This window comes from Sediminibacterium sp. FW305-C-269, assembly GCF_058231045.1.
Window position 1 is genome coordinate 182,520 of record NZ_JBIQXQ010000003.1, and the last position, 57,671, is coordinate 240,190.

Below are 57,671 nucleotides of genomic sequence, written 5' to 3' on the forward strand. Positions count from 1 at the left end.
CAGCAGGGAATATTGAGCTGTTGAAGTGATATTTTTTTTCGATCCTTGTTCGTCTGTTCCTTGCTCATCTGTTCTATACGGAATCTTTGTTTTTCTCTGCCTCACGAAATGGATTCAGCAGGGAATATTGAGCTGTTGAAGTGATATTTTTTTTCGATCCTTGTTCGTCTGTTCCTTGCTCATCTGTTCTATATGAGTTCTTTCAGCTTCTCCACTACAATATCGATCTCTTCTTTGGTGTTGTGTTTGCTGAAGGAGAAACGTACCGTAACCTGGTTGGGGTTGTTATTGATGGCGCGGATGACATGTGATCCCTGGTCGGCACCGCTGGTACAGGCGCTGCCGCCGCTGGCGCAGATATGATTGATGTCGAGGTTGAACAGGATCATCTCACTTTTCTCCGTTTTAGGGAAGCTTACGCTTAGTACGGTATAGAGACTTCGTCCCAGAGGGTCTCCGTTAAAAGAAACGCCCTTGACGTTCTTTTTCAGGCGTTCCATCATGTACAGTTTCAGGCCTTTTATATAAGCACTGTTTTGTTCGTGCTGTTCGGTGGCCAGTTGCAGCGCTTTGGCGAATCCCACAATGCCATAGAGGTTTTCAGTACCGGCGCGCATATTCCTTTCCTGGCTGCCACCATGAACAAAAGGTTTGATCTTCACATTTTCATTGATGTACAGCAGACCCACACCTTTTGGGCCATGAAACTTATGGCCTGCACCGGTCACAAAATGAACAGGTGTGTTACGTAGGTCGAACGGGAAATGACCAACGGTTTGCACGGTATCGCTGTGGAAGATGGCATTGTATAGTTTACAAAGTTCACCCACAGCATGTATATCGAGCATATTGCCGATTTCATTATTGGCATGCATCAGGGTCACCAGGCTCTTCTCTTCGCTTTCTGCCAGCAGTTTTTCCAGGTCCTCCATATCGATATGTCCGTTGGGAAGCAGTTTCACATAACTGACCGATGCCTCGCCATTGTGGTACAGGTACTCAACGGTATGGGTGGTGGCATGGTGTTCAATTACCGTAGATATGATGTGTTTGCAACCCAGGTCGCGCACGGCAGCGGTAATGGCAGTATTGCTGCTCTCTGTTCCGCCACTGGTGAAAAAGATCTCGGCAGGATGCGCGTTCAGGATCTTAGCCACAGTTTTACGCGAATTCTCTACCGCCATCCTCGACTCACGCCCATAACTGTAAATGGAAGAGGGGTTGCCAAAATGGGTGGTCAGGTAAGGCATCATCGCTTCCAGCACCTGCGGGTCCAGCGGGGTGGTAGCGGCATTGTCGAGGTAGATTCTTTCGCTCATAGGACAAAAATAAGAAAAGTCTATGGTCCATGACAATTCCTCATGATCCATAGACTTTTCACCGATCCGGGTTTTGACGTATTAATCCCCTAATAATTGCCGTTTTACATCGCTTCCCGGATATCCTGCATCAGCTTTTGCGCAATATTGGACGCAGTGGTCTCAAAATTACTCTCTGCATAGATGCGGATAATAGGCTCGGTATTGCTGGTACGCAGGTGCACCCAGTCTGTTTCGAATTCAATCTTTAATCCATCCTCTGTATTGATAGGATGTTTCTTGTATTTCTTTTTGATATGGTCAAAGATCTTCTTCAGGTCAAAACCCGGCGTGAGTTCGATCTTGTTCTTGCTCATGAAATAATCCGGGTAAGTATTGCGTAACTGGCGAACCGATTTTTTCTGTTTGGCCAGATGCGTCAGGAACAATGCAATACCGATCAAGGCATCGCGACCATAATGCAGATCGGGAACGATGATGCCGCCGTTGCCTTCACCGCCGATCACGGCATTCACGGCTTTCATCTTGTTCACCACGTTCACTTCGCCCACAGCACTTGGGGTGTATTCGCCACCGTGTTTGAGAGTTACGTCTTTTAAGGCACGGGTAGAAGACATATTGCTCACCGTGTTGCCTTTGCGTTGCGACAGGATATAGTCGGCCACAGCCACCAGTGTATATTCCTCACCGAACAGGCTGCCGTCCTCACAAACAAAACAGAGCCTGTCCACATCGGGGTCTACGGCAATACCCATGCTGGCATTCTGTTTTTTTACTTCGTTGCACAGTTGCAGCAGGTTTTCGGGAAGAGGCTCGGGGTTATGTGCGAATTTGCCGTTCACTTCCTCGTTCAGTACGGTGAAATCTTTCACGCCCAGCGCTTTCAGCAACTGCGGAACTGCAATAGCTCCGGTACTGTTGATGGCATCTATGACAATATTGAATTTCGCTTTTTTGATGGCGGCCACATCAACCAACGGGTAATTGACCACCGCATCGATATGCTGCTGTAATAACTGGTCGTTGGTGGTATAAGATCCCAACTGATCAACCCCGGCAAATACAAAGTCTTCCTGAGCAGCCAGTTCCAGTACTTTGGCGCCCACTTCGCCGCTGATGAATTCTCCCTGGTTATTGAGGAGTTTCAGGGCATTCCATTCTTTGGGGTTATGACTGGCCGTTAAAATGATACCGCCAGCCGCTTTTTCAAATACCACGGCCATTTCTACGGTAGGGGTGGTGCTCAGACCCAGGTCTACCACATCCAGTCCCAACGCATTCAGCGTGCTCACCACCAGCCTTTGTACCAGTTCACCGCTGATCCTTCCGTCGCGACCGATCACGACTTTCCGGTTATCAGACTGTTGTGCCAGCCAGGTGCCAAAAGCAGCGGTAAAACGTACCACATCCAGCGGGCTAAGGGTGTCGCCTGGTTTACCGCCAATGGTACCGCGGATTCCTGAAATGCTCTTGATCAATGCCATGAAATCGGTTTTTAGGGATGCAAACATAATAGAAATTTTTTGTTTGCTCTGCTGGCGTAATTTTGCAGGATAATGAGCAATTATGCCGGATAAAGCGTGGTACAAGGACTGGTTTAACTCGAATTATTATCATTTGCTGTACCAGCACAGGGATGAGGAGGAAGCCCTCCAGTTTATTCAGACACTGATACAGTATCTGCACCCCCCTGCGGGCGCAACCATGGTGGATGTGGCCTGTGGAAAGGGCAGGCATAGCAAAGTACTGGCCGATATGGGGTTTGATGTTACCGGCATAGATCTGTCGGCCGCCTCCATTGAAGAAGCTAAAAAGGAAGAATCCGATAATCTGCATTTTTTCCAGCACGATATGCGGCTGCCTTTCTGGATGAACTATTTCCAGTATGCATTCAATTTCTTTACCAGTTTCGGTTATTTCAGAACCCGCCGCGAGCACGACAATGCCATCCGAACCATAGCACAGAGTCTGAAAAAAGAGGGCGTTTTCGTGATCGATTACCTGAACGTACATTATACCGAAGAGCGACTGGAGAAAACCTTCACCACCACCATCGAAGGCATCACTTTCCACATCACCAAGTGGCAGGATGAAGATCATTTTTTCAAACAGATCCAGATCACCGATGCAGCCAACAGTGCACCCAAACACCTCTATACTGAGCGCGTAGCCAAATTCTCACTCGGCGATTTTACCGATATGCTCTCTTACCAGGGCATGCAGATACAGGAAGTGTTTGGCGATTACCATCTGGGGCATTACGATGTCAAAAAATCCCCCAGGATGATCATCATAGCCAGAAAGAGCTGATAAATGCCCACAAAAAAAACATTCACTCATTCTATCATTCACTCATCCACTCATTGGTTATCTTTACTACATGTCAGCACCCGTATTACTCAACAGTTTTCTCGAAAATGCCTGGGAATGGCTCCGTTACCTGGATACCCGGCTGTTCCTGAAGATCAATACGGAGTGGACCAATTCTTTCCTGGACAGTGTATTCCCCTGGTACCGTGAGGCCAATGCCTGGGTGCCCCTGTACCTGTTCCTGATCGTTTTTGCGCTGATGAATTTTAAACAGAAAGCGATCCCCTGGATCCTGTTTGCTGCGCTGACGGCCACACTTACCGACCAGATCAGCAGTTCCCTCATCAAGAACTGGATCGCCAGGCCCAGGCCCTGTCGCGATGAACTGTTCATGAGCCAGGTGCGTCTGATCCTGAACAATTGTTCCGGAGGCTACAGTTTCCCGTCTTCGCATGCCACCAATCATTTTGGCTTCGCCATGTTCCTTTTTCTGACGCTGAAGCCGATCCTGAAGCAATGGGTGTGGCTGTTTTTTGCCTGGGCGGCCACCATCTGTTACGGCCAGGTATATGTAGGGGTCCATTATCCGCTGGATGTGTTCTGTGGAGCCATACTGGGTTCGGTGATCGGTTATTTGACGGCTACTTACTTCAACCGAAAGATCGGCCTTTCCCTATGACCATCCTTTGCGGCACTACCTGTTTAACAGCACATGACGGAACGCAATAAAATTTCATACCAGTCGCTCGGCTCCGCCGAGTGACGCCGATCCCCGAGGCTTCCAGCCTAAAAGCCTAAAGCCCACAGCCCAGATACAATCCCCCAAGTTTAACAGCACACGACGGTACGGAATAAAATCCTTTATTTTTGATCCATTAACCCATGTTCATGATCCCTAACCGCGTTTACCGGCTGATCCTTTCTTTATGTGCCCTTGTATATCTATTGGGTATGTTCCTGGTACCTTTGATGGATATTGATGCCTCGCAATATGCCTCCATCAGCCGGGAGATGCTGGAAAATAAGAGTTTCCTGCAGGTGTTCGACCTCGGGTACGACTATCTCGATAAACCACCGATGCTGTTCTGGTTATCGGCCCTGAGTATGAAATTATTGGGTGTGCACGACTGGGCCTACCGTTTGCCTTCCTTCTTTTTTGCGTTGCTGGCAGTGTTGTCTACCTACCGGCTGGCAAGGATTTATTACAACCGGGAAATCGCGCAGTTGAGTGCCATGGTGCTGGCCTCTTCGCAGGCACTGTTCCTGATCACCCACGACGTACGTACCGATACCATGCTGATGGGTTGGGTGGCTTTGAGCCTTTGGCAGATGGCTGCCTGGTATGAGACCGGAAGGTGGAAATATTTTCTGGTGGCATTTGTGGCCATTGCCTGCGGTATGATGACCAAGGGGCCGATTGCACTGATGGTGCCTGCTTTTGCTTTTGTGCCGCATGTGGTATTGCGGCGCGACTGGAAACAACTGTTCCGCTGGGAATACTTGCTGGGTGTGTTGATCATTGCGGTGATGCTGGTGCCCATGAGCATCGGCCTGTACCAGCAGTTCGATCTGCATCCGGGTAAGATGATCAATGGGGTGCCGATCAGGTCAGGTCTTCGCTTTTATTACTGGACACAAAGTTTTGGTCGTTATACCGGTGAGAATGTGTTCAACGAAATGAACCATTTCACCTTCCTCCTGGAGAATATGCTCTGGAGTTTCCTGCCCTGGATCCTGTTCTTTCTGCTGGGACTGGTATTCTCTGTTAAGGAGCTGCTGCAGAAAAGAGGTCACCTCACCGGAAAGGAAGAGTGGGTAAGTGCTGGAGGTTTTATCGTTACCTACTGTATCCTGGCCCGCAGCCAGGCGCAGTTGCCACATTATATTTTTGTGGTATTCCCGCTCGCTGCTATTGTTACGGCGCGGTTTCTGTACCGCTTATTGTTTACCGGCGAGTTACTGCCATGGAAGAAACCTTTGCTGGTATTGCATGCGATCATTTTCGCCCTGTTATGGGTGGCAGTGATCGCACTCATGAAATGGCCGTTTGTTTTACCGGGATATGTTCCGGTACTGGCCGTACTGGGACTGATCGGTTTTTTTGTGATCCTGTTCTCGCGTGATCAGCTGCGTTTGCCCCTGGTACTCACCATTGCCCTGTACACAGTGATCGGAGTAAACTGTTTTCTGAGCACCGGCTTTTACCCCAGTGTGGTAAGATACCAATTGGGCAACGATGCGGCAGCATTCATCAACAGCCAACAATTGCCCAAAGAAAAGATCGGCCTGTACGGTATTCACGAGGGTAGGGCCCTGCATTTTTATGCGGAACATATCTTTCCCACCAAACTGTCGGTGACCGATTTCAGGGAAGATGAGATGGTGATTACGATGAAGGACAGTCTGCCGGCGTTTACCCGGACCTTTCCGCAGGCCACTGTATTACACGAAGGGCCTCATTTCGGGGTTACCGCTTTAACCCTGTCTTTCCTGAACCCCGCCACCCGCGACCAGGAAGTACCAAAATATGTGCTGGTCAGGCTCGGAAACAGGCCTTAATGATGATTTAACAGGGATTGATTAGTTTTGAGTAAGTACAGCTATGACAGAAGTAATCATTTTATTGATTTTGATCGTGATCAACGGCCTGTTCTCTATGGCTGAAATCGCGTTGGTTTCGGCACGTAAAGCAAGATTGGAGGCACAGGCACTGAAAGGCGATTCCGATGCCAAACAGGCATTGCAACTGGCCAATCACCCGGAAACATTTCTTTCCACCGTACAGATCGGGATCACACTGATCGGCGTGCTGACCGGTATCTACTCAGGCGACAGCTTTAAAATACCCTTGCAGCAATGGCTGGCAAAATTTGAATGGATAGCACCTTACAGCAGTACCCTTGCCACCACGCTGATCGTAATTATATTAACCTACCTCTCACTGGTATTGGGCGAACTGGTTCCCAAAAGACTGGGTTTAAGTAACCCGGAAGGCATAGCCAAATCGGCGGCAACACCCATGCGACTGGTCACCTGGATCATGTACCCCTTTATCTGGCTGCTCAGTATTTCTGCCAGCAGCATCATCCAATTGTTCAAGATCAAAGGAACCGATAACCAGGTTACGGAAGAAGAGATCAAAGCCATTATCAGCGAAGGAACCGAACATGGTGCTATTGAAGAAGCGGAACAGGATATTATTGAACGGGTATTTCACCTGAGCGATCGTAACATCACTTCCCTGATGACGCACCGCAGTGAGATCACCTGGATCGATGGATCCAAGACCATTGCAGAAGTAAAGCAGTCGGTGGAAGACATCATCCATTCCATATATCCCGTTTGCGAAGACAATATCGATCATATCAAAGGCATGGTGAGCATCAAAGACCTGTTTGCCGCTGACCCTTCCGTCACCGTTTTCTCCATCATGCGCGAAGCCATGTATGTTCCGGAGAACAACACAGCCTACCAGGTACTGGAAAGGTTCAAGCAGACCAAGATTCACCATTGTTTCATTGTGGATGAGTACGGCAGCGTACAGGGACTGATGACATTGAATGATATCCTGGAAGCCATCGTTGGCGATATCCCGCAGGAAGAAGATGAAGAACACGAGATCACCGAAAGGGCCGATGGTTCCTTCCTCATAGACGCCCAGATACCTTTTTACGATTTTCTCTCACACTTCGATAAAACAGAATGGATGAAAGAAGGTGACCAGGACTTTGATACCCTGGGCGGATTCATCATCCATGAATTAGAAAAGATCCCCAGCACCGGTGATACCATGGAATGGAAGATCTTCACTTTCGAGATCGTGGACATGGATAATCACCGCATCGACAAGATCCTCGTAACTGCGAAAGACACAGATAAGGAAGAAGAGTAGGGAACAGATGAACAGAGGAATAAGGAACAGACGAAGGGAATGATGAATATTGAACAGATGAACAAGCAATGATGAAGGTTGAAGTTTAGATGACCTCTGCGCAACTCTCCGCTCTCTCCGCCTCTGCGGTGAATAAAATATCAGGAAAACATTGAATACTCATTAAATAAATTTCCGATCCTCTGTTCCTTGCTCATCTGTTCCTTGTTCATCTGATCCTTTGTTCAGAACTCAAATGCCGCATAATTCTTCGGATAATCCAGTTTGTAGCTTTTATCGGTGCTTCGGGCTTTTACATGTATCAGGTTGCTCTGTAGTTTCTCAAAATCATAGAGAAGGGTGCAGTCGATCTCGAGTTTTTTTACATCGGTCGTTTTAGGGATCTCGAGGTAACTCCAAACACTTTCTTTCTGCAGTTCATGTCCCAGGTAATGCAGGCTAACCGGCTGGCCATTGATCTTTAAACGGATGGTGCGGGTCAGATAGGTGCCGATCTGTTTGTCCAGGAACACCTGATCGGCCGGCTTCATGATGTCTAATTTGGTGCTGGTATATTTCTGCAGGGTCTTTTCCAGGTCCTCGGCAAAGATGCGAACACTCACTTCCACAGTGGCGTCTTTCGCATTATGATTTATTTCTATAACGGAAACATAGAACGGGTGTAACAGTGCCAGAATACCCGTCATCATCCACTGAACCAGTATATTTACCATTCAAATAGGTTTTTTGACAGCTACAAATGTCATCATTAATTTAACATCCTGTACATGAATGATTTTGGACTTTATTTAGAACTAGGCTATAAGCATATTGCCGACCTGCGGGGTATTGATCATATCCTGTTCGTGATGGCGCTCTGCCTGCGTTACCAGTTCAGTGACTGGCGAAAGATACTGGTCCTGGTAACGGCATTCACCATTGGTCATTCTGTTACACTGGCCCTGAGTGTATTTGAAGTGCTGGAATACCCGGTAAAATGGATCGAGTTCCTGATACCGGTGACTATCCTGATCACCGCTATCAGTAACGTGTTCGTAAAGAAGTTCGTGTACCGGTCAAAATTTCCGGTCATTTATTTCTTTGCCCTGTTCTTCGGGCTGATACACGGACTGGGTTTCAGTAACTACCTGAAAAGCCTGCTGGGCTCAGATACCAATATCGTGGCGCAGCTGCTGGCATTCAATGTGGGACTGGAACTGGGGCAGTTGCTGATTGTAACCGGCGTTTTATTGATTTCCTTTATATTCGTATCCATTCTGAAATGTAACCGCAGGGAATATATCCTGTATGCAACAGGCGGTATTTTTGCGATCGCAATTCAAATGGCTATTGAAAGACTTCCTTTCTAAAACAAACAACAAGAATGAGAAAATTACTGATCATGTCCTTGCTGCTTTGCTCAGCCGGCTTTTTACAGGCCCAGGACATCCGTAACAACCCCACTTCAAACCACGGTAACAAGTTTGAGCAGTTGGGAACGATTTTGCCGACTCCCAACGAGTATCGTACCGCAAGCGGAGCCCCCGGACCCAAGTACTGGCAGCAGCGCGCCGATTACGATATCAAGTGCGAGCTGGACGAGGCCAACCTGAAATTAAAAGGTAGCGAAACCGTTACCTACTTCAACAATTCACCTGATGTGCTGACTTATATCTGGCTGCAGCTGGATGAGAACGAACACAGCACAGTCAACAATGCCAACTACCAGGATGCAAGTTACCTGAGCAAAGCCCTTTCTCTGAATGCCGTTGAAAAACTGGCATCGCAGAATACGGATAACGGGTATGGTTTCGTGATCACCAAACTGACCGATGCCACCGGTAAAGCATTGAAATATACCGTTAACAAGACCATGATGCGCGTAGACCTGCCCGTTGCGCTGAAGCCCGGTCAGAAATTCGTATTTAACCTGGACTGGAACTATAAGATCTCTGATCGTATGACTTTCGGTGGTCGCGGTGGTTATGAATTCTTTGCCGAAGATGGCAACCACCTGTTCACCATGGCGCAGTGGTACCCCCGTTTGTGTGTATACAGCGATTTCCAGGGATGGCAGAACCACCAGTTCACCGGTCGCGGAGAGTTTGCACTCACTTTTGGAAATTTCAATGTACAGATGACCGTTCCTGCGGATCATGTGGTATTGGCCACCGGTCAGTGCCAGAACTACCCCCAGGTATTATCTGCTGCACAGTTGGCCAGATGGAACCAGGCGCAGAATGCCAAAGAACCTGTAGAAGTCGTTACACTGGACGAAGCCACCAAAGCGGAGAAACAGAAAAGTGCTGCCAAAAAAACATGGGTATTCAAAGCAGATAATGTTCGGGATTTTGCCTGGACCGCCAGCCGTAAACTGATCTGGGATGCCATGCCTGCCTATGTGGAAGGTAAAAAAGTGATGTGTATGAGTGGCTACGGTAAAGAAGCCTATGGCCTGTACCGTAAATTCTCTACCAAAGCGGTGGCACATACCATTAAGACCTATTCTAAATTCTCTATCCCTTATCCGTATCCTGTAGCCCAGAGTATCGAAGCTGCCAACGGAATGGAATACCCGATGATCTGTTTCAACTATGGCCGTACCGAGAAAGATGGTACCTATAGCGAATCAGCCAAACAGGGAATGCTGGGTGTGATCATTCACGAAGTGGGACATAACTTCTTCCCGATGATCGTTAACAGCGATGAGCGCCAGTGGTCATGGATGGATGAGGGTCTGAACTCTTTTGTAGAATACCTGACCGAAGAACTGTACGATAATAAGTTTCCTTCACGTATGGGCTTTGCCTCATCGATGAAAAGTTATATGTCATTGCCCAAAGACCAGCTGGAACCCATCATGACCAACAGTGAGAACATCATTGGTTTTGGTCCGAATGCCTATACCAAACCTGCTACCGGTCTGAACATCCTCCGCGAAACCATCATGGGTCGCGAACTGTTCGACTACGCATTCAAGGAATATGCACGCCGCTGGGCTTTCAAACATCCCACACCTGCCGACCTGTTCCGCACCATGGAAGATGCAAGTGGCGAAGACCTGGATTGGTTCTGGAGAGGTTGGTTCTATGGCATCGATCCCTGCGATATCGCGATCGATACGGTGAAACATGCAATATTCGATCCCAACGCAGTAGCTGCTAACGGTGGAGGCGGTGGAAGATTCGGAATGGGTGCTGTTGGCCCCCGTGGTATGGACAAGCCAATGCTGCCTATGTTCGATGATATTTCCAAGATCCGTAACCGCGAAGACAAAAAGATCGTGTTCCTAACCGATGCCGATACCAGCCTGCGTGATTTTTACTGGAGGTATGCAAGAGGTCTGGAGCCTTACGATTCTGTTACCAAAATACCAGCCCCTGCAGCTAACCCACCTGCCGGTCTGACTGATGAAGAAAAAGCGAAATATGCAGATGTACACCTCTACGAGATCACTTTTACCAACAAGGGCGGCCTGGTAATGCCAATCATTGTTGAGTTCAGTTTCGAAGATGGCAGCAAGGAAACACAAAGGATCCCTGCCCAGATCTGGCGCAAGAATGAGAACAGCGTAACAAAACTGTTCCTCACCAGGAAAAAAGCGGTTGGTATCAAACTTGACCCGATGAAGGAAACAGCCGACATCAATGAAACCAACAATAGCTGGCCTAAAACCGGATCGGCTGATGCTGAACCCAGCAAGTTCTCCCTGTTCAAAGCGGCTAACAGGTCACGCGGCCAGTCGCAGGGTGTGAACCCCATGCAGAATGCATTACAGAAAGGAAAATAATCCATAACGGCCCTGAATGAATAAAGCCACTGCGTAATTGCGGTGGCTTTATTTGTGAAGGGGCAGTGGTGAGTAATGAGTGGTGAGTAGGCAGGCCCTTGATCAGAAAAATGAAATAGTAATAGCAATCATTATGAAAACACTTTGTTTTTTTCTATTGGTCCTTGTATGTCTTTCCACCCGTGCTGCCACTGTGGATACGGTGGAGATATACAGCAACAGCATGCACCGTCATGTGAAAACAGTGGTGGTCAGGCCAGTATCGTACAACAGTACGAAGGAGCAGCGTTTCCCGGTGCTCTACCTGCTGCATGGGGCTTTTGGCAGTTATGCCAACTGGGTACGGAAAGTGCCGCATATACAGCAACTGGCCGACCAGTACGGGATGCTGATCGTTTGCCCTGACGGCGGATATACCAGCTGGTACTTCGACAGCCCCGTAGACAGCACTTATCGTTTCGAAACATTTGTGGCTACAGAAGTGCCGAAATACATCGACCAACATTACCGCACTGTCAATAACAGGAACGGCAGGGCCATCACGGGTTTGAGCATGGGCGGACATGGCAGCATCTTTCTTGCCTTCCGCCATGCAGAGACCTTCAGCGCCTGTGGCAGTATGAGCGGAGCCTTACACATCACCGTGATCAGCAAAGGGTATGACCTGGACAAGCGCCTGGGAGATACGGTCACCAATAAAAGCTACTGGGTCAACTGGAGTACCTTGAACGTGATTGAAAAATATCCCAAAGATTCACTGTCTATCCTGATCGACTGCGGAACGGAAGACAGGGTACTTCCCATGAACAGGGCCGTACATGAAAAGATGCTGAAGCTGAAGATCCCGCATGAGTACACCGAACGGCCGGGCGAGCACAACTGGGCCTACTGGACCAATGCCATCGACCATCATGCTTTGTTCTTCAGGAAACATTTTGACAGGGTGAGAAGTAGTGAGTAGTGAGTGGTCAATTGTGAATTGTGAATGGTCAATAGGGAGGCACACACCCATTGCCCATTCACAATTCACAATTGACAATTCACTCCCTACTCCCTACTCACCACTCACTTCTAAAAGTAAAAGCAACTCCGAAGAGTTGCTTTTTTATTGATGCAGCAAAATACAATGAAGCCCCGTTAATAAATCATTGCATCTGTTATCTACACCAACGATCTGAACCCGAGGGGGATAAGAAAAGTGGTTTTCATAGGTGATACGTTCTTATTTCTTAGCCGGTTGCCTGTGTTGCAGTAAGAGGTTCAGACCAAAACTGCTGAGACGGATATTACCGAATCCCACACCGCCTAAGGGTAGTTTGGCATAGGGTTCTACCTGTAGGGACCATTTCTTACTCAGCTGTTTCCCGAAACCTGCAGACAGGTGAACGATCGACAGGAAATGTTTGTCGCTTGAGTTCAGGCTGCTGTTCCTGGTTACCGGTTGTCCATTGTAATAGTAGAAGTAATCATAGTTCTCACTGGTCATGAAATAGGAAGACAGTCCGGCACTGAGGAAAATGCTTTTGTTCGCTGTATTGCCCATGGTATACCTGGCCAGTAAAGGAACTTCCCACATGCGGCAGTAACCGGTCACGTCTTCGAGTTTGTAATAGCTGATCCAGGTGCCTTTGGGGGCGGTAAAATCAGCTCCCGCCACTTTGTAATTCTTCTGTGTGTAAATGGCACCCGTATGCACAGACCAGCGGTTATTGATATGATATCCCGCCAGTATGCCGATATTGATACCGGGACTATTGCCATACCTGAACTTCACAGTGCTTTTATCAACGCCCACCAGGAAAGCATAACTGAACCCTTTTCCCGAAACGCGTTTTACGGTAACGATCGGTGCCGTTGTTTCGCTGGTCATGGGGTTGGTTGTTTCCATGCTGGAATCCGGTTTCGATATGGAGGTTACCGGGTCTTGCTGTTCATTCTTTGGAAGGGAAACGAGTGAGTCTGTATATTTTTCCTGCCTGACCATGATGTCACGCGTTGGTAATTCCTCTCTCTTTACTGGCTGGACCAGGTTCAAAGGACGGTCCTGCCCGGTAGTAAGTTGGTTATCGACCGGCTTGTCAGAGAGGGAAGCCTGGTTGGCCGGCTTACTGTGCTGTTCTTTTTTTGTGGGGACTGCCACCGCCAATGAAATGGTTTGTTCTGTGAGAGAAGTGGCCGCCGTATTTTTTTGTGTCTGGTACTTATTATTTGAAGCGGACTCTTCCGTGTCTGTAGGTTTTGCAGGGTGGATGGTGTTGTTCACGGGTGGAAGAGCTGTTGTGATTACGGCAGTATCCGCCTGTGTTGGTTCTTCCTGCCGGATGCTGCTCCAGTAAACAGCGGTGCCACCGGCTACCAGCAATGGTAACAGCCACCAGAAAATGAAACGGCGCTTTTTTTCTTCCGTAACAGGCATAATCCTGTCCAGCTCTTCGCTCAAAGCCTGCCAGTTGGCTTTGCCAGGGGGAGTATATCTTCCCGCAGCTTCCCTGCTTAAGCGGTCCAGTTCCTTATCGTCGCCAAGATTATACATACACTTTATACGCTGTTTTTTGGGTAATGATCTTTCTCAGGTTATGCCTGGCTTTCGACAGGTTCGACTTGGAGGCACCTACGCTGATATTCAGTTGCGCAGAGATTTCTTCATGCGTGAACCCTTCTATTACAAACAGGTTAAATACAGTCCGGTAAACAGGGGTTAGTTCCCGTATGGCATCAATGATCTCCTGGTACATCAGTTTGTCAATTCCTGTTTCCTGTTTATCCAGGAAGATCTCTCCCTCCTCACTGATCTCCTGGCTCACCAGTTTCAGGTGGGTGCGGCGCAGGTGGTCGATGCAGGTATTGACCACGATCCTTTTGAACCAGCCCTTCAGCAAAGCTTCCGTTTCACCGTTCCGGTTGCCATCGAACTGCTGTATGTTCCGGAATAGTTTGACAAAGGATTCGCTGGTCAGTTCCTCAGCCTCCTCGGTCCGGTTCACATAACGGTAACAGATCTTCATGGCATAGTCGTACAGCCAGTGGTACAGGTCACGCTGGCTGTTACGGTCATTGTTACAACAACCGATGATCAGGCTTGATATCTGGTGTATCTCCCGGGGCAATGGTTATAGGATACAGTTTTTGATAATAAGACTGCTTAAAGCTACAAATCCTGGTTTGTATACGGTAGTAGTGGGGAGAGGGTTGCCTGGGGGGTGGTTAAAGGGGTTAAAATGGTTAAAGGGGTTAAAAGGGGCGTAAATGGTTTTTTGGGGGAGGATTGGGTGGAGGGGGTTAGCCGCCGGTGCGGCCGTCGCGGACTTTGTTCTTTTTGCCGGAGGTCTTTTTTTCGAATTCCAGTACTACTTTGGGCTTGTTAGCCGGTTTGGCTTTGCTGGTATCTGTACTGATCTTGGTGAGTCCGGGGGCAGGGTTTTCGGCACCGGGTTCCTGTAACTGGTCAAGAAAGTACGCTTCTGTGGCGATTAGCTTGCCGGTAGGGGGGTAATAGTATTTCCAGGTGCCGTGGCGCAAGGAATTGCCTTCGTTCTTGATCACAACCCTTTCGTATTTGTTGGGATCTTTCGGGTCAGCAACATCAATGGTGTCATAGGCTTTGTCGGGGTTCACTGCCCGCCAGCTTTCTTCCCGCTCCAGGCCTCCAATGGTAAAATACCGGCAGATTCCATGCTTATTCCCCCAGCGATAATTCTCGGTGGCCACCAGGTCGTCCATCAGGTTATACCTGCGCCATAAACCTTCTTTCCGGTCATTCACATAAGCGCCTTCTTCCTCATAACCGGGGTTGCCGCGAAGGGGGTCCACATGTATCAGCCATTTGCCCTGTTTCAGGCCTTTGCTGTCTACGATATTTAATGTATCTCCTTTAGAACCAATACGAAAGCTTTTGTATTGGGCATGTGCCGATACGGAAAATAAAATGAGTAACGGTAGCAGCAGAAGACGCATAATTGCTATATTGGGTAATCGAATTTATCAATTATTTATAACTGCTATGAGAAGATTAACAATCTTGTTATTCCTGGTCATTGCCGTTCAGGCAATGGCCCAGGTAAAACCTACCCCCGCTGCAGATCGTTTACAGAAAACGGAACAGCGTAAGGCCTTGCTGCAGCGGTCGCTGCTGAATGGCACTTCGTTCAGAAATATAGGTCCCAGTGTCATGAGCGGACGTGTGGTTGACCTGGAAGTAAACCCAGATGACCCCACCGAATTCTATGTGGCCTATGCTTCGGGGGGGCTATGGTACACCACCAATAACGGACAGAGTTTTATCTCCATTTTCGATTCCGAAGATATCCTTACACTGGGTGATATTGCAGTGAACTGGAAAACCCGTACCATCTGGGTGGGCACCGGTGAAGTGAACAGCAGCCGTTCCTCCTATGCAGGTATCGGTGTGTATAAGTCCGGCAACAACGGCAAGAACTGGGAATACCTGGGTTTACCTGAAAGCCATCATATCGGTAAGATCCTGTTACATCCGACCGATGACAATACAGCCTGGGTGGCAGTGCTGGGACACCTCTATTCTTCCAATAAGGAAAGAGGCGTGTATAAGACCACCGATGGCGGTAAAAGCTGGAAACAGTCGCTGGCAGTTGATGACAATACCGGCGCCATCGATATTGACCTGAACCCCAGGAACGCAAACGAAATGTATACCGCTATGTGGTATCGTACCCGTAGTGCCTCTAATTTCGAGGAAGGAGGTAAGACCAGCGGTATTTACAAAAGCACCAATGGTGGTGACAGCTGGGTGCTGCTTTCCAAAGAAGGCAGTGGTTTCCCGAGTGGCGATGGCGTAGGGCGTATCGGTCTCGCGGTGGCACAGCAAAACCCAAACGTGGTATATGCGGTAGTAGATAACAATTTCCATCAGCCGGATACCGCACTCCGTAAAACAGATACTACGCGTTATGTGCTGCGCGATTTCAAGGATCTTACGAAAGAACAGTTCCTGGCCCTGGATGATAAAAAATTCAATGCCTTTATCGGTAATCGCAGAAATGGGATCCCGCAGAAATATACCGCAGCCTCTATCAAAGAAGCTGTAGCCAATGGACGTTTTTCTCCATCAGTGATCTGGGATTACCTGTTTGATGCCAACACCGCCCTGTTCGAAACACCCATTATCGGCTGCGAACTCTACCGCAGCGATGATGCAGGTAAGACCTGGAAAAAAACCAATACCAAACCTTTGACCATGTACAGTACCTATGGGTACTATTTTGGTAAAGTGTTTGTAAGTCCGGCCAACGATGACAAAGTGGTGCTCACCGGTTTTGATGTGCAGATGAGTATCGATGGTGGAAAAACATTCAAGTTTATTGGTGGCGATAATGTACATGCCGACCATCACGTGGCCTGGATGAACCCCAAACGCGACAGCCATATACTGATCGGGAACGATGGGGGGTGTAATATCACTTACGACAATGGAGAACACTGGTTCAAAGCCAATACACCTCCTGTTGGGCAGTTCTATAACATAGCCGTTGATATGGCTAAACCCTATAATGTATACGGAGGTTTACAGGATAACGGAACCTGGTATGGCAAAAGCACCACCCGCGAAAGTTTCGACTGGTTCGATTCGGGGCATAATCCCTATACCGGAATCGGCGGCGGAGATGGTATGCAGGTGCAGGTTGACTGGCGCGATAACAAAACCGTATACAGTGGTTCACAGTTCGGTGCGTATTCACGGCAGAACCTCGCAACGGGTGAGTATAAGTCTGTTCGCCCCTCACGCGACCTTGGCGAAGCAGCGCTGCGTTATAACTGGCAGACGCCCATATTGCTGAGCCGTCATAACCAGGATGTATTCTATTATGGCAGCAATAAGTTCCATCGCTCTTTTAACAGGGGGGACAGTTCAGTAGTGATGAGTGCCGACCTGACGACCAATCCCAAACAGGGTGATGTGCCTTTTGGTACGGCAACAACCATGAGTGAAAGCCCGCTGCGTTTTGGACTGGTATACCTGGGAACCGACGATGGTAATATCCAGGTAACCAAAGATGGTGGTTACAGCTGGGAGCTGATCAACAGGAAATTACCCAAAAGCCTGTATGTGAGCCGCGTATTTGCCAGCGCCTTCAAAGAAGGACGTGTATATGCATCCCTGAATGGCTATCGCAACGATCATTTCCTGCCCTATCTCTACGTGAGTGAAGACTATGGCGCTACCTGGAAAGCGATCGGCAAAAACCTGCCCAACGAACCCATTAACGTGGTAAAAGAAGACCTGACCAACGAGAATATCCTCTATGTGGGTACCGATGGAGGCTTGTATGTAAGTATCGACGGCGGCGCCAGTTGGATGATGTGGAACAAAGGACTTCCTTACAGCGTACCTGTTCACGACCTGGTACAACACCCGCGCGAGAATGAGCTGGTGCTGGGAACCCATGGTCGCAGCCTCTATATCGCCAAACTGGACGAGATCCAGAAACTGGCCAAAGATGCCGACTACCGGGCCAAAAAAGAAGCCGAACTGAAAAAGGCCAGATAAGCCTAAATCTGCTAAAGAGATTCAGCCGTGCCTTTGTGCCTTTGTGTGAAAATATTCTCTCACAAAGGCACAAAGACACGGTTTTTTTATCCGTTTAATTTTTACAGAATTTATCGCCAGACAACACTCCTGAACTTTTGGAAACTTTGTAAACGAAGCATCTCCCGTTCCGGGTACTCACGAATTGGCTACCCAACCAAAGGGATGTTCCTCTGGGTGTTATAATATAAAATGACTGATTAGTGAGTATTTTTATGCAGCTAAGCGAAGAGCCCCTGCGGAAGATTTTTGGAAGGAATGAAGTGCTAAACGTAAATACTGCCAAAGATGAAATGGACTTACCTTATTAAAAATAAATTGCAGGCATCAGCCGTACTGCTGACACTCTGCCTGTTGGTGCTGTTGAGCAACTATCTTGACAGGATACATAGCCAAAATGTAACGAATGCCATCTCTACTTTGTATGAAGACAGACTTCTTGCAGAAGCCTATATTTTTAAAATGACCGGTACTATCTACCAGATGAGGGAAGTGTTACAAGGCGACGCACCTGATGAATTGAAAGAAGCAGCTATCAGTGAACTGATGCAGGCGTTTGCCGATTCGTACAATACTTATCGCAAAACAAAACTTACTGCCACTGAAAAAAACACGGCTATTGAATTGAACGGTTACTTCAGCGATCTCAAACAAATATTTGCCAAGAAGCAGTATGGCCCATCCGGGTATACTGAAAAATCACTTCTTTCTTTGAACAGGCTTTCTACGGTTCAGTTAGAAGAATCGAAGTTGATCATGAAGAATGTGGAATTGCAGTATGCTACTATTAAAGCATCGTCTCAATTTGCATTTGCCATTGGCATCATCATTTTGCTGGTATTGCAGGCAATCATTTTCACCGCAAAAACAGTGGTGCCGTTAGACATCCCCAAAGACGCAAAGCTCAATTGATCACCCCAATGTTATCAGGGTTATTGTTTTTTTCTTTTGCAGCATCTGGAAATTATACCCGCCTGCTTTTTCCGGATATTTTTTTCCTCCACAACACAAAGCCGGTAATGCTGAGCAGGCTGCCTGATAAGCCAAACAGGGAATAAAGCAGTTTTACGGGCCAGCCGCCATAACGGCCGTAATGGATCTGGGCGTTTATGATATCGCGCCGGTTTTCGGGAATGATCTCAGTAACAAAAGCCGTTTTGGTGAGGGTGCCGGCGCTATCGAGAAAAACAGCATCGGCAAATTTTTTGTTATGGATAAAAGCATTGGTAGATCGACTGCCATATACTGCAGTTTTACCTTTCGGCGAAGCAGCAAAATAGATCACATGACCGGTAAAAGCCGGATGTTGTTGCAGCACTTGTCTGAGGGCGCTGTCTAATGAGTAGGGTAATGGCGCAGAGGCTTTGATCACCGGTGTATAGGGCTGTGATGCCGCATAAAACCCTTTACTGAATACATAGCGTTGCATCCACACGCCGGTAGCGCCGATCATCAGGTTGAACAATAAAGCATATATGCCGATCAGCTGGTGCAGGTTACTGCTGCGGTATACCGGTTTTTTGAAAAGTAAAACGGGAAGGATCTTTTTCCGGTAATGGAGTAAGCCGGAGCAAAGACTCACCAGAAATAATACCCCAAAGAAGCCCAGGATCCATTCACCTGCTTTTTTCAGGTGCAGGGAATTGTGAAATACGGTGAGCCAAGCCATAAAATTATGTTCCCTGTCCTTGCTGGTTCCCCGGAATGCCAGCACCTGCGCCGTTTGCGGATGTACAAATACCTGCATGGTCTGTGTACCCTTTCGGTAGGAAGAATCGTATACCGAAAAAATGAATGGTTGCGCAGTGTTCTCTGCCAGTACACAACTGCTGATCTGTGCATGAGGAAATTCTTTCTGCAGGCTGCGGTAACAGCTGTCAACAGACAATAAGGGTAAACCCGCCTGCTGTTGGATGGCCGGTTGTTGCAGGCTGTCCAGTTCTTCATGAAATACCAGTGCCGATCCGGATAGCGACATCAGCAGGATAAAAATGCCCGACAATAAACCCGTGAACGAATGTATCCTGAATAAAAGCCCTTTTTTCATGTGCTGGTTTTCTGCTGCCAAATGTAGGATTACCAGATCGATCTGAGTGAATGGCTTTTTCCACCCCGGAAACTTTTCGCGGCTTTGCTCTGCACAATACTGAATGTTGTAAAGTCTTCTTCAGGGAAAAAGATATCGGTCATCACCACACTGCCATCATCTGCAAACAATTCCACGGAGGATTTGTCTATGAATAACCGCATTTTCAGCAGCTTGCCTGTACGGATTCGCGGAGCAGTATGTACGGCTGCAAATGTTTTGGAGAAGCTGGGTTGTTTCAGCGCTGTTCTGTTGATGAAAAATTGTTTGTTGCTGGTGTTATAACCAATGCGCAGGGATTCGCCCGTTTGGTTGCGAAGGTCAATGCCCAGTTCTGCATCACTGGCGGCAGACAGGTCAAATTCCAGGAGTATCTCGTTCAGGGATAGTGGATACTCTTTTCCGGCAACCAGGTTTTTCAGTGTTCCGGGTTCTCTCAACAGCGCTGTTTCTGCAGCAGGTTGGGTCTGTAGCCTGGTACCTGCAGGTGTTTCTTCCAGGTAGAGTTCTCTTGGAAGGGTCATGGCGCTGCGCCAGGTTCGGGTAGGAACCACCTGTGCGTATTGCCAGTTACTCATCCAGCCCAGGAACAGCCTCCGATGATCGGGAGTATTGCTCCAGGTTACGCCTGCATAATTATCGGTACCATAGTCGAGCCAGCATTGGGTTTCTTTTGGGTTATCGTTGGTAAAGCTCTTGCCGTCGAAATACCCGATAAAATATTGGGTGCCGCTGCCTCCATTCGGAGCGCCGCTGCCAATGCTTACCAGTAATATCCATTTGCTTTTGCCATCTTTTGTTTTGAGTTCGAACAGGTCGGGACATTCCCATACACCTCCATGGTTTCCTGCTTCTTTGCCGAAGCGTCCGGAGAGTTCCCAGTTTTTCAGATTGGCCGATCGGTAAAACAGTATCTCATTGCCTGCCGCCAGGGTCAGTATCCACTGCTGCGAGGGCTCATGCCAGATTACTTTGGGATCGCGGAAATCTTTGATACCCGGATTGCTGATCACGGGGTTATCTGCGTATTTGATCCAGGTCCGGCCTTTGTCGGTACTGTAGGCGATGCCCTGTGTCTGAAAATCATTTCGCCCTGCTTTTTCTCCGGGCATATGGTGATAGGTGAAAATGGCCACCAGTGGCGCTTCTGCTCCTTTTTGGAAACCAGATGTATTGTTGGCATCCACTACTACACTACCCGAAAAAATATCCCCGATCGCATCCGGGTACAAGGCAATGGGTTGATGCTGCCAATGAACCAGGTCCTTGCTGATGGCGTGCCCCCAATGCATCGGACCCCAGACGGTACTGTCGGGGTTGTGCTGGTAGAACAGGTGGTATTCCCCTTGGTAGTACACCATACCATTCGGGTCGTTCATCCATTTGGCCGGAGGGGAGAAATGAAATTGCGGGCGATACCGTTCCTGGTAAGGGAGGGATTGGCCAACCAGTTGGTTACTGCAAAAGAGTATGACCGAAAGGGTAGATAACAGCGTTCGCATGGGAAGTATTTGCAACAATGTACAATAGTTCCGTTAATTTATCCGCAGCGCATACAAGGGAGTCAAAACTTGCGGGAACCTTTGCTTCTGGCAGCATCTTCATCTATTGCCAGCGCTTCGTACAAATAGGTCCTGAGTGTATCCGCATCTATTTCTGTAACAGACCGGAAGTCCTTATACGATACGAATTTCCGGTTACCCTGGGCAAGGTAACCGCTTACATCGGAGAGCAGGTGCCCCGAAGTAAATCCCAGCCGAACCCCTTCATAACTCTTTTTCTTTCCCCATAATATGGAAGCAGGCCAGATAAAACAGAACCGCCTGTGCAGTTTGTAATACGGTACATTATAGGAAAGTTTTTCTGTGATGCGGGAATCGCAGCTCAATATGATATGGCGTAACAACTCAGTGATCTTCCGTTCGTCAGCAGGCAGGTAGTCGAGAAATTCGTCTGTATCGCGGAAAGAAACTTCCTGCATTTTTTGTTTAGGTTTCATTTGGCAGCTTTTTTCATCGCCGCTTTGGCAAGGTTCTGCTTGAGCCTGCATTTGACCATCTGTGTCACCAATGTAACCGGAATAGGTTCATTCAGCGGAAACTGGACAGCGCCCTTTGAATACTTGTACCGGGATATTTTCCCGGCAAACTCCTTGATAACGGAAGGGGTAGGATAGAAGCCCACATGTTTCTCGTATCCCGCAAAATACACCAGTACCCCCTGGTATTTATATGCCGGCATGCCATAACTGATCAGTTCTTCAGCATCGGGGGCAGTTTTGCGTATGGTATCTCTGAGTTGCTTCAGCAGTTTAGCGGTACCAGCCGGAAAACCGGCAATATAGGAAGGCACATCGGTAACGGTATTGTTGCGACTTATCATAACAAGGCAATATGAGGGTAAAGAAGATCCTTTGCACTTCAATATTAGCAAATAGATCCGCCAAAATCAAACCCTCATGACCGGTTTATAGCGGGATCTCAAACAGGCAAACGGGTTTCCCGTGATAATGGTCGGGTAACCCTTCTGTGTTCTGCATATCGAACATACCCAGAAAGGTAAAGCCCGATGCTGTATAGTGTTTGATCAGGCCGGTATTCCGGTCCAGCGTATCTAAACGGATATACGCTTTATGGTGCAGCCTGGCGTAATCTTTTGCCCAGGCAACGATCTGTTTTACCAAATGCCGTCCCCTGAAATCCGGATGGGTGGCGATACGATGTATATAGATGGCAGCATCCCGGTTTCGTTCTTCCCAGATCTGCGCATCACTGAAAGTAATTGCCCAGATACAGGCAATCTGACCATCGATCAGCAGTTTCCATTGCCGTTGTTCCCTGATCTCTGTTTCCACCATTGTCCGGTCAAATTCAGGCCATACTACTACCGTCTGTTTGCTTCGCTGGTAATCGGCTGCTATCCTGTACAGGTCAAAAACGGTGTCGATTTCGGCGATGGTCAGATGCGCAATCTTCATGTGCAATGCTGTTTTGTTCGATAAATGTCAGGCATATACCGCATCACACAAAAAGCAATATGAGTCAACTTTGGGAAGTCGTATACCTGGCAGTGGCAAGGGTCAGGCAAAACAGGCAGCCACTCTTTTTCTTAGTTCCGGCAAAACTTTTTCCCCGAACCATTTATTTTTTGCCTGCCAGATATTATTCCTGGGAGAAGGATGGGGTAAAGGAAAATATGCCGGCAGATATTCCCTGAAATGGTGCACAGTTTCTGTGAGATTGCTTTTGGCCTTGTTACCCAGATAATAGTTTTGCGCATACTGACCAACCAACAGGGTTAACCGCGACTCCGATAGCAGATCGAATAAGCGTGGATGCCATAAAGGTGCACATTCGGGCCTGGGCGGCAGATCGCCATGTTTGCCGGTTCCGGGATAACAGAATCCCATAGGAATCAATGCAACTGAATCAGCATCGTAAAAAACAGTTCTGTCGATACCCAGCCAGTTGCGCAGGTTATCACCACTCTTATCGTTCCAGGGTATGCCTGTGGCATGCACCAGTTTTCCGGGAGCCTGGCCAATAATGATCAGTCTGCTCTTGCGGCTGGCAGCAACAATGGGCCTGGGACCATCCGGAAGGTACTGGCTGCAAACGGTGCAGTTACGGATTTCTCGTAAAAGGGTTTTCATAGGTGTATAAGATAAACAATAAAGTTGATAGCTGGTGCGGGGAACAACAGGTATCATTGATTCGTAACAATGGAACTCAATTAAGGATGGTCCTGAATGCTTCTGAAAAAGATTCTACCGGTGTGTCGCTATCCATATTGGTCAGGATGATCAGAGCCATTTTTCTGCCTGTATCATAAAGAACATGCGAGTTGTATCCCGGAATGTTACCGGAGTGGCCGATCCAGGGGCCTGCTTTCATGACACCGAAACCATAATAGTTGCCGATCCAGCCAAATCGTTCCTTTTTCATTTTTTCTGATAACAAACTGCCTTCTGCCACTGCTCTGGCCCAGATCTTCATATCGGCAAAATTGGAGATCATGGCGCCTGCCGTATATCCCCAGGAAGGGTTCCAGTTAGTCGCATCCTGTATGGCGTTGTAATCCTTGTTGTAGCCATGAATATAGGGCGTGCTCACAAAGTAGGGGCCTCCCCAGTAGGTATGGGTTAGCTGCAGGGGCTGCAGCAGTTTTTCTTCTATCACGGCCCGGGCAGTTTTGCCGGTCACTTTCTCCATCAGCAGGCCCAGCAGAACCGTATTGGTATTACAGTATTCGTATTGAGTGCCGGGTTCAAAATTATTGGGGCGACTGAACGCAATGGCCAGCATGGAATCCGGTGGAAAGGTCTTGATAAAATGATCGGCATTCATCCGGCGCCAAAAATGGTCATCGTCGGTATAATTGTATAGACCGCTGGTCATATTACCCAGCATCCGAACCTTGATCCGGTTGCCTTTGGGTATTTTATATTCCGGCAGGTAAAAGGAGATAGAGCTGTCCAGGTTTATTTTTCCTTCTTCCACCAGTAACAGCACCGCTGCACCCACAAATGTTTTGGTGTTGCTGGCAATGCGCCAGTAACTGTTCTCGCTCATAGGTTCACCGGTGGCCATATTGGCAACACCTCTTTTCAGGATCAGGTCTTCTTCTCCATCTGCCGATAGGATGGCGATCATGCCCGGTGTCTGTCCTTTTTTGAATACGCTGTCGGCTGCTGCTACCAGCCGGGTTCTTATGGCTTCGGTTAACTGTATATTGGCGGGAGCTGTCCAGGCAGTGTCTTTTGTACAGGATGTTGGCACCATGCTGAACAGCAGCATTGATCCAACAAACCATAACATCGGTTGTATCGTCCGTTTCATGGCAGTAGATATTTGACTAGATAAGAAGTGTTTCCTTTCAGTTGATGTCCAAAGGCATGGCTTTGAGAAGTAGCGGGGGGAGTGCTTCAGGAAAGTCTGTCAAATAGGCTCCATAAAGGTACAACAGAAAACAACGGATCGGAAGTGCTATCCTGCTGATTGATAAACAAAAAACAACGGAAAAACCTAACCCATGGATGGCAGAAAGAAAGAAGTGCTTGTCTGCCTGGTCGCAGGATTATTGCATAGCTGCCCCGTATTTGTGTAATGACCTGAGCAGCTTCCTTACGGTTACTAGGCAGGTATCCTTCGCTGATAAACGGCCAATCAACTGTGGGCATCTCCCTGATGACCCCCTCCTTTAAAGAGGCGGGTCATAGGCGGGTTATAGGCGGGTTATCTGCGGGTTATCTACGGGTTATCTGTGAATTAAGTACGGGTAATCAACGAGTTAGTAAGCATTCACGAACGGGTCAAGATAAGCGGTTGATTATCAATGTGAAGTTTGTTGGATGCCGAAACCTGGCAGGTGACGGATTGGCAATACCGGTAAGGATGGATGGCTATAGCTGGTCACAGCAACTGATGCAGCGTTTTTCCAAAACTATCAGTGGTCTACCCGGGGCAATAATCATGGGGTCACTCCATTAAAATAAAAGCAGGCATATTGCCTGCTTTTATAGTGGTTGATCATAGATAATGCATTAATGGTTGCCATGTCCTTTGCCGCGGCCTTTGTTTTTTCCATTACCCCTGTCGTCATGGGGGTTGTTGGAAGGGCCGTTCTGCTTGTATCGATTATCATGGCTGTCGCGGATAATGACCTGTTTGGGGCCACGGCCACCTTTGTAAGGGGCATATTTCATCCGGTACACATCGGCACGCAGGTAAGGCCTGGGTTCGTTGATCACTACTTTGTAGCCTGTGTAAATATCAAAGCCACGATAACGGCCCGGTAAGCTGGCGGCAAATACCCAGCGATTGCCTTCCAGGTAAATGAACCTGCGTTCGGGTACATAGTAGTACACATCAATATCAGGCAGGTAGTAATATTCAACATAATCATAACCTACCGGCCCCCAAACGGGCTGGCTGCCTATATTGATGTTCACGTTCAGTTTTACCTGGGCCTGAGCCGGGGTAACTGCAGTAAGGGTGGTCAATAATAGAACCAGTGTACATAACTTTTTCATAGTAGATCATTTATATCCAGGTAGATGAAAATACCGTGCCAGATTTTGAATGTTTCCTGGTTTAAGGGGGCAATTAATTGATTTTCATTGTTTCATGCATGTCCGGCCGGCCGCAAAGTCTCTCGGCAGAGGACTTTGCGAAGAACAGTAGTAATACCATAAAAACCGGATTCCGACAGTAAGGAAAGGCAAAGCAGCAGTGTATTTTTTTATACACTACATGAAAATCTGTCTGCTCTGCCCGAAGTAATTTTAGATAAAGAAATCATCCAGGTAAGGGGGTAGTATACATGCAAAAGGGAAAGATTTTCATCTTTCCCTTTTGTTGCCCGACATGGATTCGAACCACGACATACTGAACCAAAATCAGTTGTACTACCCTTATACTATCGGGCAATCCGCACATTCTTATCGAATGGGGTGCAAAAATAGGGTGGGGCAACAATTGTTCCAAATTTTTTCCGCTTCTCCGGGGATTCTTTTGCCTGCCGGCCAAAATCGATGGATACAGACCCTGTTTGCGTGGACCAGAAATCAGTATCTTAGGGCCGAGAGGGTGAATCGTGAGTGGTGAGTGGTGAGTTAGGGGATGCAGTACCTGCATTACTCACGATTCACGATTGCCGACTGACGATTCACGTCTCACGACTAGCCCTTACCCATTCACCATTCACAATAAAATCAATTATGACCAGCAAACTCATCCTTATTGCCGTATTTGTAACCAGCATGATCCTTATGTCATTCAACTTTGATAAGAAAAAGAAAGTCGTATTCTTTGGCGACTCCATCACCCAGGCAGGGGCTAATCCCGGAGGGTATATCAGACTCATGGATTCCCTCATCAACCGGGAATTGGGGAGTGATAAATATGAGCTCATTGGTGCCGGTATCGGTGGCGATAAAATCTATGACCTGTACCTGCGCATGGAATCGGATGTGCTCAAACACAATGCAGATATCGTGGTGATCTATGTGGGCGTGAATGATGTGTGGCACAAGACTTCCAGCGGAACAGGTACCGATTATAACAAGTTCGGCCGTTTTTACGAAGCTGTGGTGAACAAACTACAGGCCGCAGGCAGTAAAGTGGTGCTTTGTACCCCGGCCGTGATCGGCGAAAAAACCGATAACTCCAACCAGCAGGACGGCGACCTGAACCAGTACAGTAACTGGATACGTTCCTTTGCAGCCAGGAAAAACATTCCGCTGGTAGACCTGCGTGCGGGATTCATCAACTATAACCTGAAGAATAATCCACAGAACAAAGAATCCGGTATCCTCACCACCGACCGGGTACACCTGACCCATACAGGTAACCTCTTTGTGGCAGAACAGATGTGGAACGTGATCAAGACCGTTCAATAAATCAACAGCTAAATACAGGTTATGAAGCAGTTCCTTTGTTTACTGATCGGTATTCAGTTATGCACCCTGGCGATTGCACAAAAGGATCCTGCCGGAAAAAAAGTCCATATTTATCTGCTGGCGGGTCAGTCAAATATGGCCGGCCGTGGCACGGTAGAAGCTATTGATACGGCGATCAACCCGCATATCTGGATGCTGAACAAAGACGGGCAATGGGTGCCTGCCAGGGAGCCATTGGCTTTCGACAAACCCAAAGTGGTGGGTGTAGGGCCTGGTTTTGCCTTCGCGAATGCATTACAGCAGTCCGATCCTTCGGTAGATATTTACCTGGTACCTGCTGCTGTTGGGGGTAGTCGTATCGATCTCTGGCAACCCGGAGCCTATGATTCAGCTACCCAATGCTACCCTTATGATGATGCTATCCGGCGGGTTAAGAAAGCAATGCCGGCAGGAGAACTGAAAGGTATTATCTGGCATCAGGGTGAAAGTGATTGTAATCCCAGGTTGAGCAGTGGATACGAAGCCAAATTAACTACGCTGATCCAGCGCTTCCGTAGCGATCTGGGTAAGCCTCAACTGCCTTTTGTGGCCGGGGAGATTGCTCATTTCAGAACAGAAGCCAACCACGATAAACAGTTGGTGAATCAAGCCATCAAAAACGTGGTGACCGTTACCCCATTTTGTGGTTATGTAGAAACTCATGGCCTGCAGCATCGCGGCGATTCACTGCATTTTAACAGTCCTTCCGCGCGTGAGATCGGCAGGCGTTACGCAGCAGTAATGTCTGCGCTTACAAAATAAAATAACCGTGCCTTTGATGGTATTCTCTCACAAAGGCTCGGTTGTTAAATAGTTCGTTTATACTGCTTTTACCAGGTAGTAATTCTTTTTACCCTTTTGAACCAGCAGGTACTGGTTGTTCAAAAGGTCTGCACTGGTCACTTGTGTTTTGTCGGTACCGATCTTGTTCTTGTTCAGGCTCAGTCCGCCAGCCTGCCACATTTTCCGCGCTTCGCCCTTGCTGGGGAATATCTGCGTGTCGGCCAGGAAGCTTACCATATCGTAACCCGTATCCAGTAAGCTTTTGCTGATCTCGATGGTGGGTACTCCTTCCATTACCTGGAGCAGTTGTTCTTCCGTTAAAGACTGCAGTATTTCGGTAGTGGCATTGCCAAACAGGATCTCCGAAGCTTTCACCGCAAACTCATAATCGGCACGGCTGTGTACGAAAGAAGTGATTTCTTCCGCCAGTTTTTTCTGCAGGGCACGCTCATGTGGCGCCGCTTCCTGCCGGGCCAGTAAAGCATCGATCTCTTCCTTGGGAAGTAATGTGAAGATCTTGATCCACTGTGTGGCATCAGAATCACTGGCATTCAGCCAGAACTGGTAGAACTGGTACGGGGAGGTCTTTTTCGGATCGAGCCATACATTGCCTTTTTCCGTTTTACCGAATTTGCCACCATCCGCTTTTTTGATCAGCGGACAGGTAAAGGCAAAGGCTTCACCCCCTGCTTTGCGGCGGATCAGTTCCGTACCCGTCACGATATTTCCCCACTGGTCGCTGCCGCCCATCTGCAGTTTGCAGTTTTTGTGCTGGTAAAGCCAGTAGAAGTCATAGCCCTGTATCAGCTGGTAGGTGAACTCGGTAAAGCTCATGCCCACTTCACTGTCCAGCCGTTTTTTCACACTGTCTTTCGACATCATATAATTCACGGTGATGTGTTTGCCCACATCGCGGATAAAATCGAGAAAACGGAAATCCTTGAACCAGTCGTAATTGTTCACCATCTCGGCCGTATTGGCTTTGCCTGGGGTGAAGTCGAGGAATTTTTCCAGCTGCTTACGAACACCGGCCTGGTTGAACTGGAGCACTTCTTCGCTGAGCAGGTTGCGCTCCTCGCTTTTGCCCGAGGGGTCACCCACCATACCGGTGGCGCCGCCAACCAGCGCATAGGGTTTATGTCCTGCACGTTGTAAATGAACCAGCAATAAGATGGGTACCAGGCTGCCGATATGCAGGCTGTCTGAAGTAGGATCAAAGCCGATATAGCCCGAAACGGTCTCTTTCTGTAATAATTCTGCTGTACCCGGCATGATATCCTGTATCATACCCCGCCACTGTAATTCTTCTATCAGGTTCATCTCTGTTGCTGTTTGCGCAAAAGTAAGGAAACTGAGTGGTGAATGGGCAATCGTGAGGCGTCAGTCGTGAGTGGTGAGTAGGTAATAGGGAGTAATGGGTAATCGTGAGTCGTGAGGCATGAGTCGTCAGTTATTGTGAATTGTGAATTGTCAATTGTGAATGGAGGAGGGGCTGGCCATTGTCCATTCGCAATTGCCGCCTCACGACTGCCCAATCACAACTGACGATTCACGTCTCACGATGCATGATTTACTACATTTGCAGCATGAGAACAGTTGGCGACGGCACCCGTACCTTGAATTTTTTGATCGATACCGCGATCATCTTTGCGTTGGCCTATTTCAGTTTCAAGGGATGGAACTGGTATGTGAAATTCTGGGGTTATCCTTACTATCATTTTGGCTGGTTCTTTTTCGGGATCCTGTTCGTGTATTATTTCCTTTTTGAATCTATCTTTTCCCGTACACCGGGCAAATGGTTCACGTATTCCAAAGTGGTGGGCCTGGATGGCAAAAGGGCATCTGTTCCGGCGGTCCTGGTACGCAGTCTTGTCAGGCTCACCATTATCGACCTGTTCTTCATACCCATATTGGGAAAACCCCTGCACGATTACCTGAGCAGGACACAACTGGTGGAAATATAGGTTTGTACAAGCGGGATGTATCCGGCAGGTTGCCTATACCGCATTCATTCCTGAATTCGCAACCGATAAGCAATGGTAAGGCTTACTTTCGCAGTTAATTTTTGAGAGGAATCCAACTTCGTACCCTGTAATTTGTAATAGAGATATGGCTAAAATAGGCATCAACATAGCAACCGGAAGTTTACAGCAGGCAGAAATGATCGTGGGCATTGACCTGGGTACCACCAACAGCCTGGTGGCCATCATCCATCCGGAAAGCAAACAACCGGTGGCATTGAAAGAGCACAATGGCAGCAGCCTGGTGCCCAGTATTGTACACTTCGACGGTTTTGGTAACCCCACCGTTGGCGAGGCTGCCAAGGCATTCATGGAAACCGATCCGCAGAACACGATTTTCAGCGCCAAAAGGCTCATGGGAAAGAGTTTCAAGGACATCAAGGAGAACGCCGGGTTCTTTACCTATAAAGTGATCGATGATGATGCCGACAGCCTGGTAAAAGTGCAGGTGGGTAACCAGTTCTATTCGCCCATCGACCTCTCATCGTATATTCTGAAAGAACTCAAACTAAGGGCGGAACATATTTTAAAAACACCTGTGACCAAAGCGGTGATTACCGTGCCGGCCTATTTCAACGATGCCCAGCGTCAGGCTACCCGCGATGCAGGTAAACTGGCCGGACTGGACGTGCTGCGCATTGTGAACGAACCAACTGCCGCCAGCCTGGCCTATGGTCTGGGCATGGATAAGGACGAAGAAAAGACAATTGCGGTTTACGATCTGGGCGGGGGTACTTTCGATATCTCCATCCTGCGCATCAGCAATGGCATATTTGAAGTGCTGAGCACCAATGGGAATACTTACCTGGGTGGTGATGACATGGACAGGGCCATTGTACAATACTGGATGGAACAGGCCGGTATCACCCTGGAAGAGCTGCAACAGAACAAGGAACTTTCACAGGGACTACGCCTGCGCGCCGAAGAAGCCAAAAAACAGTTGAGCGGCCAGGACAGTTTCTCTGTTGACTGGAATGGCGACCAACTCTCACTTTCACGTGAAACCTTTGAATCGCTGATACGCCCGCTGATCGAACAGACCATGCAATCCTGCAGTAATGCCCTGAAAGATGCGGGACTGACTACGGCCGATATCGACACCATCGTGATGGTAGGGGGCAGTACCCGTGTGCCTGCCGTTAAAAATGCGGTCAGTGCATTCTTTGGCAAACCCGTGAACGATTCGGTGAACCCGGATGAAGTGGTGGCTTTGGGAGCGGCTGTACAGGCCGATATCCTTGCCGGCAATAACAAGGATTTCTTATTGCTGGACATCACCCCATTGAGCCTGGGTATTGAGACCATGGGTGGTTTGATGGATGTATTGATCCCCCGTAATGCCAAGATCCCTACCAAAGTGGGGCGACAGTATACAACGCAGAAAGATGGTCAGAGCGATATGCGGATCTCCGTATTCCAGGGAGAACGCGACCTGGTGAAGGATAACCGCAAACTGGCCGAATTCAGCCTGAAAGGTATACCCGGTATGCCTGCCGGTCTGCCCAAGGTAGAAGTGAGTTTCCTGATCAATGCCGACGGTATCCTGGTGGTAAAAGCGAAAGAATTACGCAGTGGGGTGGAGCAGGAGATCGAAGTGAAACCCCAATATGGCCTGACCGATGAAGAAGTGGAGAAAATGCTGATGGACAGCCTTACGCATGCCAAAGAGGACATGCAGGTGCGTGCCCTGGTAGAAGCCCGTACAGAAGGGGAGCAGATCCTGGATGTGACAGAAAAATTTATCGGTAAAAATGCGGCGCTTCTGACCAAAGAGGAGATCACAGCCACGGCAACTGCCATGCAGGCGCTGCAACTGGCGCTGACCATGGACGATAAGAACCTGATCCATACCAAGATAGAAGAACTGAACGAAGTCACCCGTCCCTTCGCCGAAAGGGCCATGGACGCAGCCATCAGTGGCGCATTGAAGGGGAAATCCATTACCTCGTGAGGCGTGAATCGTCAGTCGTGAATCGTGAGGTGTGAATGGTGAATTGTCAATTGTGAATTTTTGGGTTGGCGGCCAGGTTCGTAGTCCTGCTCACCTTAGACCTCTCACCATTACCCATTGACAATTCACAATTGACAATTCACAGGTAAGTGCTTCCCTATAACTCCCTACTCACCACTGACTACTCACGATTCACGACTCACTTCAAACCTGCGCTGCACATATTTTCCAAGGATATCGAACTCAATATTTACCCGGGAACCTACGGTTAGCTGGTGGATATTGGTGTGTTCGTAGGTATAAGGGATTACTGCAATGGTGAAATGGTCGCGGGTAACGTTAAAGCAGGTCAGACTGGTTCCATTCACGGCAATAGAGCCTTTTTCGATCACCAGGTGGGCAAATTCGGCGGGGAACTGGAAGCTGAACTCCCAGCTGCCGGCCAGTTCTCTGCGGGCGGTACAGAGGGCAGTTGTGTCTACATGGCCTTGTACGATATGGCCATCCAGCCGTCCGTTCATAAGCATACATCTTTCCAGGTTCACTTCGGTACCAGGCTGCCAGTTGCCCAATTCGGTCTTTTTCAGGGTCTCCTCAATGGCTGTCACCAGGTGACGGCCGGGCTCCACAGCCTCAACGGTCAGGCAGACCCCATTATGGCTCACGCTCTGGTCAACTTTCAGCTTATCGGAAATGGGAGAACTTATCCAGAAGCTGAGGTTGGTCCCCCTGGGGGAGATAGTGGCTACTTTGCCCGTATTTTCTATAATTCCTGTAAACATGCCTGCAAGTTAATTTCGAAAATCGAGAAACCCGCACCCGTTTATACCAGCTATCAGCTTCCAGCCTCGAGCCCCTAGCATCCAGCATCCAGCATCCAGCATCCAGTATCCAGCATCCAGCCCTCCAAATATTTGGTATTTCCAAATCAATCCCTATCTTTGCCGTCCTAAAAAACACCTGAGGAGGTATAATAGCTATGCTTATCATCGATTCAAAAGATTGTGAAAACATCGACAAGGCGCTCAAGAAGTACAAGAAGAAGTTTGAAAAAAGTAAAACTTTGCTGCAACTGAGAGAGCGCCAGGCTTTCACCAAGCCTTCCGTAGTTCGCCGCGGACAGATCCTGAAAGCAATCTACAAGCAGAATATAGCCAGCGGAAAGATCGAGGGATAATCCCCGTTTTCCGGCTTAACCATACTAAGTAGCCCTGAGTTCACTAACTTTAGGCTACTTTTTTTATGTCCATACCTCAGTACCCGCAGTTACAGCCCTTTCTCGATTACCTCAAATTTGAAAAAAGGTACTCGCAGCATACCCTGTTGTCGTACCAGAACGATCTGGAGCAGTTTTTTGCCTACCTGGCCAGCCAGTTCGATGCGCCGGCGCTGAACAAGGTCACATCCATGTATATCCGAAGCTGGCTGGCAGAACTGAAAGAGGGGGGAATTAGTTCTAAAAGCATTAATCGTAAGATATCTACGCTCAGGTCATTTTTTAAATACCAGATGAAGACGGGCGCGCTGCAGCAGACGCCGATGACCACCGTTACCGCCCCCAGGGTGAACAAACGGTTGCCGGTTTTTGTGGAGCAGAAAGACATGGCCATACTGTTTGAACATGTGGCATTCTCCGACGACTGGCAGGGCAGGACCGAGCGCCTGGTATTGGAGTTGTTCTACCACACAGGAATGCGTTTAAGCGAGCTGATCAACCTGAAGGAATCGCAGCTGGATGCTGCGCAATCGCAGGTAAAAGTATTGGGTAAGGGTAATAAGGAAAGGATACTGCCGGTATCGGCTGAACTGATGCAGGCATTAAAGGACTATGTGCAGGATAAACCGATAAAAGAGTCCGGAATTCAGCAGGTCTTCGTAACAGAAAAAGGGAAACCTTTGCAACCGCGTTCCGTGTATGCGTTTGTAAAAAAACACCTGGCGCAGGTAACAACTATCCAGAAAAAAAGTCCGCACGTACTGCGTCACAGTTTTGCCACGCATTTGATGAATAATGGCGCAGAACTCAATGCTGTAAAGGAATTGCTGGGACATAGCAGTCTGGCAGCCACACAGATTTATACGCATAACACGATCGAAAAACTGAAAGAGGTTTTTCAGAAAGCGCATCCCAAAGCATAAATCTTAAGGGCGTCATAAATCTTTAAAAAAACGAATACATTTCTTGTTCTTTCCTTGATATAGTTGTACCTTACGGGTAGAAACAACGGATACGGATAAGGTGTCCTGAAAATCAAAAAAAAGTTCTTTCAAATATTATTTTTTCACCGATTAAACGTGAGTTGCCATGAACGTTAACATTCAAACTGTGCATTTTGACGCAGACGACAAATTGGTTGAGTATGTAAACCGTAAAGTTGAAAAGTTGAGCACTTTTCATGACAAGATCCTGAAAGTGGATATTTACCTGAAGCTGGACAATGTGGTGCATACAATCAAAGACAAAGTAGTGGAGATCAGTGTACATGTTCCTAAGCACGATTTTTTTGCCAAAGCGTCTACAAAATCATTTGAAGAGTCTTTCGACAGCGCAATGGAGTCCATTGTTTCACAGATAAAACGAAAAAAAGAAAAACAAGCAGCTTAATTTTTTTTAAAAAAGCTCCCCGCCACAACGGGGAGCTTTTTTATTGGGGGAGATACTATGAGAATATGCCTGATTTTATCCGGTTTTTGCCTGTTTGCGGCCTGTTCTTCCCGGGAGGGGGAAACCAGGGCGCATATCACCCAACGCAGGACTGTTGCGGCCGGCAGGCTGATGATCAGTTATGAGTTCAGGGTTGGCGGGCAGGTTTTTTCAGACAGTATGGAGACGGATAACCGGGTGGTTCCGCACGATTCGGTTCCGGTGTTTTATTCGCCTGGAAATCCCCGAAAAAGCCATTTACAACTACCCTGAAACGGGCTTTTTCGGGCTACGTTGAAAAACCTGTTGAAAACTGCCTGAAAATTTTCGTTTCAAAATTTTGCTGAATTAAGTTTTCCATTACCTTTGCCATCCCAAAAAATGGGATAGTTCTTTGTGTTTTGTAATTCTGGACGACGGATAAAAGGGCCGAAAACCACCATTTTCACCTTCCGACGTTACTGGTTACAATCGTGTACGCCGAAGTAGCTCAGCTGGTAGAGCAGCTGATTTGTAATCAGCAGGTCGCGGGTTCGAGTCCCATCTTCGGCTCTAGCGTCACAGTTTGTAGTCTGTGGTTTGTAGTTTGTGGTGACCACAAACCACAAACCACAAACCACAAACCTTTTTTGGGCAGATGGCCGAGCGGTTAAAGGCGACAGACTGTAAATCTGTTCTCTCACGAGTACGTAGGTTCGAACCCTACTCTGCCCACAGTTCAAATTTGATCCCGCTTATGCGGGAGAAAATTTGAAAAGGAGTATCAGTTCTTTGTAAACATTTGGCGTTTGAGAGGAAGGGTAATCATCAAATTACCACATGCTCAAATTTTCAAATTAACAAGCGGAAGTAGCTCAATTGGTAGAGCGATAGCCTTCCAAGCTATAGGTCGCGAGTTCGACCCTCGTCTTCCGCTCAGAGCAGTCTGTTGTTTGTGATCTGTGGTCTGTGGTTCAAACTGCAAACTGTTAGATGGCAAACTGAGTTAAGCCGTTGTAGCTCAGGGGTAGAGCACTTCCTTGGTAGGGAAGAGGTCGTGAGTTCGATTCTCACCAACGGCTCAGTAACGAAATGAGGAACAGGTATTGTGCGGAGATCCTGAAAGGGAACAATCATAACATAAAAGGCTGTAAAGCCATCAATTTTTTAAACACAACTAAAAACCGATAAAAATGTCTAAAGAGACCTTCAAGAGGGAGAAACCTCACGTAAACGTTGGTACCATTGGTCACGTTGACCACGGTAAAACCACTTTAACTGCTGCCATCACAAGCATCTTATCGCAGAAAGGTCTGGCGCAGGCTAAAAAGTATGATGAGATCGATGGTGCGCCCGAAGAAAAAGAGCGTGGTATCACTATCAATACTGCACACGTTGAATATCAAACCGCAACCCGTCACTATGCGCACGTTGACTGTCCTGGTCACGCTGACTATGTGAAGAATATGATTACCGGTGCTGCCCAGATGGACGGCGCTATCCTGGTAGTAGCTGCTACCGATGGTCCTATGCCACAAACCAGAGAGCACATCCTGCTGGCCCGCCAGGTAGGTGTACCTCGTATGGTAGTTTTTATGAATAAAGTTGACCTGGTTGACGATCCTGAACTGCTGGAACTGGTAGAAATGGAGATCCGTGAACTGCTGACTGAGAAAGGCTTTGATGGCGATAACACTCCGATCATCAAAGGTTCTGCTACAGGTGCACTGGCTGGTGAAGAAAAATGGGTTAAATGCGTGGAAGAGCTGATGGATGCTGTTGATACTTACATCCCACTGCCTCCCCGTCCGATCGATATGCCATTCCTGATGTCAGTTGAAGACGTATTCTCTATCACTGGTCGTGGTACCGTTGCTACCGGTCGTATCGAGCGTGGTATCATCAAAGTTGGTGAGCCTGTTGAGATCGTAGGTCTGATCGATGCTCCATTGACTTCTACCGTAACTGGTGTGGAAATGTTCAAGAAACTGTTGGATGAAGGTCAGGCTGGTGATAACGCAGGTCTGCTGCTCCGCGGTATCGAGAAAAAAGATATCCGTCGTGGTATGGTAATCTGTAAGCCAGGTACCATCACTCCGCACACTGAATTCAAAGGTGAGGTTTACGTACTGAGCAAAGAAGAAGGTGGACGTCACACTCCATTCTTCAACAAATACCGTCCTCAGTTCTACTTCCGTACCACAGACGTAACTGGTGAAGTTACCCTGCCAGCCGGAACAGAGATGGTAATGCCAGGTGATAACATCAACCTGTCTGTAAAACTGATCGCTCCGATCGCTATGGAAAAAGGTCTGAAATTCGCTATCCGCGAAGGTGGACGTACCGTAGGTGCCGGTCAGGTTACTGAAATCATCAAATAAGCTGTAAGCTCCAAGCTTTTAGCTTCAAGCAAATGTTTTTTCTATTACATTTGTAACATATTCTAAAAGCTGTTCCGGTATTCCGGACAGCTTTTAGCTTTCTACGGGCATCGTACAACGGTTAGTATTAAGGTCTCCAAAACCTTCGATCTGGGTTCGAATCCTAGTGCCCGTGCTGAGTAATTTGAAGATCAGGTAATTTGACAATTTGAAAATGAGCATTTCGAATTCGAAAATTCCTTTCGCCGGAACGGCATTTTCAAATTGTCAAATTCACAAATTGTCAAATTGGTTCTATGAACAAGATCGCTACCTATTTCAAAGAGAGTTACCACGAGTTGCTGGAAAAAGTGACCTGGCCTACCTGGATGCAGTTGCAGCAGAGCACGGTGATCGTACTGGTAGCTACCGTCATCATCACAGCAATGGTATGGGTGATGGATTTCTCCAGTAACCAGTTGTTAAAGCTGGTGTATTCATTATTTAAGTAAAACACATGGAAGAAGTAGTAGATACCTCATTACCTGAAAGCGCAGCGCCGCAGGCCGATACCAAATGGTACGTATTGCGCGTGGTGAGCGGCAAGGAGCGTAAAGTAAAGGAGTACCTTGATAAGGATATCATCCGTAGCGGCTGGCAGGAGATTATCAAGCAGATCTTCCTCCCGATGGAGAAGGTATATAAAGTGCAGAACGGTAAAAAAGTGATGCGCGAGAAGAACTATTTCCCCGGATACGTGATGATGGAAGTGCTGGATGGCAAACTGAATGATGACATGGTGCAGCATATCAGCAACATCAGCAACGTGATGCACTTCCTCACAGACGGTAAGGGATCCAAAGGAAACATCATCTCCCTCCGCAAAAGCGAAGTGAACAAGATGCTGGGTAAAGTGGATGAACTGAACGACCAGGGCGTGACCATGAGTGAGCCGTTCATCGTTGGTGAAACCATCAAGATCATCGAGGGTCCATTCAACGATTTCAATGGTGTGATCGAAGACGTGAACGACGAGAAGAAAAAACTGAAAGTAACCGTGAAAATCTTCGGACGTTCCACTCCGGTAGAACTGAGTTACATGCAGGTAGAAAAATTAAGCTAAAAACACACGATATAGCCAAAAAGCCATTCCATACGGAGTGGCTTTTTTGTTTGCCGGCCATTCAGGTAATTTAGGGGCTATGAACCCCCTAATGCTTTAATTTTGAGTAAAATGAGTCATATGAAAAAAACATTGTTGATCCTGTCCGTACTGTTTACCGGATTGTCTGCCCAGGCGCAACCTCCGAAAGTGCCGGCTGAAGCGGGTACCGTATTTGGACAGGCCACTACCGCCGATAACGCCATTTCGGTAGACCAGTTGTACTCCATCATGGACAGCAAAAAAGAGAACAAAGAAATGACTGTTAAGCTGAAAGGAGTGGTTACCGAGGTATGCGAGAAAGAAGGCTGCTGGATCAAGGTGAAATCGCCCAATGGCAGTATGATGGTGAAAATGAAGGACCATCAATTCCTGGTCCCGCTGGTACTGAACGGTAAAACCATCGTGATCAACGGTATCGCTGACGAAAAACTGACCACCGTGGAACAACTCCGCCATTTTGCGGAAGATGCCGGTAAAAGCAAGGAAGAGATCGCTAAGATCACCGAGGCCAAAAAGGAGATCGTGGTTCAGGCTAAGGGAATTCTTGTTTTGTAGGAGTATATTGTTGGGGGGAGTCGTTAAAAGGGTTAAAATCGTTAAAATGGGTTAAATTCGGTAAAGTGGGTTAAAATGGTTAAAGAGGGTGGCTACAGCTTCAGATCCCCCCCCTTTAACCATTTTAACCCCTTCTAACCCATTTTAACCCCTTCTAACTAACCCATTTTAACCTCTTTAACTATTTTAACCAAACCCCCTCAATTCTTTGTTTTTCCCAAACAGTTCCTTACCTTTGCCGCCCCAAAAGTTCTTTAGATAAAGAATGATTGAATTTGGGAGTCCCGCTGAAAGCGGGACGTTATTACCAATTAAATCTTAAAAAAATGGCAAAAGAAATCTCTGGCTTCGTGAAGCTGCAGGTGAAAGGCGGTCAAGCCAATCCTGCGCCTCCAGTGGGCCCCGCACTCGGTTCTAAGGGTGTGAACATTATGGAGTTCTGCAAACAATTCAATGCAAGAACCCAGGACAAAATGGGAAAAGTAGTTCCTGTTTTGATCACCGTGTATTCTGATAAGTCTTTCGACTTCATCATCAAAACCGCTCCTGCTGCTGTCCAGTTAATGGAAGCCGCCAAAATCCAGACCGGATCTAAGGAAAGTAACCGTCAGAAAGTTGGTAAAGTAACCTGGGAACAGGTAGAAGCTATTGCCAAGGATAAAATGTCTGACCTGAACGCATTCACCCTGAACAGCGCCATGAGCATGGTAGCCGGTACTGCACGCAGTATGGGTTTGACTGTAGAAGGTAAAGCTCCCTGGGAAAACTAATTATTCACCTTAAAACAGTAAAAAATGTCAATTACTAAAAAAAGAAAAGTAGCTGCAGCCAAGGTGGATAAGAACAAAGCGTATTCCCTGAAAGATGCTTCAGCACTCGTTAAAGAAATCAATTGCACCAAATTCGATAGCTCTGTTGACCTGCACATCCGTTTGGGTGTAGACCCAAAGAAAGCAGACCAGCAGGTGCGTGGCACCGTATCATTACCACATGGTACCGGTAAAACCAAAAAAGTTCTGGTTCTCTGTACACCGGATAAAGAAGCTGCTGCCAAAGAAGCCGGAGCTGATTATGTAGGTCTGGATGAGTTCATCACCAAGATCGAAGGTGGCTGGGTAGATATGGATGTGATCATCGCTACTCCTGCCGTAATGCCTAAGATCGGTAAACTGGGTAAAGTATTGGGACCACGTAACCTGATGCCGAATCCTAAGACCGGTACTGTTACCAATGATGTGGCTGCTGCCGTAAATGAGGTGAAAGGTGGTAAGATCGCTTTCAAAGTGGATAAAGCGGGTATCGTACATGCTTCTATCGGCCGTATCTCATTTGCACCTGAGAAAATCGCTGAGAACAGTGCAGAACTGATCAATGCGATCCTCAAACTGAAGCCTTCTGCTGCCAAAGGAACCTACCTGAAAGCAGTCAGCATGGCCAGCACCATGAGCCCGGGTATCACATTAGACACCAAATCATTAATGAACTAATCCTGGTGATCACGCCAACGGCGTGAGATGACCCGGGTTTTTAAAAAGATTAGTTATGACAAAAGATCAAAAAAATGAAGTGATTGAAATTCTGAAAGGAAAGTTCAGTCAATACAATAACTTCTACATTACCGATACAGAATCTTTAACGGTAGCGCAGGTTTCCAAACTGCGTCGCACCTGTTTTGACAAGCAGGTTGAGATGAAGGTTGCGAAGAACACCCTGATCAAAAAGGCGCTGGAATCCCTGGATGCTGAGAAGTATGCAGGTGTTTACGAAGCCCTGAACAATGTAACCGCCCTGATGTTCTCTGAGAACCCTAAGGAGCCGGCTCTGATCATCAGTTCTTTCCGTAAGGCAAGCAACGGCGACAGACCGATTCTGAAAGCAGCTTTTATCAATGGGGATGTGTACACCGGTGACAATTCACTGTCTGCACTGACCAAGATCAAGACCAAGAACGAACTCATCGGAGAAGTTATTGGCTTACTGCAGTCTCCTGCAAAACGTGTACTGGCTGGTTTGATCCAACACCATGAGAAGCAGGCTGAAGGTGCTGCGGCAGAGTAGTCATTTGAAAATGTGAAAATGTGCTGATTTGAAAATGAAGGCACATGATTCAGGTTTCAGAAACAAGGATTAACTGGGATGCTGGTGTTTGAAGATTGTCAAATTTTCAAATTGTCAAATTCTCAAATTAATAGAATCAAATTTTTTTAAACCCTCCGTCGGATCACACAGAAACGTGATATGAAGACGGAAAAAATTTAAAACACATGGCAGACGTTAAAGCATTAGCCGAACAATTAGTAGGCTTAACAGTAAAAGAAGTTCAGGAATTAGCTGATGTATTGAAAGCTGATTACGGTATCGAACCAGCTGCTGCTGCAGTAGTGGTAGCAGGTGGCGACGGCGGTGGTGCTGCAGCTGTTGAAGAGAAAACATCTTTCGATGTGATCCTCGTTAGCGGTGGTGCAAGCAAACTGGGCGTTGTTAAGATCGTTAAAGAACTGACCGGCCTGGGTCTGAAAGAAGCAAAAGACCTGGTTGACGGCGCTCCAAAACCAGTAAAAGAAGGTATCTCTAAAGCTGAAGCTGATGATTTAGTAGCTAAGCTGAAAGAAGCTGGTGCTGAAGTGGAAGTGAAATAATTACTGTTTCGCTGAGAAAATATAGCCGGTGAGCGTTTGCTCACCGGCTTTTTTGTGTGAATGGGCAATCGTCAATCGTGAGTAGTGAGTAGGCCATTGTGAATGGTGAATAGTCAATTGGTCCATTCACCATTCACAATTGTCTATTCACAAATACTCCCTACTGCCTACTCACTACTCACGATTGCCGACTCCCGCCTGACGCCACCATTGACCAACGGTTTTGAAATATCGTTATGATTCGTAATATTTACAGTCACTAAAACCACTGTATGAAAAAGATGACTCTTCTGATGGCGGGTGTTTTGCTGGTACTGGTTTCCTGTAAAAGCAGGTCTGGATCCGACAAAGCTTTCTTTGATACCAGCGGGATGGACACGACCGTGCATCCGGGTGATAATTTCTTCCGGTATGCCAATGGCGGCTGGATCAAAAATGCCAAGATCCCCGATGACCAGAGCGGATGGGGCAGTTTTTATACCCTGTACCAGGATAACCTTACCAAAATGCGCACGATACTGGATGAAGTGTCGGCCAAAAAAGACCATCCCAAGGGCAGCATTGAACAGAAAGTGGGCGATTTTTATGCGAGTGGTATGGATACGGTAGCTATCGAAAAAGCCGGTTATGAGCCGTTGAAACCGATGCTGGCCAAAATCGATGCAGTAAAGGACCACAAGGAACTGATGAGCCTGCTGGCAGAAAATGCCAGGGAAGGCAATGGCGACCTGATCGGTTTCTATGTTGGCGCCGATGAACGCAACAGTGTGAAGAATATCCTGGTGCTGTACCAGACCGGTACCTCGCTTCCTGAAAAGGACTATTACACCAAAACAGACTCTATCACGGTGAACCAGCGGAACAAGCTGGCCGAACATGCGGCTACCTATTTTACCCTTACCGGTATGGCGCCGGATGCCGCGCAGAAAGCAGGAAGATCAGTATTGGCACTGGAGACGCTGATCGCACAATCGCATCTGACACCCGTGGAACAGCGAGATCCGGTAAAGAATTACAATAAGCTATCGTTGGCACAGTTGGAAAAACTGGCACCCAATATCGGGTGGACCGATGTACTTGCGAAAATGGGGATCCGTACAGACAGCGTGAATGTGGCCCAGCCCAGGTATTACCAGGCTTTGAGCGCGCTGTTGGTATCGCAACCGATTGACGTGTGGAAACAGAAAGTGAAGTTCGATTATATCTCCGGCAATGCGGCCTTGCTGAGCAAGGCTTTCCGGGATGAACGTTTCTCGTTCAGTAAACTATTCTCCGGCGCCAAAGTGCAGCCGGACCGCTGGAAGAAAATGGTGAGCATGACCGACAATGGGTTGAAAGACCTGATGGGGCAACTGTTCGTACAGAAATATTTTCCGGCCGAATCCAAAAAGCGGATGGATGAACTGGTGAACAACCTCCAAACCGCATTCAAGGCACGCATAGCCAAGCTGGATTGGATGAGTGATACCACCAAACAACGGGCACAGCAAAAACTGGCAGCATTCCTGAAAAAGATCGGTTACCCGGATAAATGGAAGAGTTATGAGGATGTGAACATCAGTCGCAACGACTTCTATGCCAATAACCGCAGTATTGCCCGCCATGATTACCAGGAAAGCATCCAGAAGATCGGCAAACCGGTGGATAAGACGGAGTGGGGTATGACCGCACCTACCGTGAATGCCTATTACAACCCTACTTTCAATGAGATCGTTTTCCCAGCCGGGATCCTGCAGTTCCCATTTTTCGATGGGAAAGCGGATGATGCCATCAATTACGGCGCCATTGGCCTGGTGATCGGTCATGAGATGACCCATGGTTTTGATGACCAGGGAAGGCAATACGATGCACAGGGTAACCTGAAAGACTGGTGGACCGCCAAAGACGGGGCCATGTTCCAGGCAAAGGCAAAAGCCGTTGTGGACCAGTATAACCAGTATGTGGTGTTGGACAGCCTGCATGTGAACGGAGCGCTGACACTGGGAGAGAACCTGGCGGATATCGGTGGCCTGGCCATTGCCTGGGATGCTTTTAAACTGACAGAACAGGGCAGGAGCGATCAAAAAATCGATGGATTTACACCTGATCAGCGTTTTTTCCTGGGTTTTGCCCAGGCCTGGCGTATTGTAAACCGTCCGGAGAATGTACGTACCGGGATCACGACCGATCCGCATTCGCCTGAGGAGTTCCGGGTATTGGGGCCATTGTCCAATTTCGACCCGTTTTATGCGAGTTTCGGAGTAACCGAGAAACACAAAATGTACCGGAAACCTGAAAACAGGGCGAAAATCTGGTAAAAAATAACCTAAGTATTTAATAATTAGCAATTAATAATTAATAAATTTTAAAACTATTAATTATTGATTGCTAATTTTTCATCTCTGGCCTGACAGCTTGCCAATTTTGGTGATTTCTTTTCCACAGCGGGGTGGTTTGGTCCAAAATTTGTTTTTTAAGTTGTCCCCCATTCCTTACCTTTGCCATCCTTATTTTTGGGCTAATTAGCGGGTGGACATTTGTATCATTTTGTTTGAATGATGAATGAGCCGATTGTACGTTAAGAGAATCTTCCAGTTCTCCCCAAATTTTTTTCGCACAAAAACCGGTTTTCACACATATGTCTACAACTACATTGAACAACAGGGTCGGCTTCGGTAAAACCAAACATTTAGCGGATGCCCCTGACCTGCTCGACATTCAGTTAGAATCATTCAGAGAATTTTTTCAGTTAGAAACAACGCCCGACAAACGTAATGTGGAAGGCTTGTTCCGTGTGTTCAAGGAGAACTTTCCTATCACCGACACGCGAAACATTTTCATGCTGGAGTTCCTGGATTATTTCATTGATCCGCCACGTTACACCATTGAAGAGTGTATGGAGCGTGGATTAACGTATGCCGTTCCTCTGAAGGCCAAACTCCGTTTGAGCTGTAATGATGAGGAGCACGTAGACTTCCAGACCATCGTACAGGATGTGTTCTTAGGAAACATCCCTTACATGACACCCCGCGGTACCTTTGTGATCAACGGTGCTGAGCGTGTGGTGGTATCGCAGTTGCACCGTTCACCCGGTGTATTCTTCGGTCAGTCCATTCACCCCAACGGAACCAAGATCTACTCTGCCCGTGTGATCCCTTTTAAAGGCGCCTGGATGGAGTTCGCTACCGATATCAACAACGTGATGTATGCGTACATCGACCGTAAGAAGAAATTCCCGGTAACCACGCTGCTGCGTTCCATCGGTTTTGAAACGGATAAGGATATCCTGGAACTGTTCGGTATGGCCGATGAGGTGAAAGCCGATAAAAAATCACTGGCCAACCAGGTAGGTAAGAAACTGGCTGCCCGCGTTCTGAGAACCTGGGTGGAAGATTTCGTGGATGAGGATACCGGTGAGGTAGTGAGCATTGAGCGTAACGAGATCGTGATGGAGCGTGACACCGTTCTGGACGAAGAAGCGATCGCTACCATCATTGAGATGGAAGTGAAGAGCGTATTCATCCAGAAAGAAGACGTGGGTGGAGATTACGCCATCATCTATAACACATTGAACAAGGATACTTCGAACAGTGAACTGGAAGCGGTTCAGCATATTTACCGCCAGCTGCGTGGTGCTGATGCTCCGGATAATGAAACTGCCCGTGGTATCATCGATAAATTATTCTTCAGCGACAAACGTTATGACCTGGGAGAAGTTGGTCGTTACAAGATCAACCGCAAACTGGGACTGGATTACCCGCTGACCAAAAAAGTACTGACCAAGCAGGACATTATCGAAATCATCAAATACCTGGTTCGCCTGACCAATGCCAAAGCAGAGATCGACGATATCGATCACCTGAGCAACCGTCGTGTGCGTACCGTGGGTGAACAATTGTATGCCCAGTTCGGCGTGGGTCTGGCTCGTATGGCCCGAACCATCCGTGAGCGTATGAATGTTCGTGATAACGAAGTGTTCACACCTGTTGACCTGATCAATGCAAGAACCTTATCGTCTGTGATCAACTCGTTCTTCGGAACATCACAGTTGTCGCAGTTCCTCGACCAGACCAATCCTTTGAGTGAGATCACGCACAAGCGTCGTATCTCCGCACTGGGACCAGGCGGTCTGAGCCGTGAGCGTGCGGGCTTTGAGGTTCGTGACGTACACTATTCACACTATGGTCGTCTGTGTACCATTGAAACACCGGAAGGACCGAACATCGGTCTGATCTCAACCCTTTGCGTACACGCCGCCATCAACGATATGGGCTTTATCGAAACCCCTTACCGTAAGGTGTCGGGTGGTAAAGTGAACATGAAGGAATTGACTTTCCTGAGTGCGGAAGAAGAAGATACCGCGAAGATCGCCCAGAGCAATTCGCCACTGACCGAAAAAGGGGAGTTTGCAGAAGACAAGGTTGTATCGCGTCAGACTGGTGATTTCCCGATCCTTGATAAAGAAGAAGTAGAATATATGGACGTTGCGCCGAACCAGATTGTTGGTTTGAGTGCTTCGCTGATTCCGTTCCTGGAGCATGATGACGCCAACCGTGCGTTGATGGGATCGAACATGCAGCGTCAGGCAGTTCCTTTGTTACGTCCGGAAGCACCTATCGTAGGTACCGGTCTGGAAGGAAAAGCAGCGCGTGATGCACGTATCCAGATCCACGCTGAAGGCAATGGTGTGGTAGAATTTGTGGATGCTACCGAAATCCATGTACGTTACGACCGTAATGACCTGGACCGTCTGGTGAGCTTCAATGATGACCTGCAGATCTACAAACTGACCAAGTTCATTAAAACCAACCAGGCAACCTGTATCAATCTCCGCCCTGCGGTGAAGAAAGGACAGAAAGTGAAGAAAGGCGACTTCCTGACAGAAGGATACGCAACCAAAGACGGAGAACTGGCACTGGGTCGTAACCTGCAGGTGGCATTCATGCCATGGAAGGGTTACAACTTTGAGGATGCCATCGTGATCAATGAGAAAGTGGTTCGCGAAGACCTGTTCACTTCTGTACACATTGAAGAATACGAACTGGAAGTACGTGATACCAAACTGGGTGAAGAAGAGCTGACCCCGGATATCCCGAACGTTTCTGAAGATGCTACCAAAGACCTGGATGAGCATGGTATTATCCGTATCGGTGCCACCATCAAAGAAGGTGATATCCTGATCGGAAAGATCACACCGAAGGGTGAATCAGATCCTACTCCGGAAGAGAAACTGCTGCGCGCCATCTTTGGTGACAAAGCCGGTGATGCAAAAGATGCTTCTCTGAAAGCTCCTAACGGAACCGAAGGTGTGGTGATTGATAAAAAACTGTTCCAGCGCGCCAAGAAAGACAAGAATGGCAAGATCCGTGAGAAAGCGCTCTTGGAGAAAGTAGAGAAAGTGCACCAGCAGAACACAGAATCACTGAAAGAACTATTGCTCGACAAACTACAGACCCTGTTGAAAGACAAAGCGTCTACCGGTGTCAGCAACAACTTTGGTGAGATGCTGATCGGTAAGGGCGCCAAGTTCAATAACAAGAACCTGGCTACCATCGATTACCAGAATGTGAACCCATTGGGCTGGACCGGTGATGCAAAGACCGATGACCAGATCAACACATTGCTGCACAACTACAGCATTAAGTATAACGAAGAACTGGGTCGCTATAAGAGAGAGAAGTTCAATATTTCCATCGGTGATGAATTACCGGCCGGTGTATTGAAACTGGCGAAAGTGTACCTGGCTGTTAAGCGTAAGCTGAAAGTGGGAGATAAGATGGCGGGCCGTCACGGTAACAAAGGTATCGTTGCCAAGATTGTACGTGCAGAAGATATGCCGTTCATGGAAGATGGTACACCGGTTGATATTGTACTGAACCCGCTGGGGGTACCTTCCAGGATGAACCTGGGTCAGATCTATGAGACCATCCTGGGTTGGACCGGTAAGCGTCTGGGACTGAAATTCTCTACCCCGATCTTTGATGGTGCTTCTACCACGCAGATCGAAGAGTACTGTGAGCAGGCGAATATTCCAAGGAACGGACATACTTACCTGTATGATGGTGAGACCGGAGAGCGTTTCCACCAGAAAGCCACCGTGGGTGTGATCTACATGATCAAACTGCACCACATGGTAGACGATAAGATGCACGCCCGTTCGATCGGACCATACAGCCTGATCACACAGCAGCCGCTGGGTGGTAAGGCACAGTTTGGTGGACAGCGTTTTGGTGAGATGGAGGTATGGGCACTGGAAGCATATGGTGCAGCCAACATCCTGCAGGAATTGCTGACCCTGAAATCGGATGATATCATCGGCCGTGCGAAGACTTACGAAGCCATCGTGAAAGGTGATAATATCCCTCGTCCGGGTGTTCCGGAATCGTTCAATGTATTGGTACATGAACTGAGAGGTCTGGGACTGGATCTGAAATTTGAGTAAGACAGCTTTGAGCTACGGGCCCAGCGCTACGAGCCGGAAACATGTCTGAAAGGAATTTAAAACGTATAACAAGAGCTCGGGGCTCACAGCTCACAGCTCGCAGCTAATAAAAAATATGGCAATCAAAAGAGATAACAAACCGAGACCAACGTTCTCCCAGATCACTATCAGCTTAGCATCTCCTGACAGTATCCTGGAAAGAAGTTTTGGCGAAGTTTTAAAGCCTGAGACCATCAACTACCGTACCTACAAGCCGGAGCGCGATGGTTTATTCTGTGAAAGAATTTTCGGACCGGTAAAGGATTATGAGTGTGCCTGCGGTAAGTATAAGCGTATCCGTTACAAGGGTATCGTTTGTGACCGTTGCGGTGTGGAAGTTACCGAGAAGAAAGTGCGTCGTGAGCGCATGGGTCACATCAAACTGGTGGTGCCTGTGGTGCATATCTGGTACTTCAAAAGTTTACCAAACAAGATCGGTTACCTGTTGGGTATGAGCTCCAAGAAATTGGAGACCATCGTTTACTATGAGAGATATGTGGTGATCCAGGGTGGTGTGAAAGATAACCTGAGCATGGGTGATCTGCTGACCGAAGAGGAATACCTGGACATCCTGGATAATTTGCCCAAGGACAACCAGTACCTGCCGGATGATGATCCGCAGAAATTCGTTGCCAAAATGGGTGCCGAAGCGGTGCATGCTTTACTGGAAAGGATCGACCTGGACAGTTTGAGCTTCTCACTGCGTAACGCTGCAGCCACAGAAACCTCTCAGCAACGTAAAGCAGACGCTTTGAAGCGTTTGAGCGTGGTTGAATCTTTTCGTGATGCCAGCACCCGTATCACCAACCGCCCTGAGTGGATGGTGATGCAGTATATTCCGGTTATCCCACCAGAACTGCGTCCGCTGGTTCCGTTGGATGGTGGCCGTTTCGCCAGCTCTGACCTGAATGACCTGTACCGTCGTGTGATCATCCGTAACAACCGTCTGAAAAGGCTGTTGGAGATCAAGGCGCCTGAAGTGATCCTGCGTAACGAAAAACGTATGCTGCAGGAAGCGATCGATTCACTGTTCGATAACAGCCGTAAATCAAACGCGGTGAAAGCAGAAGGTGGTCGTGCGCTGAAATCACTCTCTGATGTACTGAAAGGTAAACAGGGACGTTTCCGTCAGAACCTGTTGGGTAAACGTGTTGACTACTCCGGCCGTTCGGTGATCGTGGTAGGACCTGAGCTGAAGATCCATGAGTGTGGTTTGCCAAAAGATATGGCTGCTGAATTGTTCAAGCCATTTGTTATCAGAAAACTGATTGAAAGAGGTATCGTGAAAACAGTGAAGTCGGCCAAGAAACTGGTTGACCGTAAAGAAGCTGTGATCTGGGATATCCTTGAAAATATTTTGAAAGGTCACCCGGTACTGCTGAACAGGGCCCCTACACTTCACCGTCTGTCTATCCAGGCGTTCCAGCCCAAGCTGGTAGAAGGTAAGGCGATCCAGCTGCACCCGTTGGTAACCTCTTCCTTCAACGCCGACTTCGACGGTGACCAGATGGCGGTGCACGTGCCTTTGAGCAATGCTGCGATCCTGGAAGCCCAGTTGCTGATGCTGTCATCACACAACATCCTGAACCCACAGAATGGTACGCCGATCACCCTGCCTTCACAGGACATGGTACTGGGTCTGTACTACATCACCAAGGGTAAGAAAACCACAGAAACCGAGATCGTAAAAGGTCAGGGTATGGCTTTCTACAATATGGATGAAGTGATCATCGCATACAACGAAGGACGGGTTGACCTGCACGCGAATATCAAGGTAAAGACCAATGTACGTGAGAACGGACAGCTGGTGAAAAAACTGATCGATACCACTGTAGGACGTGTATTGTTTAACCAGCACGTGCCTGTGGAAGTAGGATTTGTGAATGCGCTGCTGACGAAGAAAAGCCTTCGTGAGATCATTGGTGACATCATCAAGATCACGAACGTGCCTAAAACAGCGAAGTTCCTGGATGATATCAAAACACTCGGATTCCGTATGGCCTTCCGTGGTGGATTGTCGTTCAGCGTGAATGACCTGATCGTTCCTGAGATCAGGGAGCAGCTGCTGGATTCTGCCAAAGACGAAGTGAATGAAGTGTGGGAAAGCTATAACATGGGTCTGATCACCAATAATGAGCGTTACAATGCAGTTATTGATATCTGGGGCCGTGTGGATATGAAGATCACCGAAAGCCTGATCCGCGAAATGACACATGACAAACAGGGCTTCAACTCTGTATTCATGATGCTGGATTCCGGAGCCCGTGGTAGTAAAACACAGGTAAAACAGCTGGTAGGTATTCGTGGACTGATGGCAAAACCACGTAAGAGTGGCAGCACCGGAAGTGAGGTAATTGAGAACCCGATCCTGTCTAACTTTAAAGGTGGTCTGAACGTATTGGATTACTTCATCTCTACGCACGGTGCCCGTAAGGGTCTGGCGGATACGGCCCTGAAAACGGCGGATGCGGGTTACCTGACCCGTCGTCTTGTAGACGTATCACAGGATGTGGTAATCTCGGAAGAGGATTGCGGAACATTGCGTGGTAATGCAACAACAGCGTTAAAAGACAACGAAGATATTATTGAACCACTGTCAGACAGAATTGAGGGACGTACGTCTCTTCATAATGTGTACCATCCTGTTACCGAAGAGCTGATTATCCTGGCGGGTGAAGAGATTTCTTCAGATGTGGCCAAGCAGATCGAGGAAGCCGGAATTGAAACCGTTGAGATCCGTTCTGTACTTACCTGCGAAAGCAAACGTGGTGTCTGTGTGAAATGTTATGGTAAGAACCTGGCAACCGGTTACCTGGCACAGAAAGGAGATGCAGTGGGTATCATTGCGGCACAGTCCATCGGTGAACCTGGTACCCAGCTGACACTGCGTACTTTCCACGTGGGTGGTGTTGCGGGCTCCGCTTCTGTAGAGTCTACTTTACAAGCCAAGTTCGATGGTACGATCCAGTTCGATGGTCTGCGTACCGTAGATACCGTGAACAACGAAGGCGAGAAAGTGAAGATCGTTATTGGCCGTACCGGTGAGGTAAGGATCATGGACGTGAAGAATGACCGCCTGTTGATCACCAACAACGTTCCTTACGGTGCTACGCTGAATATCAAAGACGGTGCACAGGTGAAGAAAGGAGATGTGATCTGTACCTGGGATCCGTTCAACAACGTTATCGTTGCAGAACAGAATGGTAAGATCCGTTTTGAGAATGTATTGGATGGTATCACTTATCGCGATGAGTCTGACGAGCAGACCGGTCACCGCGAGAAAGTGGTCATCGAAACAAAAGATAAGACCAAGATCCCGACCATCATTGTGGATGGTAAGGAAAGCAAACAATACAACCTGCCGGTTGGCTCACATATCGTGATCGAAGAAGGTGACGATGTGAAAGCAGGACAGGTACTGGTTAAGATCCCGCGTGTGTTAGGTAAACTCCGCGATATCACGGGAGGTCTGCCACGTGTAACTGAACTGTTCGAAGCGCGTAACCCGGGTAATCCTGCGATCGTTTGTGAGATCGATGGCGTGGTGGCATTCGGTAACGTAAAACGTGGTAACCGCGAGATCATTGTTGAGTCAAGGGATGGTATGGTGAAGAAATACCTGGTGCCGCTGACAAGGCAGATCCTGGTACAGGATGGCGACTTCGTGAAAGCAGGTACGCCGATGTCTGACGGACAGATCGCACCGGCCGATATCCTCGCTATCAAAGGACCATTTGCGGTACAGGAATATGTGGTGAATGAGATCCAGGAAGTATACCGTTTACAGGGTGTGCGTATCAATGATAAACACATTGAAGTGATCGTTCGCCAGATGATGAAGAAAGTGGAGATCGTTGATGCCGGAGATACCAAGTTCCTGGAGGAGGATCTGGAAGACAGGTTCGACTTTATCGAGGAGAACGACAGGATCTTCGACAAGAAAGTGGTTACCGAAGCAGGTGAAAGCACCAAGATGAAACCAGGGATGATCATCACCCTGCGTGAACTGAGGGAAGAAAATTCCATCCTCCGCAGAAGTGATAAGAAACTGGTGGAAGTAAGGGATGCAAAACCAGCTACAGCCACACCGGTATTGCTGGGTATTACCAAAGCTTCTCTGGGCGTACAAAGCTGGATCTCTGCGGCTTCCTTCCAGGAGACCACCAAGGTGTTGAGCCAGGCGGCTATCCAGGGTAAGACCGATTCTATGCTGGGTCTGAAGGAGAACGTGATCACAGGTCACCTGATCCCTGCAGGTTCCGGTCAGAAAGAGTTCGAGAACATGATCGTAGGTAGCAAGGAAGAGTACGAAGTACTGGCCACTACCCGCGAAGCCATGAGCTTTGACGAAGAAGAGTAAGCATTACAGATTACCGGAATTTTTATATGATTGATAGAAAGTAGGAAGTGAAAGCTTCCTACTTTTTTTAACATTATCATCGTGGGGGTTATCGCTCATTATATCGGAGTCTTTCTTTACATTCACACAAATTCATTTGCATCATCATAATCAGCATTTCATGAAAAATCTGAGCCTTGGTCTGAACATTGTATTGGTTGTAGCGGTAGCTGTTTTGTTTTACCTGCATTTTTCTTCACCTGCTGCTGCTGACAGGGTATCCACCGTAGGAACCAAAGCAGTTCCTGCCGGAAGTTTCAAGATCGCTTATTTTGAAACGGATTCTATTCAGAACCAGTTCGAGTATTTTAAAGAAGTGAGCAGTGAACTGCAGGCCAAAGACCAGGCTAATGCCAGGATCCTGGGCGATATGAAAAATACATTTGCCGCCAAGTACCAGGAGCTGCAGAAAGTGGCGGCCTCTCTGTCGCAGGCAGAACTGGCCAGCAAACAGCAGGAACTGATGCAGATGGAAAAGACCTTCCAGGGAAAAGAGAAAATGATGAGCGATGAGATGCAGGACGAGCAGTTCCGTAAGATGCAGGATGTTAAGAAGAAGATCGAGGACTACCTGAAAGAGTATAACAAGGATAAAGGATATGCTTTCATCCTGTCCAGTTCTCCTGACCTGATGTACCTGAAAGACACGGTGTACAACATCACACCCGATGTGATCAGAGGCCTGAATGCCTTATATAAGAAGAAAAAATAAACTTCGATCATATTTATTATCTTCATCCCGCTATCAAAAAGCGGGATTTTTTTATGACCCAAACGACCTCCTTCAAACCAACACTGGGACTGTTTGATGCCACCATGATTGTTGCAGGAAGCATGATCGGTTCTGGTATCTTTATTGTTAGTGCAGATATTACCCGCAATGTGGGTAGCGCCGGTTGGCTGATTATGGTATGGCTGATCACCGGTTTCATGACCCTGACAGCGGCATTGAGTTACGGGGAGCTGAGTGCCATGTTTCCCAAGGCCGGGGGGCAATACGTATACCTCAAAGAATCCTATAACCCATTGGTGGGTTTCCTGTACGGATGGAGTTTTTTTTCGGTGATACAGACAGGTACCATTGCTGCCGTGGGAGTGGCGTTCTGTAAGTTTGCAGGTTATTTTTTTCCGTCACTGGAGCTGACCGATGCCAATGTGTTATTGACGATAGGATCGTTCAAGATTTATCTTGCGCAGATCGTATCCATTTTGCTGATCGTTTTTCTTACCTATATCAATACCCGGGGTATCAAGGGGGGGAAGCTCATCCAGACCACGTTCACAATGACCAAACTGCTGTCCTTATTCGGACTCATCATTTTCGGGTTCATCATGGCCAAAAGCGATGTGTGGGATGCCAACTGGCAACATGCCTGGAGCATGCAGAAGATGACCGGCAGCGCGGACACCAACCTGAATTTGGATGCCACCATCATCACACCACTGATCGGTGCTGCCGCTATTGGTGCCATTGCCGCGTCCATGGTAGGTTCCATATTCAGCAGTGATGCATGGAACAACGTAACCTTCATCGCAGGCGAGATCAAGAATCCGCAGAAAAATATCGGGTTCAGTCTTTTTTTAGGTACCCTGATCGTTACCATCATCTATGTTTCGGCTAACCTGATGTACCTGAGCGTATTGCCGTTGCATGATATTGCTTTTGCCAAGGCAGACAGGGTGGCGGTAGCTGCTTCCAATGTGATCTTTGGTGATGTGGGCACTTATGTAATCGCTCTGATGATCATGGTATCAACCTTCGGCTGTAACAACGGGTTGATCCTGGCGGGTGCCCGTGTGTATTATACCATGGCACAGGATGGACTGTTCTTTAAAAAAGCGGGTACACTCAATAAGAACGCGGTCCCTGAATGGGCATTGTGGGCGCAGTGTATCGTGGCATCCCTGCTTTGTTTGAGTGGAAAATATGGCGACCTGCTGGATATGGTATCGTTCATCGTGGTCATCTTTTATGTACTCACGATCGCTGGTATCTTTATCCTCCGGAAAAAAATGCCAGGGGCCGAAAGGCCTTACAAAGCGTTCGGGTACCCGGTATTGCCGGCTTTGTATATGCTGATGGGTATTGCATTCTGCGTAATGCTGATCATATATAAGCCCAGTTTCACCTGGCCCGGACTGATCATTACCCTGATCGGTATTCCATTGTATTACCTGGCTGTGCGTAATTCAAAAAAAGAGGCATGATGGATTTCAAAAAACTGTTCGCAGGTTTTTCCGATAAGAAAGTGGCCATTGTGGGCGACCTGATGCTGGACACGTATTGGTGGGGGGTGGTAGAGCGGATCTCTCCCGAAGCGCCCGTACCTGTGGTAGCTTTGAAAAAGAAAGAACTGCGGGTGGGAGGTGCTGCCAACGTGGCATTGAATACGGTATCGTTGGGTGCACAGACAACCATATTTTCTGTAGTGGGGAAAGATGCTGATGGCAAAGAGCTGATGCGTTTACTGAACGAAAACCGCATCAATACAGCATACGTAGTAGCTGCCGAAAACAGGATCACTACCAACAAAACCCGCATCATGAGCCGCAATCAGCAGATGATGCGGCTGGATGCAGAGATCACAGCAGATATCGATGCAGCGGACGAGACCAGGCTGATCAACCAGGTGGCCGCTTATTTCAAAGCAGGCAGACCAGATATCCTGATATTCGAAGATTATAATAAAGGGGTACTGACCGCGAGGGTGATCAGGGAACTGATTGCATTGTGCAAGGAATATGGGGTGGCAACCAGTGTAGATCCCAAGAAGAAGAATTTCCTTTCTTTCCAGGGGGTGACCATTTTCAAACCCAACCTGAAAGAAGTAAAGGAAGGCTTGAACCTGCTGGAAGATACCGTTGATATGAAGACGCTCAGTCATATGCATAAAGGCTTGCAGTCACACCTGCAGCACGAAATATCGTTTATCACTTTGTCTGAAAAAGGGGTGTTTTACCAGCAGGGTGATGAACAGAAACTGATCCCCACCCATGTCCGTAATATTGCGGATGTAAGCGGTGCCGGCGATACGGTGATAGCAGTAGCATCCCTTGTTTATGCCAGCACCCGCAACATGCTGCTGGCTGCCGAGATGGCCAATATTGCCGGCGGACTGGTTTGCGAAGAAGTAGGCACCGCACCGATCGACCGGCAGAAGCTCTTGCATGAGTGCGAGCTGTTGTTGAGACGGCAGTCGTGAATCGTGAGATGTGAATCGTCAGTCGTGAATTGTCAATTGTGAATGGGCTGGTCTATTGCCTCCCCACTCACTACTTACCACTCACGATTCACGATTCACGTATCACGCCCTAAACGTCCTGCAACAAATCCAGTCCGGGCTTGAACCTTCTCTAATGTTCCCGTTCAATAATTCGATTTTCTCAGTTGACTAAATATCTATTTTCGACGTCGATAAGCGGAAAAGATATGTCAGATTTTACCATAGTATTACATGGTGGTGCAGGCACCATCCTGAAGGAGGATATGACCCCTGCTTTGGAGCAGGCTTACTGTGAGGGTCTGCAGCAGGCGCTGGACCTGGGGTACGCCGTGCTGGAACAGGGAGGAACAGCGGTGAACGCCGTAAAAGCGGCACTGGTGATCCTGGAAGATAATGTGTTGTTCAATGCCGGCAGGGGAGCTGTATTCACCAAGAAAGGCGTTCAGGAAATGGATGCGGCCATCATGGATGGAAGTGATTTGTCAGCCGGGGCAGTGGCCGGAGTGCGTAACGTACGCAACCCGATAGAACTGGCCACCGAAGTGATGCGTAACAGTAACCATGTTTTCCTAAGTGGTAAAGGAGCCAATGATTTTGCCATCAAACAAGGGGTAAAACTGGAACCGGATGAATATTTTTTCTCGCAGTTCCGCTACGACCAATGGAAAGCCATCCGTGATTCGGATACCTATTCTTTGGATCATACGAACCACCACCTGGAAGAACTGATGCGCGACAAGAAATTCGGAACCGTAGGGGCCGTTGCCTGTGACAGTAAAGGGAACCTGGCCGCTGCCACTTCTACCGGCGGCATGACCAATAAGAAATATGGACGCATAGGGGATAGTCCGGTGATCGGTGCCGGTACCTACGCCAACAATGCCACCTGTGCTATCAGTTGTACCGGACACGGGGAAATGTTTATCCGTAGTGTTGCTGCTTATGATGTAAGTTGTCTGATGGAATATAAGGGACTGAGTTTGCAGGAAGCCATGGATACCGTGGTGAACCGGAAACTGATGGCTTTGCAGGGAGAAGGCGGTATGATTGGTGTAGACGCCAAAGGCAATGCTGCCATGGTATTGAACAGTGCAGGCATGTACCGTGGAATGAAAAATAGTAAGGGTGTTACGGAAGTTTCTATCTATAAATAGGTATATTTGGGATAGGTCTATGAACATGAGAAAATAAAGGAGCTACCCTGGTAGCTCTTTTTTGTTAGTGCAAAACAAGGAATGACACCATGAAGAAATATGCAGTGATCGTGGCGGGCGGCAGCGGGCAAAGGATGGGAACATCCATACCCAAACAATTTCTGCTGTTGCAGGGTAAACCTTTGTTATGGTATTCCCTGCAAGTGTTCCTGCAGGCTTTTGATGATTTGCAGATCATCCTGATAGTTCCGGGTGATAACCTGTTGGAAGGAGAACAACTTGCGAAAGAACTGAATGGGGGCTCGCGCATCAGGGTGATCACAGGCGGTAGTACCCGCTTTCATTCCGTGCAGAATGGACTGGCATGTGTCACTTCCCCTTCTATTGTTTTTGTGCACGATGGTGTGCGCTGCCTGGTGAGTGCAGACCTTATCCGGCGTTGTTATACACAGGCATTGGAAAAAGGAAGCGCCATACCTGCCGTGGCGGCCACAGACAGTATCCGGGTGGTAGAAGGTGCCGGGCATCTTGTAATGGATAGAAACAGGGTCCGTATTATCCAAACCCCGCAGACTTTTCAGAGCGAATTACTCCTGACTGCTTTTCAACGGGACTATACCGACAGCTTTACGGATGAAGCAACGGTAGTAGAGGCTTCCGGCAAAGAAGTGTTTTTAATTGAAGGCGAATACACCAACATCAAAATTACGCGGCCGGTTGACCTGCTGGTTGCAGAAAGGATCCTGGCAGACCGGTCATCTCTTTAACCACCGTAACGGCCAGGGCAGGCGATTGTCATGGTAATGAAAGTAGGGTTGCGCTACTGCACCGAATGATTCATAAAAGTTTTTAACGCCGGGTAATTCAGAACCTTCCATATCCAACAATAAAGGCTGGCCGGAAAACTCCTGTATGATCTGGTCGATCAGCCAATGATTGGCTTCTTTGTGACGTCCACCAG

50 protein-coding genes and 6 tRNA genes (1 of these 56 only partly in view) are annotated in these 57,671 nt (G+C 47.9%); 38 read left to right on the top strand and 18 right to left on the bottom strand.

All coding sequences use genetic code 11. The features are described from left to right. Window positions 1-188: 188 nt before the first annotated feature. On the bottom strand, window positions 189-1,319 hold the full coding sequence (locus tag ACH3Y6_RS10725; RefSeq protein ID WP_490835610.1) for a cysteine desulfurase family protein: 1,131 nt from the start codon (window positions 1,317-1,319) through the stop codon (window positions 189-191). Between the two features lie 104 nt (window positions 1,320-1,423). After that, a complete protein-coding gene (glmM, locus tag ACH3Y6_RS10730; protein ID WP_490835611.1) occupies window positions 1,424-2,830 on the bottom strand; it encodes a phosphoglucosamine mutase in 1,407 nt (468 codons plus the stop codon). 55 nt (window positions 2,831-2,885) lie between these two features. Between glmM and ACH3Y6_RS10735 the strand changes: the two genes are divergently transcribed. The 4 genes from ACH3Y6_RS10735 (at window position 2,886) to ACH3Y6_RS10750 (ending at window position 7,521) form a co-directional block, all read left to right on the top strand. Then, window positions 2,886-3,629, top strand: coding sequence for a class I SAM-dependent methyltransferase (locus ACH3Y6_RS10735; protein ID WP_490835612.1), 744 nt, complete (start codon window positions 2,886-2,888; stop codon window positions 3,627-3,629). A 70-nt stretch (window positions 3,630-3,699) separates the two neighbouring features. Beyond that, on the top strand, window positions 3,700-4,308 hold the full coding sequence (locus tag ACH3Y6_RS10740; RefSeq protein ID WP_490835613.1) for a phosphatase PAP2 family protein: 609 nt from the start codon (window positions 3,700-3,702) through the stop codon (window positions 4,306-4,308). Between the two features lie 209 nt (window positions 4,309-4,517). Next, window positions 4,518-6,188 carry a glycosyltransferase family 39 protein gene (locus tag ACH3Y6_RS10745; RefSeq protein WP_490835614.1) on the top strand — a complete coding sequence of 557 codons (1,671 nt, stop codon included), beginning with the start codon at window positions 4,518-4,520 and terminating at the stop codon, window positions 6,186-6,188. 43 nt (window positions 6,189-6,231) lie between these two features. Next, window positions 6,232-7,521 carry a hemolysin family protein gene (locus tag ACH3Y6_RS10750; protein ID WP_490835615.1) on the top strand — a complete coding sequence of 430 codons (1,290 nt, stop codon included), beginning with the start codon at window positions 6,232-6,234 and terminating at the stop codon, window positions 7,519-7,521. Between the two features lie 224 nt (window positions 7,522-7,745). On the opposite strand, the gene ACH3Y6_RS10755 is transcribed toward ACH3Y6_RS10750, so the two are convergent. After that, a complete protein-coding gene (locus ACH3Y6_RS10755) occupies window positions 7,746-8,234 on the bottom strand; it encodes a DUF6702 family protein (protein ID WP_490835616.1) in 489 nt (162 codons plus the stop codon). Window positions 8,235-8,288: 54 nt separating this feature from the next. Between ACH3Y6_RS10755 and ACH3Y6_RS10760 the strand changes: the two genes are divergently transcribed. From ACH3Y6_RS10760 to ACH3Y6_RS10770, 3 genes are all read left to right on the top strand, one after another. After that, entirely contained in the window at window positions 8,289-8,870 is a 582-nt protein-coding gene (locus tag ACH3Y6_RS10760) for a HupE/UreJ family protein (RefSeq protein WP_490835617.1), read from the top strand. Between the two features lie 14 nt (window positions 8,871-8,884). Next, window positions 8,885-11,290 carry a M1 family metallopeptidase gene (locus tag ACH3Y6_RS10765; protein WP_490835618.1) on the top strand — a complete coding sequence of 802 codons (2,406 nt, stop codon included), beginning with the start codon at window positions 8,885-8,887 and terminating at the stop codon, window positions 11,288-11,290. Between the two features lie 133 nt (window positions 11,291-11,423). Then, window positions 11,424-12,251: an alpha/beta hydrolase gene (locus tag ACH3Y6_RS10770; protein ID WP_490835619.1), complete on the top strand. Its 828-nt coding sequence runs from the start codon at window positions 11,424-11,426 to the stop codon at window positions 12,249-12,251. Window positions 12,252-12,512: 261 nt separating this feature from the next. On the opposite strand, the gene ACH3Y6_RS10775 is transcribed toward ACH3Y6_RS10770, so the two are convergent. From ACH3Y6_RS10775 to ACH3Y6_RS10785, 3 genes are all read right to left on the bottom strand, one after another. Next, on the bottom strand, window positions 12,513-13,823 hold the full coding sequence (locus tag ACH3Y6_RS10775) for a porin family protein (protein ID WP_490835620.1): 1,311 nt from the start codon (window positions 13,821-13,823) through the stop codon (window positions 12,513-12,515). Continuing rightward, window positions 13,816-14,397 (bottom strand): RNA polymerase sigma factor, encoded by a 582-nt coding sequence (locus ACH3Y6_RS10780; RefSeq protein WP_490835621.1) that lies wholly within the window; start codon window positions 14,395-14,397, stop codon window positions 13,816-13,818. Before ACH3Y6_RS10780 ends, ACH3Y6_RS10775 begins: the two co-directional genes overlap by 8 nt. Before the next feature lie 172 nt (window positions 14,398-14,569). Continuing rightward, window positions 14,570-15,244 carry a hypothetical protein gene (locus ACH3Y6_RS10785; protein ID WP_490835622.1) on the bottom strand — a complete coding sequence of 225 codons (675 nt, stop codon included), beginning with the start codon at window positions 15,242-15,244 and terminating at the stop codon, window positions 14,570-14,572. A gap of 46 nt (window positions 15,245-15,290) precedes the next feature. Between ACH3Y6_RS10785 and ACH3Y6_RS10790 the strand changes: the two genes are divergently transcribed. Together ACH3Y6_RS10790 and ACH3Y6_RS10795 are read left to right on the top strand one after the other, a co-directional pair. Beyond that, window positions 15,291-17,813: a VPS10 domain-containing protein gene (locus ACH3Y6_RS10790; RefSeq protein WP_490835623.1), complete on the top strand. Its 2,523-nt coding sequence runs from the start codon at window positions 15,291-15,293 to the stop codon at window positions 17,811-17,813. Between the two features lie 327 nt (window positions 17,814-18,140). Further along, entirely contained in the window at window positions 18,141-18,764 is a 624-nt protein-coding gene (locus ACH3Y6_RS10795; protein WP_490835624.1) for an MCP four helix bundle domain-containing protein, read from the top strand. A 52-nt stretch (window positions 18,765-18,816) separates the two neighbouring features. Here the strand turns inward: ACH3Y6_RS10795 and ACH3Y6_RS10800 are convergent, their stop codons facing one another. The 9 genes from ACH3Y6_RS10800 to ACH3Y6_RS10840 all read right to left on the bottom strand — a co-directional run bounded on the left by ACH3Y6_RS10800 (window position 18,817) and on the right by ACH3Y6_RS10840 (window position 26,365). Continuing rightward, window positions 18,817-19,899, bottom strand: a complete 1,083-nt coding sequence (locus tag ACH3Y6_RS10800) for a PepSY-associated TM helix domain-containing protein (protein WP_490835625.1) — start codon at window positions 19,897-19,899, stop codon at window positions 18,817-18,819. A 29-nt stretch (window positions 19,900-19,928) separates the two neighbouring features. Beyond that, the gene (locus ACH3Y6_RS10805) at window positions 19,929-21,440 is read right to left on the bottom strand and encodes a glycoside hydrolase family 32 protein (protein ID WP_490835626.1); all 1,512 of its coding nucleotides are present in this window, start codon (window positions 21,438-21,440) and stop codon (window positions 19,929-19,931) included. 62 nt (window positions 21,441-21,502) lie between these two features. Further along, a complete protein-coding gene (locus ACH3Y6_RS10810; protein WP_490835627.1) occupies window positions 21,503-21,937 on the bottom strand; it encodes a DUF1801 domain-containing protein in 435 nt (144 codons plus the stop codon). Further along, entirely contained in the window at window positions 21,934-22,320 is a 387-nt protein-coding gene (locus ACH3Y6_RS10815) for an iron chaperone (protein ID WP_490835628.1), read from the bottom strand. The genes ACH3Y6_RS10810 and ACH3Y6_RS10815 overlap by 4 nt, the downstream gene beginning before the upstream one ends. Window positions 22,321-22,405: 85 nt before the next feature. Beyond that, window positions 22,406-22,915 carry a GNAT family N-acetyltransferase gene (locus ACH3Y6_RS10820; protein ID WP_490835629.1) on the bottom strand — a complete coding sequence of 170 codons (510 nt, stop codon included), beginning with the start codon at window positions 22,913-22,915 and terminating at the stop codon, window positions 22,406-22,408. Window positions 22,916-23,017: 102 nt separating this feature from the next. Then, window positions 23,018-23,590, bottom strand: coding sequence for a uracil-DNA glycosylase family protein (locus ACH3Y6_RS10825; RefSeq protein WP_490835630.1), 573 nt, complete (start codon window positions 23,588-23,590; stop codon window positions 23,018-23,020). Between the two features lie 76 nt (window positions 23,591-23,666). Next, on the bottom strand, window positions 23,667-24,776 hold the full coding sequence (locus ACH3Y6_RS10830) for a serine hydrolase domain-containing protein (RefSeq protein WP_490835631.1): 1,110 nt from the start codon (window positions 24,774-24,776) through the stop codon (window positions 23,667-23,669). A 704-nt stretch (window positions 24,777-25,480) separates the two neighbouring features. Next, window positions 25,481-25,969, bottom strand: a complete 489-nt coding sequence (locus ACH3Y6_RS10835) for a hypothetical protein (protein ID WP_490835632.1) — start codon at window positions 25,967-25,969, stop codon at window positions 25,481-25,483. A gap of 325 nt (window positions 25,970-26,294) precedes the next feature. Beyond that, window positions 26,295-26,365: transfer RNA gene (locus ACH3Y6_RS10840), tRNA-Gln, on the bottom strand. Window positions 26,366-26,656: 291 nt separating this feature from the next. On the opposite strand from ACH3Y6_RS10840, the gene ACH3Y6_RS10845 reads away from it, so the two are divergent. Next, window positions 26,657-27,337, top strand: a complete 681-nt coding sequence (locus ACH3Y6_RS10845; RefSeq protein ID WP_490835633.1) for an SGNH/GDSL hydrolase family protein — start codon at window positions 26,657-26,659, stop codon at window positions 27,335-27,337. Window positions 27,338-27,358: 21 nt separating this feature from the next. Then, entirely contained in the window at window positions 27,359-28,138 is a 780-nt protein-coding gene (locus ACH3Y6_RS10850; protein ID WP_490835634.1) for a sialate O-acetylesterase, read from the top strand. Window positions 28,139-28,195: 57 nt separating this feature from the next. Here the strand turns inward: ACH3Y6_RS10850 and tyrS are convergent, their stop codons facing one another. Continuing rightward, a complete protein-coding gene (gene tyrS / locus ACH3Y6_RS10855; protein ID WP_490835635.1) occupies window positions 28,196-29,479 on the bottom strand; it encodes a tyrosine--tRNA ligase in 1,284 nt (427 codons plus the stop codon). A 266-nt stretch (window positions 29,480-29,745) separates the two neighbouring features. Between tyrS and ACH3Y6_RS10860 the strand changes: the two genes are divergently transcribed. Together ACH3Y6_RS10860 and hscA are read left to right on the top strand one after the other, a co-directional pair. Beyond that, window positions 29,746-30,123, top strand: coding sequence for an RDD family protein (locus tag ACH3Y6_RS10860; protein ID WP_490835636.1), 378 nt, complete (start codon window positions 29,746-29,748; stop codon window positions 30,121-30,123). A gap of 145 nt (window positions 30,124-30,268) precedes the next feature. Continuing rightward, the gene (gene hscA / locus ACH3Y6_RS10865; protein WP_490835637.1) at window positions 30,269-32,131 is read left to right on the top strand and encodes a Fe-S protein assembly chaperone HscA; all 1,863 of its coding nucleotides are present in this window, start codon (window positions 30,269-30,271) and stop codon (window positions 32,129-32,131) included. 185 nt (window positions 32,132-32,316) lie between these two features. Here the strand turns inward: hscA and ACH3Y6_RS10870 are convergent, their stop codons facing one another. After that, on the bottom strand, window positions 32,317-32,913 hold the full coding sequence (locus ACH3Y6_RS10870) for a riboflavin synthase (RefSeq protein ID WP_490835638.1): 597 nt from the start codon (window positions 32,911-32,913) through the stop codon (window positions 32,317-32,319). Between the two features lie 197 nt (window positions 32,914-33,110). Here ACH3Y6_RS10870 and rpsU point away from each other — a divergent pair, with 197 nt between their 5' ends. The 25 genes from rpsU (at window position 33,111) to ACH3Y6_RS10995 (ending at window position 57,477) form a co-directional block, all read left to right on the top strand. Then, a complete protein-coding gene (rpsU, locus tag ACH3Y6_RS10875; protein WP_490835639.1) occupies window positions 33,111-33,308 on the top strand; it encodes a 30S ribosomal protein S21 in 198 nt (65 codons plus the stop codon). 65 nt (window positions 33,309-33,373) lie between these two features. Continuing rightward, entirely contained in the window at window positions 33,374-34,270 is an 897-nt protein-coding gene (locus ACH3Y6_RS10880; protein WP_490835640.1) for a tyrosine-type recombinase/integrase, read from the top strand. A 166-nt stretch (window positions 34,271-34,436) separates the two neighbouring features. Then, the gene (hpf, locus tag ACH3Y6_RS10885) at window positions 34,437-34,736 is read left to right on the top strand and encodes a ribosome hibernation-promoting factor, HPF/YfiA family (protein ID WP_490835641.1); all 300 of its coding nucleotides are present in this window, start codon (window positions 34,437-34,439) and stop codon (window positions 34,734-34,736) included. Window positions 34,737-34,793: 57 nt separating this feature from the next. Beyond that, entirely contained in the window at window positions 34,794-35,048 is a 255-nt protein-coding gene (locus ACH3Y6_RS10890; protein WP_490835642.1) for a DUF3592 domain-containing protein, read from the top strand. A gap of 206 nt (window positions 35,049-35,254) precedes the next feature. Beyond that, window positions 35,255-35,327, top strand: a tRNA-Thr gene (locus tag ACH3Y6_RS10895). Window positions 35,328-35,406: 79 nt separating this feature from the next. After that, window positions 35,407-35,489, top strand: a tRNA-Tyr gene (locus tag ACH3Y6_RS10900). Between the two features lie 129 nt (window positions 35,490-35,618). Further along, window positions 35,619-35,691, top strand: a tRNA-Gly gene (locus tag ACH3Y6_RS10905). Window positions 35,692-35,764: 73 nt separating this feature from the next. Then, window positions 35,765-35,836 (top strand) — tRNA-Thr (locus ACH3Y6_RS10910). A 111-nt stretch (window positions 35,837-35,947) separates the two neighbouring features. Further along, complete coding sequence (gene tuf, locus ACH3Y6_RS10915; RefSeq protein ID WP_490835643.1) at window positions 35,948-37,135, top strand: elongation factor Tu; 1,188 nt, start codon at window positions 35,948-35,950, stop codon at window positions 37,133-37,135. 103 nt (window positions 37,136-37,238) lie between these two features. Then, window positions 37,239-37,310: transfer RNA gene (locus ACH3Y6_RS10920), tRNA-Trp, on the top strand. A gap of 121 nt (window positions 37,311-37,431) precedes the next feature. Continuing rightward, complete coding sequence (secE, locus tag ACH3Y6_RS10925) at window positions 37,432-37,626, top strand: preprotein translocase subunit SecE (RefSeq protein ID WP_490835644.1); 195 nt, start codon at window positions 37,432-37,434, stop codon at window positions 37,624-37,626. Between the two features lie 5 nt (window positions 37,627-37,631). Next, complete coding sequence (gene nusG, locus ACH3Y6_RS10930) at window positions 37,632-38,237, top strand: transcription termination/antitermination protein NusG (RefSeq protein ID WP_490835645.1); 606 nt, start codon at window positions 37,632-37,634, stop codon at window positions 38,235-38,237. A gap of 120 nt (window positions 38,238-38,357) precedes the next feature. Further along, the gene (locus ACH3Y6_RS10935; RefSeq protein WP_490835646.1) at window positions 38,358-38,834 is read left to right on the top strand and encodes a DUF4920 domain-containing protein; all 477 of its coding nucleotides are present in this window, start codon (window positions 38,358-38,360) and stop codon (window positions 38,832-38,834) included. Between the two features lie 326 nt (window positions 38,835-39,160). Further along, window positions 39,161-39,604 (top strand): 50S ribosomal protein L11, encoded by a 444-nt coding sequence (gene rplK, locus ACH3Y6_RS10940; RefSeq protein ID WP_490835647.1) that lies wholly within the window; start codon window positions 39,161-39,163, stop codon window positions 39,602-39,604. Between the two features lie 24 nt (window positions 39,605-39,628). Continuing rightward, window positions 39,629-40,321, top strand: a complete 693-nt coding sequence (rplA, locus tag ACH3Y6_RS10945) for a 50S ribosomal protein L1 (protein WP_490835648.1) — start codon at window positions 39,629-39,631, stop codon at window positions 40,319-40,321. Window positions 40,322-40,376: 55 nt separating this feature from the next. Then, a complete protein-coding gene (gene rplJ / locus ACH3Y6_RS10950; RefSeq protein ID WP_490835649.1) occupies window positions 40,377-40,892 on the top strand; it encodes a 50S ribosomal protein L10 in 516 nt (171 codons plus the stop codon). 206 nt (window positions 40,893-41,098) lie between these two features. Further along, complete coding sequence (gene rplL, locus ACH3Y6_RS10955; protein ID WP_490835650.1) at window positions 41,099-41,473, top strand: 50S ribosomal protein L7/L12; 375 nt, start codon at window positions 41,099-41,101, stop codon at window positions 41,471-41,473. Window positions 41,474-41,745: 272 nt separating this feature from the next. Then, on the top strand, window positions 41,746-43,770 hold the full coding sequence (locus ACH3Y6_RS10960) for a M13 family metallopeptidase (protein WP_490835651.1): 2,025 nt from the start codon (window positions 41,746-41,748) through the stop codon (window positions 43,768-43,770). 320 nt (window positions 43,771-44,090) lie between these two features. Beyond that, window positions 44,091-47,894: a DNA-directed RNA polymerase subunit beta gene (rpoB, locus tag ACH3Y6_RS10965; protein WP_490835652.1), complete on the top strand. Its 3,804-nt coding sequence runs from the start codon at window positions 44,091-44,093 to the stop codon at window positions 47,892-47,894. 115 nt (window positions 47,895-48,009) lie between these two features. Continuing rightward, window positions 48,010-52,293 (top strand): DNA-directed RNA polymerase subunit beta', encoded by a 4,284-nt coding sequence (gene rpoC / locus ACH3Y6_RS10970; protein WP_490835653.1) that lies wholly within the window; start codon window positions 48,010-48,012, stop codon window positions 52,291-52,293. 160 nt (window positions 52,294-52,453) lie between these two features. After that, the gene (locus ACH3Y6_RS10975) at window positions 52,454-53,044 is read left to right on the top strand and encodes an OmpH/Skp family outer membrane protein (RefSeq protein ID WP_490835654.1); all 591 of its coding nucleotides are present in this window, start codon (window positions 52,454-52,456) and stop codon (window positions 53,042-53,044) included. Window positions 53,045-53,097: 53 nt separating this feature from the next. Further along, complete coding sequence (locus tag ACH3Y6_RS10980) at window positions 53,098-54,540, top strand: APC family permease (protein ID WP_490835655.1); 1,443 nt, start codon at window positions 53,098-53,100, stop codon at window positions 54,538-54,540. Then, on the top strand, window positions 54,537-55,535 hold the full coding sequence (locus tag ACH3Y6_RS10985; protein ID WP_490835656.1) for a bifunctional heptose 7-phosphate kinase/heptose 1-phosphate adenyltransferase: 999 nt from the start codon (window positions 54,537-54,539) through the stop codon (window positions 55,533-55,535). The genes ACH3Y6_RS10980 and ACH3Y6_RS10985 overlap by 4 nt, the downstream gene beginning before the upstream one ends. 227 nt (window positions 55,536-55,762) lie before the next feature. Continuing rightward, window positions 55,763-56,710 carry an isoaspartyl peptidase/L-asparaginase family protein gene (locus ACH3Y6_RS10990; protein WP_490835657.1) on the top strand — a complete coding sequence of 316 codons (948 nt, stop codon included), beginning with the start codon at window positions 55,763-55,765 and terminating at the stop codon, window positions 56,708-56,710. 89 nt (window positions 56,711-56,799) lie between these two features. Continuing rightward, window positions 56,800-57,477 carry a 2-C-methyl-D-erythritol 4-phosphate cytidylyltransferase gene (locus ACH3Y6_RS10995; protein ID WP_490835658.1) on the top strand — a complete coding sequence of 226 codons (678 nt, stop codon included), beginning with the start codon at window positions 56,800-56,802 and terminating at the stop codon, window positions 57,475-57,477. Here ACH3Y6_RS10995 and ACH3Y6_RS11000 read toward each other — a convergent pair. Further along, window positions 57,466-57,671, bottom strand: partial view of a hypothetical protein gene (locus ACH3Y6_RS11000; protein WP_490835659.1) — the 3' portion only. 709 nt of this gene lie beyond the right edge of the window; the window shows 206 of its 915 coding nt (coding positions 710-915); its start codon lies off the right edge, out of view — the gene reads right to left on this strand; the stop codon is at window positions 57,466-57,468. The genes ACH3Y6_RS10995 and ACH3Y6_RS11000 overlap by 12 nt on opposite strands.

Bases quoted from the DNA above. Each gene is read 5' to 3' on its own strand.
- ACH3Y6_RS10760 (WP_490835617.1), top strand. From the start codon at position 8,289: ATGAATGATTTTGGACTTTATTTAGAACTAGGCTATAAGCATATTGCC.
- ACH3Y6_RS10735 (WP_490835612.1), top strand. From the start codon at position 2,886: ATGCCGGATAAAGCGTGGTACAAGGACTGGTTTAACTCGAATTATTAT.
- ACH3Y6_RS10815 (WP_490835628.1), bottom strand. From the start codon at position 22,320: ATGATAAGTCGCAACAATACCGTTACCGATGTGCCTTCCTATATTGCC.
- ACH3Y6_RS10990 (WP_490835657.1), top strand. From the start codon at position 55,763: ATGTCAGATTTTACCATAGTATTACATGGTGGTGCAGGCACCATCCTG.
- rpsU (WP_490835639.1), top strand. From the start codon at position 33,111: ATGCTTATCATCGATTCAAAAGATTGTGAAAACATCGACAAGGCGCTC.
- ACH3Y6_RS10880 (WP_490835640.1), top strand. From the start codon at position 33,374: ATGTCCATACCTCAGTACCCGCAGTTACAGCCCTTTCTCGATTACCTC.
- ACH3Y6_RS10960 (WP_490835651.1), top strand. From the start codon at position 41,746: ATGAAAAAGATGACTCTTCTGATGGCGGGTGTTTTGCTGGTACTGGTT.
- ACH3Y6_RS10825 (WP_490835630.1), bottom strand. From the start codon at position 23,590: ATGAAAACCCTTTTACGAGAAATCCGTAACTGCACCGTTTGCAGCCAG.
- rpoC (WP_490835653.1), top strand. From the start codon at position 48,010: ATGGCAATCAAAAGAGATAACAAACCGAGACCAACGTTCTCCCAGATC.
- ACH3Y6_RS10890 (WP_490835642.1), top strand. From the start codon at position 34,794: ATGAGAATATGCCTGATTTTATCCGGTTTTTGCCTGTTTGCGGCCTGT.
- tuf (WP_490835643.1), top strand. From the start codon at position 35,948: ATGTCTAAAGAGACCTTCAAGAGGGAGAAACCTCACGTAAACGTTGGT.
- rplJ (WP_490835649.1), top strand. From the start codon at position 40,377: ATGACAAAAGATCAAAAAAATGAAGTGATTGAAATTCTGAAAGGAAAG.
- ACH3Y6_RS10750 (WP_490835615.1), top strand. From the start codon at position 6,232: ATGACAGAAGTAATCATTTTATTGATTTTGATCGTGATCAACGGCCTG.
- ACH3Y6_RS10835 (WP_490835632.1), bottom strand. From the start codon at position 25,969: ATGAAAAAGTTATGTACACTGGTTCTATTATTGACCACCCTTACTGCA.
- ACH3Y6_RS10975 (WP_490835654.1), top strand. From the start codon at position 52,454: ATGAAAAATCTGAGCCTTGGTCTGAACATTGTATTGGTTGTAGCGGTA.
- ACH3Y6_RS10985 (WP_490835656.1), top strand. From the start codon at position 54,537: ATGATGGATTTCAAAAAACTGTTCGCAGGTTTTTCCGATAAGAAAGTG.
- ACH3Y6_RS10870 (WP_490835638.1), bottom strand. From the start codon at position 32,913: ATGTTTACAGGAATTATAGAAAATACGGGCAAAGTAGCCACTATCTCC.
- rplK (WP_490835647.1), top strand. From the start codon at position 39,161: ATGGCAAAAGAAATCTCTGGCTTCGTGAAGCTGCAGGTGAAAGGCGGT.
- ACH3Y6_RS10785 (WP_490835622.1), bottom strand. From the start codon at position 15,244: ATGCGTCTTCTGCTGCTACCGTTACTCATTTTATTTTCCGTATCGGCA.
- ACH3Y6_RS10980 (WP_490835655.1), top strand. From the start codon at position 53,098: ATGACCCAAACGACCTCCTTCAAACCAACACTGGGACTGTTTGATGCC.
- ACH3Y6_RS10745 (WP_490835614.1), top strand. From the start codon at position 4,518: ATGATCCCTAACCGCGTTTACCGGCTGATCCTTTCTTTATGTGCCCTT.
- glmM (WP_490835611.1), bottom strand. From the start codon at position 2,830: ATGTTTGCATCCCTAAAAACCGATTTCATGGCATTGATCAAGAGCATT.
- ACH3Y6_RS10995 (WP_490835658.1), top strand. From the start codon at position 56,800: ATGAAGAAATATGCAGTGATCGTGGCGGGCGGCAGCGGGCAAAGGATG.
- ACH3Y6_RS10725 (WP_490835610.1), bottom strand. From the start codon at position 1,319: ATGAGCGAAAGAATCTACCTCGACAATGCCGCTACCACCCCGCTGGAC.
- ACH3Y6_RS10860 (WP_490835636.1), top strand. From the start codon at position 29,746: ATGAGAACAGTTGGCGACGGCACCCGTACCTTGAATTTTTTGATCGAT.
- ACH3Y6_RS10800 (WP_490835625.1), bottom strand. From the start codon at position 19,899: ATGAAAAAAGGGCTTTTATTCAGGATACATTCGTTCACGGGTTTATTG.
- ACH3Y6_RS10775 (WP_490835620.1), bottom strand. From the start codon at position 13,823: ATGTATAATCTTGGCGACGATAAGGAACTGGACCGCTTAAGCAGGGAA.
- ACH3Y6_RS10845 (WP_490835633.1), top strand. From the start codon at position 26,657: ATGACCAGCAAACTCATCCTTATTGCCGTATTTGTAACCAGCATGATC.
- tyrS (WP_490835635.1), bottom strand. From the start codon at position 29,479: ATGAACCTGATAGAAGAATTACAGTGGCGGGGTATGATACAGGATATC.
- ACH3Y6_RS10755 (WP_490835616.1), bottom strand. From the start codon at position 8,234: ATGGTAAATATACTGGTTCAGTGGATGATGACGGGTATTCTGGCACTG.
- ACH3Y6_RS10830 (WP_490835631.1), bottom strand. From the start codon at position 24,776: ATGAAACGGACGATACAACCGATGTTATGGTTTGTTGGATCAATGCTG.
- hscA (WP_490835637.1), top strand. From the start codon at position 30,269: ATGGCTAAAATAGGCATCAACATAGCAACCGGAAGTTTACAGCAGGCA.
- ACH3Y6_RS10790 (WP_490835623.1), top strand. From the start codon at position 15,291: ATGAGAAGATTAACAATCTTGTTATTCCTGGTCATTGCCGTTCAGGCA.
- secE (WP_490835644.1), top strand. From the start codon at position 37,432: ATGAACAAGATCGCTACCTATTTCAAAGAGAGTTACCACGAGTTGCTG.
- ACH3Y6_RS10820 (WP_490835629.1), bottom strand. From the start codon at position 22,915: ATGAAGATTGCGCATCTGACCATCGCCGAAATCGACACCGTTTTTGAC.
- ACH3Y6_RS10770 (WP_490835619.1), top strand. From the start codon at position 11,424: ATGAAAACACTTTGTTTTTTTCTATTGGTCCTTGTATGTCTTTCCACC.
- ACH3Y6_RS10850 (WP_490835634.1), top strand. From the start codon at position 27,359: ATGAAGCAGTTCCTTTGTTTACTGATCGGTATTCAGTTATGCACCCTG.
- rplA (WP_490835648.1), top strand. From the start codon at position 39,629: ATGTCAATTACTAAAAAAAGAAAAGTAGCTGCAGCCAAGGTGGATAAG.
- ACH3Y6_RS10795 (WP_490835624.1), top strand. From the start codon at position 18,141: ATGAAATGGACTTACCTTATTAAAAATAAATTGCAGGCATCAGCCGTA.
- rplL (WP_490835650.1), top strand. From the start codon at position 41,099: ATGGCAGACGTTAAAGCATTAGCCGAACAATTAGTAGGCTTAACAGTA.
- ACH3Y6_RS10765 (WP_490835618.1), top strand. From the start codon at position 8,885: ATGAGAAAATTACTGATCATGTCCTTGCTGCTTTGCTCAGCCGGCTTT.
- hpf (WP_490835641.1), top strand. From the start codon at position 34,437: ATGAACGTTAACATTCAAACTGTGCATTTTGACGCAGACGACAAATTG.
- ACH3Y6_RS10935 (WP_490835646.1), top strand. From the start codon at position 38,358: ATGAAAAAAACATTGTTGATCCTGTCCGTACTGTTTACCGGATTGTCT.
- ACH3Y6_RS10810 (WP_490835627.1), bottom strand. From the start codon at position 21,937: ATGAAACCTAAACAAAAAATGCAGGAAGTTTCTTTCCGCGATACAGAC.
- nusG (WP_490835645.1), top strand. From the start codon at position 37,632: ATGGAAGAAGTAGTAGATACCTCATTACCTGAAAGCGCAGCGCCGCAG.
- rpoB (WP_490835652.1), top strand. From the start codon at position 44,091: ATGTCTACAACTACATTGAACAACAGGGTCGGCTTCGGTAAAACCAAA.
- ACH3Y6_RS10740 (WP_490835613.1), top strand. From the start codon at position 3,700: ATGTCAGCACCCGTATTACTCAACAGTTTTCTCGAAAATGCCTGGGAA.
- ACH3Y6_RS10805 (WP_490835626.1), bottom strand. From the start codon at position 21,440: ATGCGAACGCTGTTATCTACCCTTTCGGTCATACTCTTTTGCAGTAAC.